This is a genomic window from Vulcaniibacterium thermophilum, from assembly GCF_007923255.1.
GTDB lineage: Bacteria > Pseudomonadota > Gammaproteobacteria > Xanthomonadales > Xanthomonadaceae > Lysobacter_F > Lysobacter_F thermophilum.
This window is the reverse complement of sequence record NZ_VOHJ01000020.1, coordinates 1-52,643: the sequence shown is the minus strand read 5'-3', so window position 1 is coordinate 52,643 and position 52,643 is coordinate 1. Positions and strand designations below refer to the sequence as shown.

Sequence of the window (52,643 nt, the reverse complement as noted above, 5' to 3'; positions counted from 1 at the left end):
CGCGCGGCCGCGCGCGGCGCCGCGCTCGGCGGCCTGCGCGGCGCCGGCGCGGAACCACCACGCGGCCGTCTCGCCGTCGGGGCGGGCGATGGCCGGCACCGCGGGCACGCGCGGCCGCGCGTCGGGCGCGCTGGCGCAGGCGGCGAGGGCGAGCAGGACGGGCGCGGCGGCGGTACGGAACGGTCGCATTCGACATCGGCACGACGACGGAGCGGGCGATTATGCCCGCCGTCCGTTGCGGCCATCGCACGGGCGTGTTGCGCGCATGGCCTCGCGGCTGCGGCCGGCCGGCGCTAAGGTGCAGGTCCGATCCGTGAGGAACGTCGCATGTCCGTGGTCCACGCCTGGCTCCGCATCCCGTTCTGGCAGCGCGTGCTGGGCGCGTTCGTGCTGGGCGCGCTCGCCGGCTGGGCGATCGGGCCGGCGGCGGAGACGTGGCTGGGCCCGCTCGGCACGCTCTACGTCAACCTGATCAAGATGATCGCGGTGCCGCTGGTGTTGTTCGCGGTGATGAACGCGATCGGCAGCCTGCACGGGCAGAAGTCGGTGGCGGCGCTGAGCGGGCGCACTTTCCTGTGGTTCGCGATCACCGCCGCGTGCGCGGTCGGCGTCGGCCTGCTGGTGGGCTGGCTGCTGCAGCCGGGACGCGGTCTTTCCGGGCTCACGGTGGCGCCCGATTACACCGTGCGCGAGGTGCCCTCGCCGGTGCAGGTGCTGCTGGATGTCGTGCCGACCAATCCGTTCAAGGCGCTGAGCGAAGGGAAGATCCTGCAGGTGATCGTGTTCGCCGGGCTGGTGGGTTTCGCGCTGGTGAAGCTGGGCGAGCGCGTGGCCGGCCTGCGCCGGCTGGTGGGCGAAGCCAGCGACACGATGGTGCAGGTCACCCGCTTCGTGCTGGAGATGACGCCGCTCGGCACTTTCGGCCTGATCGCCGCGCTGGTGGGCGCCTACGGCTTCGAGAAGCTGCTGCCGCTCGGCAGCTTCGTGCTGGCGCTGTATCTCGCCTGCGCGCTGCACATCGTGGTGGTGTACGGCAGCCTGCTCGCCGCGCACGGGCTCAATCCGCTGAAGTTCTTCCGCGGCGCGGCCCCGGGCATGCAGGTCGCGTTCGTCGCGTCCTCGAGTTTCGCCTCGATGCCGGCGGCGATCCGTTCGATCACCCACAACCTCGGCGTCGACAAGGATTACGCCGCGTTCGCGGTGCCGCTGGGCGCCAGCATCAAGATGGACGGCTGCGGCGCGATCTATCCGGCACTGACGGCGGTGTTCGTCGCCCAGTACTTCGGGCTGGATCTCTCGCTCAACCAGTACTTCGTGATCCTGCTCGCCTCGGTGCTCGGCAGCTTCGGCACCGCCGGCGTGCCGGGCACCGCGATCGTGATGGTGACGCTGGTGCTGAGCGCCGCCGGCCTGCCGCTGGAGGGCATCGGCTATCTCGTCGCCATCGACCGCGTGCTCGACATGATGCGCACGATGACCAACGTCACCGGGCAGATGCTGGTGCCGGTGCTGGTGGCGAAGGAAACGGGGCTGCTCGACGAGCGCGTGTACGCCGCCGCGTCGAGCAACGTCGGCATCGCCGGGGGCGAGGAGGAACGCGCGTCGTGAGCGCGCGGCGGCCGCCGCGCCGGCCGCCTCAGCGCGAGTACCGCCACGACAGCATGCGGCCGGCGCGGTAGGGCATCACGCCGTGGAACGGACGCGGGTCGCCGTCGAACACCAGCGGCAGGAAGTGGCGGTCGCCTTCCCACATCGGCAGGTCGAGCAGGCGCTCGCGCGGCACCCATTCCAGCGTGCCCTCGTGGTTCTCCGTCAGCGGCGTACCGGAGAAGCGGGTGATCAGGAACACGAAGCCGAGCCAGTCCTCGCCGTGCTTGCCGAAGCCCGGCCAGCTCACGGTGCCGCGCAGCACCATCTCCTCGCATTCGATGCCGGCTTCCTCGCGGATCTCGCGGCGCATGCCGGCGGCGACGTCCTCGTCCGGCTCGAGCTTGCCGCCCAGGCCGTTGTACTTGCCAAGATGCAGATCACCCGGGCGCGCGTTGCGGTGGATCAGCAGCACCTCGCGGCCGTCGGGCGAGAGCACGTAGCCCAGCGTGCCCACGATCGGCGTGTACGGCATCAGCGCGCCTCCGCGCTGCGCTGTTCGGCGAGCTGCCGCTCGAGGCGTTCCTCCGCCGCCTGCGCGTAGGCCGCGCAGGTGATCGGCCGCGATTGCGCCGGATCCTGCAGGCGCCAGCCGCTGGCGTCGGGATGCGGGGTGATCAGCACGTCGCAGGGCAGCGCGCGCACCGCCGCGAACGCGCGCCGGTAGTCGTCGACGATGCGCGGATGGCGCGGGTGGCCCACCAGCCGGTAGCCGGGCGCGCTCAGGCTGTCGGCGTAGGCGATGCGGACCGGCTTGCCGTCGCGGGTATCGGTCCAGGTCCAGCTCATGCTGCCGGGCGTGTGGCCCGGGGTGAAGCGCGCGGTGAGCGCGACGCCGCCCAGCTCGACGCTCTCGCCATCGAGCACCAGACGGTCCGCGCGCACCGGGGGAAACGCGAAGTCGTCGCCGTAGTGCGGATCGTCCGTGCCGCCGCGCGCCAGCAGCGCCGCCGATTCGGCATTGCTCACCACCCGCGCGCCGCTGGCCCGCTGCAGCGCCGCCAGCGGGCCGGTGTGGTCGTAGTGCGCGTGGCTGTGCACGATCAGCCGCACCTCGTCCGGCGCGACGCCCAGCGCACGCAGGTTCTCCAGCACCAGCGGCGCCATCTGCGGCAGTCCGCCGTCGATCAGGATCGCGCCCGCGTCGGTGCGCACCAGCAGCACGCTCAGCCCCTGCGTGCCGACATACCACGTGCGGTCGGCGATGCGGAACGGCGCCACCGGCGTGCGCCAGGCTTCCGGCGTATCCGGCGCGCGCGCCGGGGGCAGCGGTTCGGCGGCGTCCACGCCCGCGGCGATCGCGAGCAGGACGGGAACGACGCGCGCGAGGCGCGAGGCGGGCAGAGGCATACGGGAGCACCGCGGACGGGCCGCATAGTGTGCCGCACGCGCGGCAGACCGCCTCAGTCGGTCAGCGGGATCCGCGGCCGCGCCAGGCGCGCGGCCCACAGGGCGAGCGGAATCGGCAGCACCAGACCTGCCGCCGCCACCCACGAGGGATGCGGCACCAGCATGATCATCCCGATCACGCCGGCGACCACCAGCGCCCCCACCGCCACCGCCACGCTGCGCGGATGGCGCGCGAAACGGGCGCCGACGAAGCCGCCGGCGAACGCGCCGCCCGACCACGCCAGCACCAGCGCGGCCTGCGCGCCCAGCGGCATCGTCGCCAGGTAGCGGGCGAAGGCCTGCGCCTGGGCGGGGTCGCGCGGATCGAGCCCCGAGGGCAGCGGGAAGGCGACATGGCCGAGGGCCTCCAGGCTCCACGTCACCAGGAACATCGCCAGGATCCCGGCGAGCAGGGCCAGCACGTTGCGCAGCACGACCGTTCTCCGCTCGCGAAAATGTGAGCATCGTCGCGCTTGGCGCCAGCGGCAAGTGCCCGGCGACGACCGGTCATGAAGCGCGGACCGCCGCCCCCTTGGGGTCGGGCGGCCGCGGCGCACGAAAACGACAAGGCCGCCGGAACGGCGGCCCCGTCATCCGCGCAGTCGCCTCAGATCCCTTCGACCCGGCGCGCGGACAGGAACTTGCCGGCCCAGTAGCCGGTTTCGAGGCTGGAGACGGTCACGTCGCGGCCGGTGCGCGGCGCGTGCACGAAGCGGCCATCGCCCAGATAGATGCCGACGTGGTCGACCTTGCCCTTGCGCCCGAAGAAGACCAGGTCGCCGGCGGCCAGCGCGGCGCGGTCGGTGATCGGCGTGCCGGTGTTGGCCATCTCGCGCGAAACGCGCGGCAGCTCGATGCCGAGCGCGCTGCGGAACACGTAGCGGACCAGGCCGGAGCAGTCGAAGCCGCTGTCCGGCGAGTTGCCGCCCCAGCGGTACGGCGTGCCCAGCAGCGTCAACGCGTTCTGCAGCACCTTGCGGACCTTGCCGTCGCCGTCCTGCGCGGGCTCCGCGGGCAGGCGCGCGGCCGGCAGCAGCAGGCGATTGAGATCCGTCGCCAGCAGCAGCGCGCGGTCGGACAGGCTCATCGCCTCGGGCAGCAGGCTGCGCTCGGGCGGGGCGGGCAGCTCCGCGCGGTCGCCGGCCAGGCCGGGCGCCTGCTGGGCGAGCGCGGGCAGGGCGGAGAGGGACAGCAGCACCGCCGCCAGCCAACGGAGGCGGGAGGCGACAGGTCGGCCGGGGTGATGGGAGGCAGGCGTCACGCAGTCATCACGGGTCGATCACGAGGGGGTGACCTTACCCGCGACGGGCGGGGGAGTTGCTAAGCAGCCGTTAACGATCCGTCAAAGCGGCCGGACCTGGGTCTCAGTTCCGCGCCACGGGTCCGGTGAGGACGCGCCGGGCGCCGCTGTAGCGGGTGCGCCAGTAGGGGCCGTCCAGATGGTCCAGCCGGACCGTGCCGCCGGTGCTCGGGGCGTGCACGAAGCGGCCTTCGCCGACGTAGATGCCCACGTGGGTCACCGTCCCGTCGCTGCCGAAGAACACCAGATCGCCGGGAGCCAGCCGTTCCGGCGCCACCCGCGGCCCCTGCCAGGCGGCCAGCTCGCGCGAGCTGCGCGGCAGGCGGATCGCGGCGGCGTCCCTGAACACGTAGTTCACCAGTCCGCTGCAGTCGAACCCGCCCTCGGGCGTGTTGCCGCCGTAGCGGTACGGCGTGCCGACCAGGCTCAGGGCACGCATCAGCACGGCATTGGCGGCGACGGGATCGGCGGGCGCCTGCGTGCCCCAGTCGCGCGAGGGCGGGGCGGGCGAACGCACCGCGCCTTCGCGGACCCCGCAGGCGCCAAGGCCCAGCACCAGCGCCGCGACCGCAAACGCGCGCCACGCCCGCGCTGGCGCGTGGAGGCGGATGCCCGGATAATGCGCGGCCTTCGTCACGGCGGTAGCTTCGCCGTTCACGTCCCTGCCGGCAATCCCTCACGCCGGCTCCACACACGGCAGGCTCCACCCATGAAGATCGAGAAAGACCGCGTCGTCCGTTTCCACTACACCGTCAGCGAAGCCGGCCAGCCGCCGCTGGAATCGTCCGAGGGCCGCGAGCCGCTCGCCATCCTGGTCGGCCACGGCAACATCATCCCGGGCCTGGAGAAGGCGCTGGAAGGCCGCGAGGCGGGCGAGAAGTTCGAGGTCGACGTGCCGGCCGCCGAGGCCTACGGCGAGCGTCGCGAGGGCATGATCCAGCGCGTGCCGAAGAAGTACTTCAAGGACGCGCGCCTGGAGCCCGGCATGCAGGCGGTGCTGCCGACCAACTTCGGTCCGCGTGCGGTCACCATCCACAAGGTCGGCATGAGCGTGGTCGACGTCGATCTCAATCACCCGATGGCCGGCAAGGACCTGCACTTCGCGATCGAGGTGGTCGACGTGCGCGAGGCCTCGGCCGAGGAGATCGAGCACGGCCACGTCCACGGCGAGGGCGGCCACCACCACTGAACCCGTCCGCCGGGTTCCGCCGCGACGGCCCGCTTCGGCGGGCCGTCCGCGTTTCAGGTGGGCCGTCCGCCTCGGCGGGGCGAACGGCAGGCCGGACTTGCCGGGCCCGGGCGCCGGCGCCGATGATCCGCGCTCGCACGAGGGGAGAGCGCGCATGCAGAAGGCGATCACGCTGGGGCCGCTGCCGGCCGCCGAGCGCATCGTGGCGATGGACGTGATCCGCGGCTTCGCGCTGCTGGGCATCTTCCTGATGAACATCGAGGGCATGGCCGGGCCGCTGAATGCGTCGCTGACCGGCCTCGACCCGTCGCTCGCCGGCGCCGACCGCGCGGTCGACGCGCTGATCTACGTGCTGGTGCAGGGCAAGTTCTACGTGCTGTTCTCGCTGCTGTTCGGCATGGGCTTCGCGGTGATGGCCGCGCGCGCCGAGGCGGCCGGACGGCCGTTCGTGCGCGTCTATCTGCGGCGCACCTTCGCGCTGCTGGCGATCGGCCTTGCCCACATGCTGCTGGTGTGGTCGGGCGACATCCTCACGGTCTACGCGCTGCTGGCGCTGCTGCTGCTCGCGGTGTTCCGCGCGGTGCCGGCGCGGCAGTTGCCGTGGCTGGGGCTGGGGCTGTACGTGGCGCCGCTGTGTCTGGTGCTGGGGCTGGGGGCGCTGGGGTCGCTGGCGCAGCTCGAGCCGGGCGCGGCGAAGGAGATGCAGCGCGCGCTGGCGCAGGAGGCGCAGGCCTGGCAACGCACCCTCGACGCGCAGGCGGCCGCGTACGGGCACGGCACCTGGCTCGACGCCACGCGGCAGCGTGCGGCCGACATGGGGCAGATGTTCGTCTACGCGCTGACCGTGTTCGGCTGGCAGGTGCTGGGACTGTTCGTGCTCGGAAGCTGGTTCGTGCGCAGCGGGGCGATCGCCGATCCGTCGGCGTTCCCTCGGCTGTTCGCGCGGCTGCGGTGGGTCGCGCTGCCGGTGGGCCTGCTGCTGGTGCTGGCCGGCTTCCGGCTGATGCCGACGATGGACCCGGGACGGCTGGATTTCGGCATGGGCGTGGCCACCTTCGCCGCCTCGACCGGCGCGCTGCTGATGTCGCTCGGCTATCTGGCGTGGATCGTGCGCGGCCTGCGGCACCCGCGCGTGGCGGGCGCGCTGGCGCTGCTGGCGCCGGCCGGGCGCATGGCGCTGACCCACTACCTGCTGCAGTCGCTGATCGGCACGCTGGTGTTCTACGGCTACGGGCTCGGCGCGTTCGGACAGTTGCCGCGCGCGTGGCAGCCGGTGTTCGCGCTGGCGGTGTTCGCGTTGCAGGTGCTGGTGAGCCGCTGGTGGCTGCGGCGGTTCCGCTACGGTCCGATGGAATGGATCTGGCGCGGCCTGACCTACGGCCGCCTGCCCGCGCTGCGCGCCGCCTGAGCCGCCGGTAACGGATCGCGCGCGCGGCGGTTACGCTGTTGCGTCCCCCGCACGCGCGACCGCCATGCCTTCGCCCGCCCCGCAGCACGAGGACGTCGTCATCGCCGGTGCCGGCGTGATCGGCCTGGCCTGCGCGCTGGCGTTGCTCGAAAGCGGGCGCGGCGTGCGCGTGATCGACGCCGGCCGCGTCGGCGGCGGCAGCTCGCACGGCAACTGCGGCACGATCACGCCGAGCCACGCGCCGCCGCTGGCCGCGCCCGGCGTGGTGGCGCGCGCGCTGCGCTGGATGCTGCAGCCGGATGCGCCGCTGTACGTCGCGCCCCGGTTCGACCCCGCGCTCTGGCGCTGGCTGTGGCGCTTCGCCGCGCGCTGCAACCCGCGCGACTGGCGCGCCAGCGCGCTCGGCAAGGCCGCGCTGCTCAACGATTCGCGCGCGCGGCTGGCGCAGTGGGTGCGCGACTTCGGGCTCGACTGCGAGTTCGCCGAGGCCGGGCTCGATTACGTGTACCGCGATCCGGCCGCCTTCGAGCACGGCAGGCGCGAGCTCGACGCGCTGCGTTCCTTCGGCGTCGAGGTCGAGGCGATCGACGGCGCGCGCTACCAGGCGCTGGAGCCGGCGCTCAAGCCCGGCGTCGCCGGCGCGATCCGTTTCGACGGCGACGCCGTGCTGCGGCCGGAACGCTACGTCGATGCGCTCGCGCGCGCGGTGCGGGCGCGCGGCGGCGCGATCGTCGAGGCGTGCGCGTTCCAGGGCGCGACGTCCGGGCGCGACGGCGTCCGCGTCGACACCGCGCAGGGCGCGATCGCCGCGCGCGAGCTGGTGGTCGCGCTCGGCGCCTGGTCGCCGCGGCTGTGCGCGGCGGTGGGCGCGCCGCAGCTCGCGCGCGCCCTGCAGCCCGGCAAGGGCTACTCGATCACCTACACCCGGCCGGCGCAGGTGCCCCGGCGGCCGCTGGTGCTGCGCGAACGCTCGGTGTGCGTGACCGCGTGGGACAGCGGCTTCCGGCTCGGCAGCACGATGGAGTTCGCGGGCTACGACGAGAGCCTCAACGCGCGCCGGCTCGGCGCGCTGGAGCGTGGAGCCGCCGAGTACCTGCACGTGCCGACCGGGCCGGAGGTGATCGAGCGCTGGTACGGCTGGCGGCCGATGAGCGTGGACGACCTGCCGGTGATCGGCCCCGTCCCCGGCCGGCCGCACGTCTGGCTGGCGACCGGCCACGGCATGATGGGCGTGAGCATGAGCGCGGCGACCGGCCAACTGATCGCCGACCTGATCGCCGGGCGCGAGCCGGCGGTCGACCCGTCGCCCTACCGGCTCGAGCGGTTCCGCTGACGCGCCGCGCGTGCGCCGCGATGCGCCCGCGACCGCGCTGGCCGTACACTCGGGCGATGGACACCCACATCCTGCACCGCGGCTCGGCGCCGCTGCTGGTGAGCGTCCCGCACGACGGCACCGCCATCCCCGACGCCATCGCCACGCGCATGACCGAATCCGCGCGCGCCGTGCCGGACACCGACTGGCACATCGCGCGCCTGTATGCGTTCGTCAGCCGCTTCCGCGCCTCGATGATCGTGCCGCGCTACTCGCGCTACGTGGTCGATCTCAACCGGCCGCCGGACGACGTCTCGCTGTACCCGGGGCAGAACACCACCGGCCTGTGTCCCGCCGTGCAATTCAGCGGCGAGCCGGTCTACCGCGACGGCCTGGCGCCCGGCAACGACGAGATCGTCCGCCGCGTGGAGCGCTACTGGCGGCCGTACCACACCGCGTTGCGGCAGGAACTCGACCGCCTGCGCGAGCGCCACGGCCGCGTGCTGCTGTGGGAGGGCCACTCGATCCGCGGCGAAGTGCCGTTCCTGTTCGACGGTCGGCTGCCCGACCTCAACCTCGGCACCGCGAGCGGCGCGTCCTGCTCGCCGGCGCTGCGGGCCGCGCTCACCGACGTGCTGTCCGCGCAGGACGAGTTCGACTGGGTGATCGACGGCCGCTTCAAGGGCGGCTACATCACCCGCCACTACGGCCGCCCGGCCGACGGCGTGGAGGCGGTGCAACTGGAGATCAGCCAGCGCGTCTACATGGACGAGACCACCCGCGTCTACGACGACGCCCGCGCCGCGCGCGTGCAGGCCCTGATCGAGCGCCTGCTGCGCGCCGCCGTGGAGACCCTCGGCGTGCCGGCGATGGCCTGAAGGCGCGCGCGACGATGGCCTTCCGTCCGTCAATCGCTACACTGCCGGCATGAGCGAGCCCACCACGCCGCCGATGACCAGCTACCGCCCGTACCTGCTGCGGGCGCTGTACGAATGGATCGCCGACAACGGCATGACGCCGCACCTGCTGGTGGATGCGACGCGACCCGGCGTGCAGGTGCCGCCGCACGCGGTCAAGGACGGCAAGGTGGTGCTCAACATCGCCGAGCGCGCGGTCGCCCACCTGCACATGGACAACGAGTCGATCACCTTCCATGCGCGCTTCGGCGGGGTGAGTCACGGCGTGGTGGTCCCGGTCGCCGCGGTGCTGGCGATCTACGCGCGCGAGACCGGCCACGGCATGGCGCTGCCCGACGACGGCCTGCCGGCCGCGCCCGCCGCCGCGGCGACGCCCGCCCGCCCCGCGCTCGCGCCGGTGCCCGCGGCCGAGAGCGGCGACGACCACGAGCCGGCCGGCCCCGACGACGGCCCGGAGCGGCCGGGCCCGCGTCGCGGCGGCCATCTGCGGCTGGTCAAGTAGGCGACATCGCCTTCACCCGGCGCGCGCGAGGCTGCCGCCGGAACAGCTCGACCGTGGCGGACGGAGGCCGGTCAGCGATGCAGAGGCACGACGGCAGTGGCGCGCGGCGGTCCGCTGAAGGCGACCAGCTCGCCGCGGAACAGCACCAGTTGGCCGACGTGGCGTTCGACGCCGTCCTCCGAGTATTCGAACCGGAACGTCCGCTCCAGCCCCAGCCAGCCGTCCGCGCCGCGCCGCAGGCGCAATCCGCGGGCGTGCACGGTCTGGTCCAGCAGTTGCACGCCGGCGGCCTGGCAGGCGCGGCGTCCAACTGTGACCGCGATCTCGGCGGCCGCGCGCCCGGCGCTCCAGAACGCGGCCGCCAGGCCGAAAAAGATGAGTAGCATCACGAGCGTCGGCATCGCCTCTAATCTGGAGTGACCGGATGGCTTCGGCAAGTCCCACCGTTCCGCCGCAGGGCGCCCGCGAACCGATGAAGCTGGTGTTCCCCGGCGGGGAGCATCCGCAGGTCGTGCTCAGTCCCGGCATCAACCGGATCGGCCGCGATCCGCAGGCGCAGATCGTGATCGACCGCCCGGGCGTGCGCGCCCGCCACTGCGAGCTGCACGTCAACGATCACGGCGTGATGCTGCAGGTGCCGGCGGGAATGCCGGTCGAGGTCAACGAGCGCGCGGTGGACGGCATGATCGCCCTGCGCGCCGGCGACACCCTCAGCATCAACGGCGTGCGCGCGCGGCTGGTCGCGATCGGCGTGCCGCATCTGGGCCCCGCGCCGGCCGGCCTGCCGCCCGCCAACGACGAGATCGGCGCCACCGCGGTGCGACCCGCGTTGCCGCGCTACGTGCTGCGCTGCGTGGCCGGCGAGGCGTTCGGCCGCAGCTTTCCGGTCACGGGGCAGACCGTGCTCGGGCGCGCGGCCGAATGCAGCCTGCGCTTCGACCATCCCGGTCTCTCGCGCCGCCACGCCAAGCTGATGCCGGCCGAGGACGGCCTGCATCTGGAGGACCTGCGCTCGACCAACGGCACGTTCGTCAACGGCCGTCGCGTGCAGCGCGCCGTGGCCAGGCCCGGCGACGAGATCGGGTTCGACACCCTGCGTTTCCGCCTGCTGGGAACGGGCCAGACCGACAGCGTGCCGCCCGGCGCCCCGCCGCGGCGGCGCCTGCCGCGCAAGGCATGGATCGCGCTCGCCGCGGGCCTCGTGGTGGCCGCGCTGGTGGCGTTCGTCGTCTTCTGACCGGCGCGGGGCGTCGGCAGCCGGCTGCTGGCTTCTTCGTCCGTGCGGAGAGCGCGGGCGAGGCGGTCGGCGAAGGCGCGCGGAGCGGAGCGATGCGGTGGTCGCGGCTGGAGCCGCGACCACAGGCGGGGTCGTGGAAGCGCAGAGGCGACCAGGCGCGGCGGAGCCCGATGTCCTGTCCGCACACGACCGGGCCCGCGCGTCTGGATGCGGCATGGCGCCGACTGCTGCAAGAATGTCAGCCCGCGGCAATCGCGACGAGGAGAGACCTATGGAAGGTTCATGCCTGTGCGGCTCGATCACGGTGCACGCGCCGACCGAAACGGAGATCAACGTCTGCCATTGCACCATGTGCCGGCGCTGGAGCGGCGGCCCCTTGCTGTCCGTCCATTGCGGCTCCAACGTCGCTTTCTCGGGTACGCAAACGCCCGTCGCGTACCGGTCTTCGGAGTGGGCCGAACGCGGGTTCTGCCCCACCTGCGGCACGCACCTGTTCTATCACCTGCTGCCCACGGACGAGTACGCCCTTCCGGTCGGCCTGTTCCGGGACCCGGGCTTCGAGCTGACAAGCCAGATCTTCATCGACGAGAAGCCCGGCTACTACGAGCTGGCCAACGACACGCCCAGGCTCACCGGCGAGCAGGTCTTCGCGCAGTTCGCCGAAGCGCAGCGTGGCGGCTGACGGCTCACCTGGGCACGCCGCCCGGGGCGTCGCCGGTCGGTCGGGGCTTCGCCCGCCCCTTCAGGATCCGCGTTCATCCGCGCGCATCCGTGGCCGTGACGGATGCCTCACCCGCCCGGCGGCGGCCCGAGCTTGAGCGACAGATCGATCGCGCGCACGTGCTTGGTCAACGCGCCGATCGAGATGCAGTCCACCCCGTCCTCGGCGATCGCGCGCACGCCGGCGAGGTCGACGCCGCCGGACACCTCCAGCGGGATGCGCCCGGCCGCGAGCCGCGCCGCCTCGCGCCGCGTCGGCGCGTCGAAATCGTCGATCAGGATGCGGTCGCACCCCTCGGCGAGCGCCTCGCGCAACTGGTCCAGCGTCTCCACCTCGACGATCAGCGGCAGCGTCGGATGCAGCGCGCGCGCGGCGCGGATCGCCGCGGTCACCGAGCCGGCCGTGCGCACGTGGTTCTCCTTCAGCATCACCGCGTCGTACAGGCCCATGCGGTGGTTGTCGCCGCCGCCCACCCGCACCGCGTACTTTTGCGCCAGGCGCAGGCCGGGCAGGGTCTTGCGGGTGTCGAGGATGCGCGCGCGGGTGCCGCGCACCGCCTCCACGTAGTGCGCGGTGACGGTGGCGGTGCCGGAGAGCGTCTGCATGAAGTTGAGCGAGGCGCGCTCGGCGGTCACCAGCGCGCGGGCGCGGCCGTGCAGGGTGGCGAGCACCGTGCCCGGCGCGGCGCGGTCGCCTTCGGCCACCCGCCACTCGATACGCACGCCGGGATCGAGCGCGCGATGGCAGGCGTCGAACCACGGGCGGCCGCAGACGACGGCGTCCTCCTTGCAGAGCAGGTACGCCGAATCCTCGACGTCGGGCAGCAGCATCGCGGTGACGTCGCCGCCGCCGATGTCCTCGGCGAGCGCGCGGGCGACGTCGGCCTCGATCGCCTCCGCCGGCGGCGCTGCGACGCGCGCGCTCATGCCGGGAAGCCGGCGACCTGCGCGGTGGCGATCGCCTCCTCGGCCAGCAGCACGGGGATGCCGTCGTCGACGCGGTAGACCGTGCGGCGGTCGCGCGTCACCAGCGCCTCGGCGAGCGGCCCGGTCTGCGCGCTGCCGTCGGCGCGCTTCACCTGGCCTGCGGCGATCGCGGCGTTGAGCGCCTCCAGCCCGCGCGCGTCCAGCAGCGCCAGCGGCTGCCGGGTGGTCGGACAGACGAGCAGATCGAGCAGCTTGCGATCCATGGGGCGTGCCGGCGGCTTCGGTGGGGACGCTAGAATACGTTTTTGCGCCGGAACAGGACCATGTCGAATTCCGAACGGGCGCCGCTGGTCGGCATCGTGATGGGCTCGCGCTCGGACTGGGAGACGATGCAGCACGCCGCCGCGCGGCTGGAAGCGCTGGGCGTGCCGCACGAAGTGCGCGTGGTGTCCGCGCATCGCACGCCCGACCTGCTGTACCGCTACGCGGAAGAAGCGGCCCCGCGCGGCCTGCGCGCGATCGTCGCCGGCGCCGGCGGCGCCGCGCACCTGCCGGGCATGCTCGCGGCCAAGACCGCGGTGCCGGTGCTCGGCGTGCCGGTGCAGTCGAAGGCGCTCAACGGGCTGGATTCGCTGTTGTCGATCGTGCAGATGCCGGCCGGCGTGCCGGTGGCGACGTTCGCGATCGGCCAGGCCGGCGCCGCGAACGCCGCGCTGTTCGCGGCCGCGATGCTGGCGTCGGGATATCCGGAGATCGGCGCCGCGCTGGACGCCTTCCGCGCGCGCCAGACCGAGGACGTGCTCGGTCATCCCGATCCGCGCGCCTGACGGAGGAAACGCGCCGCATGACGACCACGGTGGGCATTCTCGGCGGCGGCCAGCTTGCGCGCATGCTCGCGCTCGCGGGCGCGCCGCTCGGCCTTCGTTTCCGCGTGCTCGATCAGACCGCGGACGCCTGCGCCGGCCAGTTCGCGCCGCTGATCGTCGGCGACTACACCGACCGCGCCGCGCTCGAAACCTTCGCTTCGCAGGTGGAAGTGGCCACGTTCGATTTCGAGAACGTGCCGGCGGAATCGGCCGCCTGGCTGGCCGAGCGCGTGCCGGTGTTCCCGAATCCGCGCGCGCTCGCCGTGGCGCAGGACCGGCTGGCGGAGAAGACGCTGTTCCGGGAGCTGGGCATCCCGGTGCCCGCGTTCGCGCCGGTCGACACGCGCGAGCAGCTCGAACAGGCGGTGGCGCGGATCGGCACGCCCTGCATCCTGAAGACGCGCCGGCTCGGCTACGACGGCAAGGGCCAGTTCCGGCTGCGCGGCGCCGACGACGTGGACGCCGCCTGGGCCGCGCTGGGCGCGCAGGCGCCGAAGGTCGGGCTGATCCTCGAAGGCTTCGTCGCGTTCGAGCGCGAGCTGTCGGTGGTGGCCTGCCGCACGCGCGACGGCGCCTTCCGCACCTGGCCGCTGACCGAGAACTGGCACGTCGACGGCATCCTGTCCGCGAGTCTGGCGCCGGCGCGCGTCGATGCCGCGCAGGCGCAGACCGCGATCGCGCACGCGCGCAGCATCGCCGAGGCGCTCGACTACGTCGGCGTGTTCGCGCTGGAGATGTTCAGCCGCGACGGCGTGCTGCTCGCCAACGAGATGGCGCCGCGCGTGCACAACTCCGGCCACTGGACGATCGAGGGCAGCGAAACCTCGCAGTTCCAGAATCACCTGCGCGCGGTGCTGGGCCTGCCGCTGGGCGACACCCGCATGCTCGGCCACGCCTGCATGCTCAACTGGATCGGTGCCCTGCCTGCCGCCGGACCGGTGCTGGCCGAAGCCGGCGGCCATTGGCACGATTACGGCAAGTCGCCGCGCGAAGGCCGCAAGGTGGGTCATGCGACGTTGCGCGCGGACAGCGCCGCCGAGCTGGCGGACGCGCTCGCGCGCGTCGGCCGCGCGCTCGGCCGCGAAGCGCAGGTCGCGCCGGTCGTCGAACGCCTGAGAGGCTGAGCGCGGAGCGGCGATGGAGCATCCGCTCGACATCGCGACCGCTCATACGCTGGGCTTCCTGCGCGCGCTGCGCGCCGCGCCCGCGCGCGTGCTGGAGATCGGCTGCGGCGGCGGCGAGGTGGCCGCCGCACTGGCGCGCGAAGGCTACGACGTGACCGGGCTCGACAGCGACGGCCCCGCACTGGCGAGGGCGAGCGCGCGCGGCGTGCGCACCATCGAGGCGGCGTGGCCGGCGGTGTTGTCCGGGCGCTTCCACCTCGTCGCGTTCACCCGCTCGCTGCACTATCTGCCCGACCCGCACGCCGCCCTGGCGGCCGCGGCGCGGCATGCGGAAACGGACGGCGTGCTCGCGGCGGAGGATTTCGCTTTCGCGGACGCCGAGCCGGCGGCGGTGCGTTGGCTTGCCGAGGCCGCGCGCGCCCTGCTGGGCGACATGCCGCCACCGGGCTTCCTGGGTGCGCTGCTGGCGGCCACCGATCCCGTGGATGCGTGGCGCGCGCACGCGGCGGAGCATCGGATCCATCCGTTCGCGGTCATGCACGATGCCTTCCGCGTCCATGTCGACGCGGTGCACATGCAGGACGCGCCGTACCTCTACCGCTATCTGCTGCCGCACCTGCCGCCGGATGCGCATGGCGCCGCGCTCGCGGTCGGCCTGTTCGACGCCGAGGCGCGCGCCATCGCGGCCGGCCGCTTCGCCGCCGTCGGCCGCCGCCTGTGGGGACGCGTGCGGAGCGACGCCGCATGAGCGCGCGCGCACGCCGCGTCGGCGCGGTCGTTCTGGCGCTGCTGCTGGCCGCCTGCGGCGACCGGCCCGCCGCGCCGACGCCGCTCGAACGCGCGGCCCGCGACGAGGTGGTGCGGGTTGCCGCCGAGGATCCGGCGATGCGCGCGGCGATCGCGCGTGCGCAGGGCTCGCTCGACGGCTTCCTCGCGCTGCTCGATGCCGCGCCCCCGCACGTCGAGCACGCGGCGGTGAAGGTGGGCATCCGCGATGGCGCCGACACCGAATACTTCTGGCTCGGCGAGGTGCGACGCGACGGCGAGGGCTTCGTCGGCACCCTCGACAACGCCCCGCGGCTCGTGCGCACCGTGCGTGCCGGCCAGCGCTACCGCTTCGCGCGCGCCGACATCGTCGACTGGCTGTACTACGACCGCCGCGAGAACCGCATGGTCGGCAACTTCACCGGTTGCGCGCTGCTGGCCCGCGAGCCGCCCGCGCAGGCCGCGGAGTTCCGCCGCGCCTACCGCCTGCGCTGCGACTGAACGCACGGAGCGCGCAAAGCAGAACGGCCGGGTCGCCCCGGCCGTTCCGTTTCCACCGCGCGTCCCGCTCAGCGCAGGTTGGACGCCACGAAATCCCAGTTGACGATGTTCCAGAACGCTTCCAGGAACTTCGGCCGCGCGTTCCGGTAGTCGATGTAGTAGGCGTGCTCCCACACGTCGCAGGTCAGCAGCGGGGTGTCCTCGCCGGTGATCGGCGTGCCGGCGTTGGAGGTGCTGACCAGGCCGAGCGAGCCGTCCGGGCGCTGCACCAGCCACGCCCAGCCGGAACCGAAGGTGCCGATCGCGACCTTGGTGAACTCCTCCTTGAACCGGGCGAAGTCGCCGAACGCCTGGTTGATGGCGTCGGCCAGCCTGCCGGTCGGCTCGCCGCCGCCGCCCGCCGAGGCCGGCTTCAGGCAGTTCCAGAAGAAGGTGTGGTTCCACACCTGCGCGGCGTTGTTGAACAGGCCGCCCTGCGACTTGCGGATGATCTCCTCGAGCGACGCGTTCGCCAGCTCGGTGCCCTCGATCAGCTTGTTGAGGTTGTCGACGTAGGTCTTGTGGTGCTTGCCGTAATGGAAGTCGAGCGTTTCCGCCGACATGTGCGGCTCGAGGGCGCTGCGGTCGTAGGGCAGGGGGGGCAGTTCGAAGGCCATGGCGTGCTCCTAGCGGGCTTGGCTCAGGGGGATCCGGACGCGGGCCTGCCGCGTGCCGGGAAGGCGAGGGATTACAATGGCCATTCTAACCCCCCACTTCCGCTGGCCGGCACCCCGTCCGGCCACGCATCGTTGCAGGAGTCGCGCATGTCCGTGCTCGAGCGGATCCAGTCCGAGGTCGAAAGCCACCCGATCGTGCTCTTCATGAAGGGCACCCCGCAGTTCCCCATGTGCGGCTTCTCCAGCCGCGCGGTGCAGGCGCTGAAGGCGGCCGGGGCGACGCAGTTGCACACCGTCAACGTGCTCGAGGACCCGGAGATCCGCGCCAACCTGCCGCGCTTCTCCAACTGGCCGACGTTCCCGCAGTTGTTCATCAACGGCGAGCTGATCGGCGGCTGCGACATCACGCTCGAGCTGCTGGAGTCCGGCGAGCTCGCGCGCATGATCGCGGAGGCGCAGCGCGCGTGAGCGGCGTTCTCGACGGCCGCGTCGTCCTCGTCACCGGCGCCACCGGCGGCCTCGGCAGCGCCGCGGCGCAGGCCTGCGCGCGCGCCGGGGCGACCGTGGTGCTGCTGGGCCGCAAGGTGCCCCGGCTCAATCGCGTGTACGACGCGGTGGCGGCCTGCGGGCCGGAGCCGCTGCTGTATCCGCTCGATCTCGAGGGCGCCACGCCCGACGACTACGCGGAGATGGCCGCCCGCGTCGAAGGCGCGCTCGGCCGCCTCGACGGCGTGCTGCACTGTGCGGCCGAGTTCCGCGGCCTGACGCCGCTGCTGCACACCGATCCGGCCGCGTTCGCGCGCGCGCTGCACGTCAATCTGACCGCGCCGTGGTGGCTGTCGCAGGCCTGCCTGCCGCTGCTGGCGAAGGCGCCCGACGCCGCGCTGGTGTTCGCGGTGGACGACCTTGCCCGCGTTTCCCAGGCCTACTGGGGCGGTTACGGCGTGGCGCAGCACGGGCTCGATGCGCTGATCCGCATCCTGCATGCCGAATGCGCCAACTCGAGCGTGCGCGTCTGCGCACTGCGTCCGGGGCCGATGCGCACCGCGCTGCGCGCCAAGGCCTACGTCGAGGAGGACGACCGTCTCGCCCGCGACCCGGCCACCTACGCCGAGGCCTGCGTCACCCTGCTGTCGCCCGCCGGCGCCGCCCATCGCGGGCAGGTGTGGAGCCCCGCATGACGATCGCCTCCGCCGCGCTGCTGCTGTTCCTCATCCTCGATCCGCTCGGGAACATCCCCGTGTTCCTGAGCCTGCTGCGCAGCCTGCCGCCCAAGCGGCAGCGGATCGTGCTGGCGCGCGAGCTGACGATCGCCCTGATCGTGCTGATGGCGTTCCTGTGGGGCGGCAAGTACGCGCTGGAGCTGATGCATCTGCGCCAGGAGTCGGTGCAGATCGCCGGCGGCATCGTGCTGTTCCTGATCGGCATCCGCATGATCTTCCCGCCGCCGGAGGGCCTGATGGGCGAGTTGCCCGATGGCGAGCCGTTCATCGTGCCGATGGCGATCCCGCTGGTCGCGGGGCCGTCGGGCATGGCCGCGGTGATGCTGATGGGCAACAACGATCCCGGACGCCTGGGCGACTGGAGCCTGGCGCTGCTGATCGCCTGGGGCGCGACCGCGGCGATCCTGTTCTCCGCGACCTACCTCTACAAGGTGCTCGGCACCCGCGTGCTGACCGCCATCGAGCGCCTGATGGGCATGCTGCTGGTGGCGATCTCCGTGCAGATGTTCCTCGACGGGCTCGGCACCTATCTGCAGATCGCCCCGCCGTGAGCGGGCCGGCCGTTCAAGAAGCCCGCCGTCATGCCGCTGTCATGGGGCCGCCCTAGGCTGTTAAACTGCTGTTAACCCGGCGGGGGCAGGCCGCCGGGCCTTCCGAGGGGCTCCCACCACCACGCCGCGTCCCGTCCCGGTCGATGCGGTGACACCGCTTCCGTTTCCATCGAGGCCAACACGATGACCCATTCCAAACGCGTCCGCATGTCCAAGCTCACGCTGGGCCTGCTCGCCGTTCTCGCCACCGCTCCTGCGTTCGCGCAAAGCACCTCCGCCGGTGTCGGCGGCGTGGTGACCGACGCTTCCGGCCGCCCGGTGGCTGGGGCGGAGGTGACGATCGTCCACACCGAGTCGGGCACCGTCAGTCGTGTGGTCACCGACGAGAACGGCCGCTACGTCGCGCGCGGTCTGCGCGTCGGCGGTCCTTACACGATCACCGCCAGCAAGGACGGCCAGAGCGACGTCGAAAGCGGAGTGTTTCTGCAGCTGGATGCCACCAATACGGTGAACGCCCAGCTGGGTGCCGAGGCCGCCGCCGGTGCGGAGGCCCACGCGCTCGAATCGGTGGTGGTGAGCGGCACGCGCGGCTCGACCGTCTTCGCGCCCGATACCACCGGCGCGCAGACGGTGGTCACCCGCGAGGAGATCGAAGCGTTGCCGTCGATCCGCCGCTCGCTGGAGGACTACGTCCGGCTCGACCCGCGCATCGTGCAGGTGGACAAGGAACGCGGCGGCATCGCCGCCGGCGGCCAGAACAACCGCTACAACAACATCCGCATCGATGGCGTGCCGACCAACGACAACTTCGGCCTCAACGATTCGGGTCTGCCGGCGCTCAACCAGCCGATCGTCATCGACTGGATCAGTGAGTTCAACATCGGCGTTTCCAACTACGACGTCACCCAGGGCGACTTCGTCGGCGCCAACATCAACGCAGTGACCAAGTCCGGTACCAACGAGTTCCACGGCTCGGTATACGGCATCTACCGCGACGACGACATGATCGGCGAGTGGGTCGGCAACGGACGCCGCGCCGCGCCGTTCAACGAAGAGACCACCTGGGGCGCCTACCTCGGCGGCCCGCTGATCAAGGATCGGCTGTTCTTCTTCGCCGGATACGAGAAGTTCGAGCGTATCGCGCCGTCGGCCGACAACGGCCCGCAGGGCTCCGGCGCGTCCAACGAGTTCCGGGTGACTCAGACGCAGCTCGATCAGATCGCCACGGCGGCGCGCAACTTCGGCGCCGGCGATATCGGTTCGTTTGACCCGATCAGCGAGTTCGTCAATGAGGACGAGAAGTGGCTCGCCAAGATCGACTGGAACATCACCGACACCCAGCGCGCCGCGTTCCGCTACAACAAGACCGAAGGCACCGTGCTGCGGTTGAACACCGGCGCGACCACTCTCCAGGCGAACAGCAACTGGTACTCGGACAACATCAGCTTCGAGAACTGGGCCGGCATGCTGTACAGCGACTGGACCACAAACTTCTCGACCGAGCTGAACGTCAGCTACTCCGAATACCGCTCGCTGCCGACCTCCTACTCGGACGTGCCGCAGGTCTCCATCACCGCGCGTAACGGCTCGCCCACAGGCGGCAGCGCCACCCTCCTGTTCGGCGAGGAGCGCTCGCGTCAGTCCAACGAGCTGGCGGTCGACACCTGGACCGGCTTCTTCGCCGGCAACTACTACCTCGGCAACCACGAGCTGAAGTTCGGTCTGGACTACGAAACGTCGGACGTGTTCAACCTGTTCCTGCAGGACACCACCGGCAGCTACGAGTTCAACACGACCGGAACCGGCTCCTCGCAGGTCGACGGCATCACCAACTTCCTCAACGGCCGCTACACCCGCTACCGCTTCCAGCGCGCCCGCTCGGGCAACAACCGCGACGCGGCGGCGCAGTTCGAGGTCGGCAACACCGGCCTGTTCGTGCAGGACACTTGGACCGTCAACGACCGGCTGACGCTGATGTTCGGTATCCGGGCCGACCAGACCGGGATCGGCGGCACGCCGGCCGAGAACGCGCAGTTCCGCACCGATTACGGTTTCGACAACCGCTACACCCCGGATGGCGAGTGGACCATCCAGCCGCGTTTCGGCTTCAACTACACCGCGGGTGACGAGCTCCGCACCCAGGTGCGCGGCGGCGTCGGTCTGTTCCTGGGCTCCGCGCCGGGGGTGTGGCTGTCCAACAGCTTCTCCAACCCGGGCGTGCTGACGCAGTCGTTCGATATCCGCTCCAGCACCGGTCTGCCGCTGCCGGCCGGCGCGCTGACGCCGGGTCAGCCGGTGGTGCCCGCCACCGCTGTCGCGTCGCAACTGGTGAACGCGATGGATCCGGACTTCCGGCAGCCGACCATCTGGAAGGCTAACCTGGCGATCGAGCAGGAGCTGCCGTGGTGGGGGCTGGTGGCTGGCGCCGAGCTGCTGGTGTCGCGCACGGATCGCGGCGTGCACTATGTCAACTACGCGCTCGGCGCGCCGGCGGGCACGCTTCCCGATGGTCGCAACCATTACTGGTCGACCACCGCAAACACCAATGGGCGCATCCGCACGAACTGCCTGCTGGTCAATCCGGCCGCGCCGTTCAACGCCACCAGCAACCCCTGCCGGTACAGCGAAGCGATCGTGCTGACCAACACCAGCAAGGGCGGCGCGGAGAACTTCACGATCTCGCTCGAGAAGCCCTGGGACAACGGCTGGTACGCGAAGCTCGCGTACACCTTCGGCCGTTCGACCGAGGTCAGCCCGGGTACGTCCTCGGTCGCGCTGTCGAACTGGCAGCTTCGTACTGTGTTCAACCAGAACGAGGAAGTCGCCAATCGGTCGAACTACGAGATCTCCGATCGCCTGACCTTCGCGCTGAGCAAGACCTGGAATCTGTTCAGCGACAAGGCGCCGTTCCGCGCGTCGATGTTCTACGAAGGTCGCTACGGCCGTCCGTTCAGCTATGTGTTCGGCAACGACGCCAACGGCGACGGTAGCTTCGGCAACGACGTGTTCTACGTGCCCGCCGGCCCCGGCGATGTGTCGTTCACCAACAACTCGAGCGCGCTGGATCAGCAGGCGTTCTGGGCGTACATCAACTCCAATCCGGACCTGGCGGCCCGTCGTGGTTCGCCGACCCGCCGCAACGAAGGCACCAGCCCTTGGCGCAACGTCATCGACGTCCGCTTCAGCCAGGAGATCCCGCTGGGCTTCGGCGACGCTCGCGCCGAGGTGTTCCTCGACATCGAGAACTTCGGCAACCTGCTGAACCGCAAGTGGGGCCAAGTGGAGGAAGCCGGCTTCCCGTACACGCTGTCGGTGGCCGACTACGCGGGGGTGGTCAACGGGCGGTACGTGCTGGACGTCAATCGCTACGTGAACGAGGCCACGGGCGCGGTCAGCCTGCCGCAGTTGCCGTCTCGCAACTTCGAGTCCCGCTGGGCGGCCCAGATCGGTATCCGAATCGATTTCTGATCGTTACCGTTGGTGCAAAAACGGCCGGGGCGACCCGGCCGTTTTCTTTTGCGCGGCCGGCTGCGCTAGAGTCGGCGGGCATAAGACGAACGACGAAAGCCTCGCGAGGACCACGAAAGGAATGACCGCTCTGCTCGACACCGCCCTGCCTACCGTCAGCGCGCGCATCTACCCGCGCGGCGGGCTCGATGTGCTCTCGCGCGACGAAGTCGCCAAGCTGCGCGACGCCTCCACCGGTATCCATGACCTGCTGCGCCGCTGCGCGCTGGCGGTGCTCACCAGCGGCAGCGCGTCCGACGATCCGCGCGCCGCGCGCGAGCTGTATCCGAACTTCGACATCCAGGTGCACCAGCAGGACCGTGGCGCGGTGATCGACCTGATCCATGCGCCGGCGATGGCGTTCGTCGACGGCGAGCTGATCCGCGGCGTGGCCGAGCTGCTGTTCGCGGTGGTGCGCGATCTGGCCTACACCGCGATCGAACTGGGCTGCGACCAGAGCAGCCTGCAGACCAGCGACGACATCACCGATGCCGTGTTCCGGCTGCTGCGCAACGCCCGCATCCTGCATCCGACCGAGCCGAACCTGGTGGTGTGCTGGGGCGGCCACTCGATCTCGCGCGACGAATACGTCTACACCAAGCAGGTGGGCTACGAGCTGGGCCTGCGCGGGCTCGACATCTGCACCGGCTGCGGCCCGGGTGCGATGAAGGGGCCGATGAAGGGCGCCACCATCGCGCACGCCAAGCAGCGCCGCCGGCGCACGCGCTACATCGGCATCACCGAGCCGGGCATCATCGCCGCCGAGTCGCCGAACCCGATCGTCAACCACCTGGTGATCATGCCCGACATCGAGAAGCGTCTCGAAGCGTTCGTGCGGATCGCCCACGGCATCATCGTCTTTCCCGGCGGCGTCGGCACCGCGGAGGAAATCCTTTACCTGCTCGGCATCCTGATGCGGGAAGAGAACGCCGGCCTGCCGTTCCCGTTGATCCTCACCGGGCCGACGCCGTCGGCGCCGTACTTCGAACAGATCGACCGCTTCCTGCGGCTCACGCTCGGCGAAGCGGCCACCTCGCGCTACGAGATCGTGATCGGCGATCCGGCCGCGGTCGCCAAGCGGATGGCGAGCGGCATCCGCAAGGTGCGCGAGCACCGCATCGCCCAGAAGGATTCGTTCTTCTTCAACTGGTCGGTGCACATCCCGTTCGAGTTCCAGCGCCCGTTCATTCCCACCCACGAGGCGATGGCCACGCTCGACCTGCGGCCCGGCCGCAAGCCGTACGAGCTCGCGGCCGATCTGCGCCGCGCGTTCTCCGGCATCGTGGCCGGCAACGTGAAGGAGGAGGGCATGCGCCGGATCGAGGCGCACGGGCCGTTCGAGATCCACGGCGATGCGGACTACATGCGCTCGCTGGACGCGCTGCTGCGCGCGTTCGTCGAGCAGCGCCGGATGAAGATCGCCGGCGAATACCGCCCCTGCTACCGCGTGCTGGCCTGATCGCCGCCGTCGAGCGGCAGGGTCAGCACCGCGGTGTAGCTCGTACCGTCGTCGCGGGTCTCCAACCGGCCGCCCGTGCCGCTGGCCTCGAGCCGCGCCCGCACGGCGCTCTGGCCGATGCGATGCCCCGGCGCTTCCGGCGCGCCCTCCGCGGGGAGCGGATTGCGGACGGTGATGCGCACCCGTTCCGCCCCGACGGCGGCCGCGACCTCGATCGCGCCGCCCTCGGCGCGCCGTTCGACGCCGTGCCGCACCGCGTTCTCGACCAGCGGCTGGATCGAAAGCGCGGGCACGCCGACCTCGGGCAGTCGTTCCGGCACGTCCCAGTCCACGCGCAGCCGCGCGCCGAGACGGAGCTGTTCGATGTCGAGGTAACGGCGCGCCAGCTCCAGTTCCGCGCGAAGCGGAATCTCGCGCGGCGCGCCCAGCGCCACGCGGAACAGGTCCGCCAGATCCAGCAGCACCTGCTCGGCCGCGTCCGGCCGCGCCCGTACCAGCGCGATCGCGGTGTTGAGCGTGTTGAACAGGAAGTGCGGATGGATCCGCGCATGCAACGCCGCGAGCTCGGCCTGCTGCGCGGCGAGCGCGTGCTGACGCGCGGTCCAGTAGTTGTGGAAGGCGGCAACCCCGAGCAGGCTGACGCAGAATGTGATGGCGATCGCGCGGCCCGCGAACAGCGGCCAATCCTCGCCGGGAGCGAGCGTGGTCCCGCCGAACAGCACCCATGCGATCGCGGTCACGGTCGCGGTCGACAGCACGAGCAGAGCCAGCGCCACCCACGCCACGCGGACGGGCGGAACTGCCGCCAGCGCGTCGCGCAGCGTGTACAGCGCGCCGCCCGCCAGCAGCAGGATCCACTGCACGAGCAGCGAGGCGAGCCCGAAATACACGAGGCGGTTGACGCCCGCGCCCGGCGCGAAAGCGAGCACGAATGCCAGCGCCTCGCCGCAGAGCACGATCCAGATCAGCACGCGCGGTCGCCACAGCGCATCGAGCGGTCCGCCGGTCTGCGCGCCGCGCGCAGGCGCCTGCCGACCGGTCGACCCGGTGCGACCGTTCATGCCCAAGTGCCGGCCACTCATCGGGTCGCCTCTGGTTCGTGCGATGCGAGGGCCTTAAGGTACACATGGCTCAACCTGGGGAGTAGAGCAGCGTGTCGATTCGCCAACGCCATCCGGCGGACGGGCGCTGCCAGCGCGGCTTCACGCTGGTGGAACTGATGGTGACGCTGGCCGTGCTGGCGGTGATCCTGTCGCTCGCCGTGCCCTCGTTCGCCGAAATGCGCCGCCGCAACGGTGTGACGGCCGCCGCAAACGAACTCGTCGCCGCGTACCAGATCGCGCGCATGGAGGCCGTGCGGCGCAACATGCGCGTGGTCATGTGCCCGACCGCGAACGGCAATGCGTGCGGCGGCACCGACTGGGCGCGCCTGCTCGTGTTCACCGACCGCGACGGCGACAGCGCGATCGACGCGGCCGACGACACGGTCGTCCGCATCGTCGAAGTGGTGCGACCGGGCAGCGGCGTGGTCGTCACCGCCAGCACCAACGTCGCCGCCGCCGGCCAGCGGATCCGTTTCGGCGCCGACGGGCTGGTCCGTGTCGGCGCCAACCGGCGCGGCGCGCTCTCCGTTTGCCATGCGGACCTGACTTCGAACAACACGCGCGACGTGGAGATCGTGGTCAGCCGCGTCGGCGTCCTCACCCGCAACGCCGCCAACTGCGGCGCCTATACCGATCCCGCATGAACACCATGACGTTCGCCTCCCGTCAGCGCGGCGCGTCCCTGCTGGAAGTGCTGATCGCGGTCCTCGTGCTCGCGATCGGCATGCTCGGCATGGCGGCGCTGCAGGCGGTCACCATCAAGAACAGCAACAGCGCGTCGGCCCGCTCGCTCGGGGTCATCCAGGTCTACTCCCTGTTCGACACCTTGCGCCTGAACCGCGCGGCGGCCACCAACGGCGTCTACAACATCGGCTGGACCTGCAACACCACCAGCACGCCGCCGGACGGCAGCGACGCCGACTACAGCGTGTTCAACGGCTGGCTCGCCCAGGCGGGCGCCGAGCTCGGCGACAGCGAAGCGTGCGGGATGATCAATTGCGGTACGGCGGCGTGCACGGTGGGCTTGCGCTGGAAGGACGAGCTCGCGACGGGCGGTGATGTGGAGGTTCCGTTCAACGTGGTGATCGAGAGTCGGCTATGAAAGTGTCCAGTCTCCAGCCTCGCCGCAACCTTCCACGGCTCCAGCGCGGCTTGAGCCTGATCGAGCTCATGATCGCGCTGGTCCTCGGCCTCGTGGTCGTGGCCGCCGCCGGCGGCATGTTCCTCGCCAATCGCCGGATCTACGCGTCCACCGAAACGATCAATCGCGTGCAGGAAAACATCCGCGTCGCGTTCGAGCTGATGTCGCGCGACATCCGCGAGGCCGGTGCGATTCCGTGCGGCGGGTCGGCGCAACGCATCAACATGCTCAACAACAGCGGCAACGGCTGGTGGGCCCAGTTCGACGCCGGCCTGGTCGGTTACGAGAACACGACGCCCGCGGGCGCGGCGGGTGCCGGGGTGACGATTCCCGCGCGCGCGGCCGGTACCGACGCGGTCGATCTGTTTCTCGCGAACGATGGCGATTACGTGATCACCGATCACGACACCCCGAGCGCGGAACTCTCGCTCAACACCACCGCCGGGCTGTCCAACAACGACATCGTGCTGGTCTGCAACGCGGAATACGCCTTCATCATGCAGATCACCCAGGTTCAGCCCGCCGCGCTTCACGTGCAACACAACGGCGGCAATGGGTCCCCCGGAAACTGCGCGTCCGAGCTGCAGCTCATTCACCTGAACGGCGCCAGCGGCTGCCAGAACGGCGCCAGCAGCAAGAACGGATACTGCTTCACGGCCGCCACCGGCACCGGCTCGTGCCAGCACGGCAGCACCGCCCCCGCACAACTGGCGCGGCTCAACGCGGTCCGCTGGTTCGTCGCCAACAACGGCCGTGGCAGCACCTCGCTCTACCGCGCGCGCATCCTGGGCCTGGGCGCGGGTGCCGTACCGACGGTGCAGCAGGTGGAAGAGATCGCCGAAGGCGTCACCGACCTCGAGCTGCAGTACCGCCTGAACGGCGCCGCGGGGTTCGCGGACGCCGGCGCCGGCACCAACTGGGCCAACGTCAATGCGGTCCGCGTGGAGATGCAGGTCAGCGGCATGCGCGGCGCGCTGTCGGAGAACGACATCCGCGGCACCGACGGCGAAACCCTCAGCCGCACCTTCAGCCACGTCGTCGCCATCCGCAATCGCGGGGGTGTGCTGTGAAATCCGTTCGTCCCGTGATCGCATCCCGTCAGCGCGGCATCGCCCTCGTCGTCACCCTGCTGCTGCTGCTCATCGTCACCCTGTTGGGCCTGGCCGCCATGCGCGGCACGCTGCTGCAGGAGCGCATGGCGGCCAATGCCATGGCGCGCGCGTTCGCCTTCCAGGCCGCGGAGGCGGTGTTGCGCGAAGCCGAGGCGATCGCTGCTGGCCGTCCCGCGCCCCCGGCTGCCGGTTGCAATAACGGCATCTGCGTGGAACCCGCCCAGGAAATCCCGGCCTGGCAGGCCGGCGATTTCGATTGGGAGGATGACGGGCGCGCAGGAACGGAGATCGAAGGCATCGAATCGCACTACGTGATCGAACCGTGGGGCGAAGATTCCAACTCCTGTCCCGGCTCGGTCGACATGTCCAGCCCGGATTGCGGCCCGCCTGCGCGGGTCTATCGCATCACCGTCCGCAGCGCCGCCCCCGACGGGGCGGAAGTGATGCTGCAGTCGCTCTACCGCGTTCCCTGAGGTGCCGCCATGAAGCGCATCCGCATGTCGTCGAAAACCACCGCCCTGCTGGCCGCCTTCAGCGCCACGCTGCTTGGCCTGCCGGTCGGTGCCGCCACGTTCCCGAATTACCCCCTGCAGACCGGCACCGGCAGCGTCCCCCCGAACATCCTGTTCATCCTGGACGACTCGGGGTCGATGAATTTCCCGCACATGCCGGTCGATATCGACGACGGCGCGCTCGAGGACACGCCCGCGCACCGGTCGTACCTTCACAACACGCTGTACTACAACCCCAATACCGACTACAAGCCGTGGTTGCAGGCCAACGGCACACGCATGACCGGCGGCACGTCGATCAATGCCGTGTACTCGCACGCCTCGCTCGCCAGCGGCAGTCGCGACCTGCGCGGGCACATCGATTCGGTGTTCTATTTGCCGAAGAACGCTTCGGTCACGTCGCAGAACATCACCGATTTCTACAAGTACTGGATCCGCAGCAACGGGGGCAGCGCCGAGATCGTCCGGCTGAGCGCTTCGGGTACCGTGGTCGACCTGCCGGTTTCCGCGTGGACCCAGAACATCAACGAGGATGCCTGGGTCTACAGAACGATCCAGGTGCCGGAGCACGTGACCGAGCTGCGGATCGAGATCAGCGGCAACACGAACTCGAATTCGAGCTGGGGTAACGCCGATCTGTACCTGCGGCGCGGAACGAGCAACCCGACCACCTCGACCTACGACGCGCGCGACACCGGGAGCGGCAGCACCGAGACCGTCGTCATCAACAATCCCGCTGCCGGCCCCTGGCGCATCGGCATCTTCAACACCGACAGCGGGAGCGGCGATCGCCGGGTCTATAACAACACCACTGCGGTTCGCATGAAGGGGCGGGTCGAGACGGCCAATCCGTCCACCCGAGCGCTGACGGACGAGTTGCGCAACATCGCCACCTGGTACTCCTACCACCGCACCCGCATGAAGGCCGCCAAGGCCGGTGCCAGCGAAACCTTCGCCGGGCTCGGCAAGAACTTCCGCGTGGGCTTCGACACGATCTGGAACCGCGGCACGGGGCACACTCCGAACACGGGCGGTTCCGTCCCCTCGTTCCCGATTCCGGTGAGCCAGGGCGGCGGCCTGTTCGAGGACGACGCCGCCAACGGCATCCAGAACAAGACCAACTGGTTCACCCGTCTGTTCAATGCGTCGGGTTCGGGCGGCACTCCGCTGCGCGGCGCTCTCCAGCGCGCGGGCCGCTACTACGAGAGCTCCGCGGACGACGGTCCGTGGGGGCCGGCCAACCAGCTGGCGTGCCGGCAGAGCTACGCCATCCTCACCACCGACGGCTACTGGAACGACGCCTCGGGCTTCGTGTCCGGTGTCGTCAACAACGCCGACGGCACGGACGGTGAGGAAATCGTCCACGCCGACGGCAAGCGCAAGTACAAATACGTCGCGTCGGCGCCGTACAAGGATGGCTGGTCGGACACCGTGGCCGACATCGCGATGTACTACTGGAAGCGCGACCTGCGCACCGACCTGGCGAACAAGGTGCCTACGTCGCAGAACCCCGCGTTCTGGCAGCACATGTCGACGTTCGGCATCTCGATCGGCCAGTCGGGCCAGACCGGCTACGGCAGCGTTGGCGCGGTACCGTCGAACTTCGCGAGCTGGCCGCAGCCCTTCGACGGCGGTACGGCGCAGAACATCGACGACCTGCTGCATGCGGCGGTGAACGGTCGGGGCAGCTTCGTCGCCGCGCGCGATCCGGAAGCCTTCGCCAACGCACTCAAGTCGTCGCTGGCGGTCATCGAGTCGCGGCTGGCATCGGGTTCGAACGTGGCGGCCAACGGCCCGAAGATCGAGGCGGGCTCGCTCGCCTTCCAGGCGGTGTACACCTCGGGATCGTGGAATGGCGACGTGCGCGCCTACAGCCTCGCGAGCGGCAGCCAGGCGGGTACGCCGACGTGGAGCGCGGCCGATCGGGCCAACACCAATGCCGCGAATTTCCTCGCCCGGGGGGTCTATACCTGGGACGGAAACGACGGTGTGACGTTCCCCACCAGCACCCAGAAGACCAAGCTCGCCCGCACCGGCGGCATCGCACCGGTGACGGCCGACGACAACGTCGCCTATCTGAAAGGCGACCGCACGCTCGAGAGCAACCGCGGCAACGGCGGCAAACTGCGGAGCCGGGTGTCGCCGATCGGCGACATCGTGAACTCCTCGCCCTTCTACGTCCGCGAGAATCAGTACCTGTTCGTCGGCGCGAACGACGGCATGCTGCACGCGATCGAGGGCAGCAGCGGCGACGTGAAGTTCTCTTACGTGCCGGCCGGTATCGACTTCACGCGGCTGGCTTCGCTCAGCGATCCCGACTACGACCACCGGTTCTTCGTCGACGGCGGCATCGACGTGTCGACCAAGGCGCAGGGCAACGGTCGCAACATCCTCGCGGCGACGCTCGGTCGAGGCGGTCGCGGCGTGTTCGCGCTGGATGTGACCAACCCCGGCAGCTTCTCCGACGCGAACGTGCTCTGGGACCGCACGGGCAGCGCCGCCGACGCCGACATGGGATACGTGCTGGGCGCTCCGCTGGTCCGCAAGGGCAACAACGGCAAGACGCTGGTCATGGTCGGCAACGGCGCCGAAAGCCCGAACGGAAAGGCCGTGCTGTACATCTACGTGCTGAACAGCGACGGCTCGGTCCCCAACAACGGCGTGATCGCGCTCGTCGCCGATGCCGGCAGCGGCAACGGTCTGGCCGAGCCGCGTGCGGCCGACATCGACAACGACGGCGATGCCGACTACGTCTATGCCGGCGATCTGCAGGGCAACGTCTGGAAGTTCGACCTCACCAGTTCGAACGCCAACCAGTGGAAAGTCGCCTTCTCGGGCAATCCCCTGTTCGTCGCCAAGGACGCGAACGGTACCCGGCAGCCCATCACCGCACCCGTGGCACTGGCGCGCGAACCGGTGACCAACCGCCTGTTCGTCTTCGTCGGTACCGGTCGGTACATCTACGACAGCGACATCACCAGCACGAGCACCCAGACGCTCTACGCGCTGATCGACACGGGGGCGGCGATTTCCGGCCGCAGCGACCTGCAGGAGCGTTCCATTGCCGAGGTGGGCACCGATTCCAAGGGCCGGGACGCGCGCGCGTTCGAGTCCTACGAGGCGCTGCCCGACGGCAAGAAGGGCTGGTACCTCGACCTCGGCAACCCCAAGCCCGGCGAGCGCATCGTCACCGCGCCGTTCCTTCGCGGCCGCGCGCTGTGGTTCTCGACCATCATTCCGCAGACCGGCAGCGGCTGCGATGCGGGCGGCACCGGCTATCTGAACGCCATCGACGCGTTCACGGGCACGCTGCCGAGCGGCGAGGACGGAACCTGGACCTACTTCGACGTCGACGGCAACAACAAGGGCGATGATCGGGTCACTCCGGGTGGCGGCGGAAGCGGCGGCTACGTCGGCTCCGTGGACCTCGGCGTGGGTATGCCGTCCCAAGGCGTGGGTGTGGGCAACAAGATCATCGCCTGCGGATCCGACGCCGAATGCGGGGAGACCGGCACGCCGCCCGGCGGGGGCGCACCGAGGCGGCTCGGCTGGCGCGAACTGTTCAGGAGGGATTGACGATGACGGCCAAGCAGCACTCGCGCGGATTCACGCTGATCGAGCTGATGATCGTGGTGGCGATCATCGCGATCCTGGCGGCGATCGCCTATCCGAGCTACCAGAACCACGTCATCAAGACGCGTCGCGGGGCCGCCGCTGCCTGCGCTCTGGAGGCCGCCCAGTTCATGGAGCGCTTCTACACGACCAACCTCCGTTACGACCAGAATCGCGGCGGCGTGGCCGTCGCGCTACCCGATCTGGCGTGCGAGACCGAGATCGGCGACTTCTACGACATCGCCCTCGACGCGGTCGATGAGCGTTCCTACGTGATCGAGGCCGCGCCCAAAGGGGCGCAGGCCACGAAGGACACCAAGTGCGGGACGCTGTCCATCAACCAGGTGGGAGCGAAGACGGTGAGCGGCACCGGCAACGTTGCGGACTGCTGGTGAAGCGGCGGCGCCGGACGGGCAGGGCGGGCGCAGGTTGACTTCACGTCTCCTGCGCCTAAAATGCGCATCCCTCGCCCGAATAGCTCAGCCGGTTAGAGCATCTGACTGTTAATCAGAGGGTCGTTGGTTCGAGTCCAACTTCGGGCGCCAGATTCGAAGGCCCGCGCAATGCGCGGGCCTTCTTTTTCGGCGATCCCCGCCGGGCGCAGCGGCTCAGCGGCACTCGGCCGACGGGCGGTTCGCACGCTCGATGCGCGCCCGTCCGCCGTTGTTCAGCACCACCTTGCCGAGCAGCGTGCCCGCATCGCACAGGCGCAGTGTGGCGTTGCTGCCCGCCGACCAGCCGGTCGGCTCGAAACGCAGGCGCGGCCGTCCCGCGGTGCCGCGCAGGCGCAGGGTGCCTGCCGAGGGGACGACATGCCGCACCCGCGCGCCGAGCGAACGGTCGCGCCGGTTTTCGGTGGCGATCAGCCAGCCGTCCTCCCAGATGCCGTCCGTGCGGCAACGGTGCCCGTCGTGGCTGGGGCACAGGACGACCGTCGTCCCGCGCTTGACGGCTTCCAACCGCGCCAGCGCGAGCGAGGCGGTCGTCTCGTGCAGGATGGCGGCGGCTCGCCAACGCTGCTGCACCCGGGCGAACGACGGAATCCCCACCGTGACGATCACGGCGAGAATCGCGAGCGCGGTGATGGCCTCGACCAGGCTGAACCCTGACGGCATCCGTGTCATGGCGACTCTCCCTTTCCGAGCGGCCGCAGCGTACGGTCGGCGGTGCGCGCCCGGTATCGGCGCAGCGCACACGCCGGCCTAGGAAAAATCCCCGCCCACCCCCAAGCTCCTGCCGATGGACACCCGCCTCGACGTGATGCTCAACGACCCGGACGCACCGGCCGGCTTCCAACTGGTGTCGCCGTACTCGCCGGCCGGCGACCAGCCGCAGGCGATCGCGCGCCTGGTGGAGGGATTCGAAGCCGGGCTCGCGCACCAGACGCTGCTGGGCGTCACCGGCTCGGGCAAGACCTACACCATCGCCAACGTCGTGCAGGCGGTGCAGAAGCCCACGCTGGTGATGGCGCACAACAAGACGCTCGCCGCGCAGCTCTACAGCGAGTTCAAGGCGTTCTTCCCGCACAACGCGGTCGAGTACTTCGTCAGCTACTACGACTATTACCAGCCGGAAGCCTACGTCCCGTCCTCCGACACCTACATCGAGAAGGACAGCTCGATCAACGAGCACATCGAGCAGATGCGCCTGTCCGCGACCAAGGCGCTGCTGTCCCGACGCGACGCGCTGGTGGTGGCGACCGTCTCGGCGATCTATGGCCTCGGTGCGCCGGAGGATTACCTCGCGCTGCGGCTGATCCTCACCCGCGGCGAGCGCATCGAGCAGCGCCAGCTCATCCATCACCTGACCACGCTGCAGTACACGCGCAACGAGTACGAACTGCAGCGCGGCACGTTCCGCGTGCGCGGCGAGGTGATCGACGTGCACCCGGCCGAGAGCGACACCGAGGCCCTGCGAATCGAGCTGTTCGACGGCGAGATCGAGAATCTCGCACTGTTCGACCCGCTGACCGGCGAGGTGCAGCGCAAGGTGCGCGGCTACACGATCTACCCCAAGACCCATTACGCCACCACGCGCGAGCGCACGCTCGCCGCGATCGAGACCATCAAGGCCGAACTGAAGGAACGGCTCGAACAGCTCTACGCGCAGAACAAGCTGCTGGAGGCGCAGCGCCTGGCGCAGCGCACGCAGTTCGACCTCGAAATGATGGCGGAGGTCGGCTACTGCAACGGCATCGAGAACTACTCGCGCCACCTCACCGGCAAGGCGCCCGGCGAGCCGCCGCCGACGCTGTTCGACTATCTGCCGCCGGACGCGCTGCTGGTGGTCGACGAATCGCACGTCACCGTGCCGCAGATCGGCGCGATGTTCCGCGGCGACCGCGCGCGCAAGGAAACGCTGGTCGAGTTCGGCTTCCGCCTGCCGTCCGCGCTCGACAATCGCCCGTTGCGGTTCGAGGAGTGGGAAGCGCGCTCGCCGCGCACGATCTTCGTCTCCGCGACCCCCGGCCCGTACGAGCTGCGCAAGGCGGAAGGGCAGGTGGTCGAACTGGTGGTGCGCCCGACCGGCCTGATCGATCCCGAGGTCGAGATCCGTCCGGTCGCCACCCAGGTGGACGATCTGCTCGGCGAGATCCACGAGCGCGTCTCCTGGGGCGACCGCGTGCTCGTCACCACCTTGACCAAGCGCATGGCCGAGAACCTCACCGAGTACCTCGGCGAGCACGGCGTCAAGGTGCGTTACCTGCACTCGGACATCGACACCGTCGAGCGCGTCGAGATCATCCGCGACTTGCGGCTCGGCAAGTTCGACGTGCTGGTCGGCATCAACCTGCTGCGCGAAGGCCTCGACATGCCGGAGGTGTCGCTGGTGGCGATCCTCGACGCCGACAAGGAAGGCTTCCTGCGCTCGAGCGGTTCGCTGATCCAGACCATCGGCCGCGCCGCGCGCAACGTCCGCGGCAAGGCGATCCTGTACGCGGACACCATCACCGCGTCGATGAAGGCGGCGCTCGACGAGACCGCGCGTCGCCGCCAGAAACAGGTCGAGTACAACCGCGAGCACGGCATCGAGCCGCGTTCGATCGCCAAACCGGTCGTCGACATCCTCGAAAGCGGGCGCGCCGATGGCGAGGGGGCGGCGGCCAAGGGCAAGGGCAAGGCGCGCAGGGCCGCCGAACCCGCGGCCGACTATCGCGCGCTCAGCCCGCAGGAGCTGGCCGCGCGGATCAAGCAGCTCGAACAGCGCATGTATCAGCACGCCCGCGATCTGGAGTTCGAGGAAGCCGCCCGCGTGCGGGACGAGCTCAAACAGCTCAAAGAGGCGGTACTGTCCGGCTGAGGCAGTCCCGTAAGATTGCCGCCAGTCCCAAGGGGAGGCCGGAGGAAGGATGGGGATCAAGGAGCGAATTGCAGGAGCAGTGCTGCTTGCTGCCTGCACCGGTTTTGTGGCTTGGCTGGGCTTGCGGTGGGCAACGGATGGCGGAGTGGGGAGCGAGGGCCATGCCCTTACGGCTTCGCGAAATACCTCTGGCCCCCCCCTTCGAGTTGAGCTGAAAAACGGTCGGGGTGCACACGTTGCGCGCCTGGTGGCTACGATCGCGTCCGCACGGCCTGGCACGTGGCTGGAAGTCGTAGGTGCCGATGGCGTTGTCAGTTCGGGGCGAATCGAGAAGCGCGTGCATGACGAGCGCGGAAACCTCCATGTCATAGCGCGCGTCGATACGTCCGTTGGACCGCAGGCTGCCGTGCTGACGGTTGGCAGCGGAGCTATCGTTTTCGGGGTGATTCCGCGTGAGGATGGCCGAGCGTGGTTGGTCACCACTACACCCACAGGCATGGACGTCATGGCTGCAGGAGGGCTCGTGCCGCCAGGTGCGACCCCACTCGAGGTTCAACCTGACTTCGTGTTGCCTCCCGCCGCAGGAACGCCGGCGGTGGCGTCCGTCGCTTTCGGGACCCGCCCGTCGCGAGCGGCGGCTGGGCCCGTGGCGTCCGCGGTGGCTGCTGCACCCGACCCGGTCGAGATCGACGTGCTGGTCGTCTATACCAACGACCTGGTGGAGCTTCGCGGAAGCCAGGCTGCCGCCGAGACCGAGGTAGCGCATCTGATCGCCGTCGCCAACCAAGCCTATGAGGACAGTTCCACGGGAATTCGTTTCCGCCTCGTCGGCCTGGATCGGGTCGACTTCGACCCTGATGCGACCAATGACGCGGCGCTCCGGGCGATCACCTCGGACACGATCGTTGGCGTCCGCATTTCCGAGCGCCGCAAGGCATTGGAAGCTGATCTTGTCGCAATGATCCGGCCGTACACCTCAAGCCGGGGGAGCTGCGGCATCGCCTGGCTGAACGGACACGAGTTCTCGTCCAATTGGATGTCGCCGGTTTATGGCTATTCAGTGTCCAATGTCGCGCCGTGTGGGCCCCACGTGCTTGCGCACGAGCTCGGACACAACCTCGGTTCGGCGCATGACAGAGAAACGCAATCGTCGTCAGGGAAGCTGCAATACGGTGCCTATCCCTTCTCGTTCGGCTACCGTCAATCGGCTTCGCCCGCCTTCGCTACCGTAATGGCGTATGCGCAGTACGATCAGCCATGGGTAGGCTATTTCTCGAGCCCCGAGCTGACCCGCTGTGGCGCTCCCTGCGGAGTGGCCGGTCTCGCTGACAACGTACGCAGCCTGCGCGCGAACGCAACCCGTGTGGCCGCGTTTGCTGGCCCTAAAGGCACCCTGGCCCTCGTCGATGCGGAGGGCCTGGAAGGGGACGCAGACGAGACGTACGTCCCGGTGCGGGTTTTTCGCTATGCGACCCCGGACTCTCCGACAGTCTCGTTTCGCGTCATCGTTGATGGAGGCACGGCAACAGAAGGGGTGGACTACCGCCTCGCGAGTTCTACCGTGCTGACGATTCCGGCCGGAGAGTCCGAGGCAACCACCGGCGTGTTCCTGCTGCCCGACCGCGTGATCGAGGGCGTCGAAACCATCCGGCTTGTGCTGACCGACGTCACGGGCGCTGCGGTCCATCGCGGAGCCGCGACAGTGCTCGTGATCGATGACGACCCGCGGCCCGTCGTGCGCGGCCGGATTCGCATTCCGCCTTCCGTATCGCTGCCGCCATCCGTGCCCATCCCGATCAATGTGAGCAACGTACCGTTTCCAGGGATGGCGACGACCGTCCTTGCGTATCCGCCGGACTACCGGTACGAGGTCGCGGCCCCACGGGGCTACCCAGTGGTGCTGGAGCCCAAACCCCCGTCTCCTCTGGCGGGCCAACCCTATGCGATCGGCGAAGTACAAGGCGATCGCGTGATCGATCTGCGTGTCGAGCGTGGCGTGGTCATTTCTGGTCGGGTGAGGTTCCCGGCCGGAAGCACGCCACCGCAGGGGGTGTTTGTTGAAGCGACACGGGCCGTGGACGATACCTACCTGGGCGCCACCTCGATCTACGCGGAGGCGCCCGAGTTCCGCTACGAGTACGTCGCGCCGCGCAACGCATGGGTCACGCTATCCGTCAGCGCTGAGCCGCCCCTTGCGCCGTACCGGTGGATCAACACCTGGGTGAACGAGGACATCCAGCACGACATACTGCTATCCGGCCGGCCCAGCCTTGCGCCGTGGAACACCGCCTTGGTCGATCCCGACTCGGGCGTGCGCGTGAACAGTTCGATCGTGCTCTCGCTGTCGGCGCCGGCGCCGCCGGGCGGCGTGCGCGTCCGGTATCGGAGCGAAGACGGAACGGCGCGCGCAGGGGAAGACTATGAGCCGATCGCCGGGGAGGTGACGATCCCGGAAGGCAGTCGTGGCGGATATATCGATTACGCCGTCATGGGAGACGATCGCTTGGAAGGCGACGAATACTTCCTGCTGCACGTCGATACCGCCGACGCGGTTGACAATGTTCGGCCTCTCCATCGCGTACGCATCCGCGAGACGCCGGTTTTCATGAGCACCCCGTTGCCGCCGGATCCGGCGCCGTAGTGCCGGTTGCCGTGTCGAGGCTGTCCCGGTAAACTGCGCGGCCTGCCCGGCGGCTGCCGGGTACGGGCGGTTAGCTCAGCGGTAGAGCACTACCTTGACATGGTAGGGGTCACAGGTTCGAACCCTGTACCGCCCACCAGATCCAGCGGACGGCGCGGCCTTGCGGTCGCGCCGTTCGTCTTTTCCGGCCGCCGTCGTGCGGCCGCGGGCGGCGAACCGGGCGCGGCTTCGGGCGAAGCGGTCGGCACGGCGGCCGCGCACGGACGGCCGCCTGGCTGCGGTCAGTCTTTCGACAGCCGGCGTTCCGCGTCGCCCTCGATCCAGCCGGCGAGCCAGTCGATGTCGTCGAAGCCGGCGGGTGCGGGCGCGGAGGGAAGCCCGCGCCGGCCGGCGCGATAGCCGGCCCAGAACGCGTCGTCGTCCCGGCTGCGCTGGCGCTCGCGGCGCTCGTGCGGGTTCACGGGGATAGGCTGACTCCCTTTCATGGCGCTCCTGCTTCCGGACTGCCGGCATACGGTAGCGGTTCGGGATGACGTTTCGCCACCCGGTCCGCCTGCCCGACGCCCGCCGGCCGTCGGAACGCGGGCGTCGGCGGATGCGCGCGCCGCTTGCCGCAACCCGGCGCGGCGGCTAACGTTTCCCTCCCTCCGACGACGAGTGGAAAAGGTGGCCCGCGCGAAAGCGCCGGTCGAGCGTGCGACATGAGGACTACCCGCCGCCCCCGCTGATCCCCGCGAGGCCCTGATGCGCAGGCGCCCTCGTGGCGCTTTTTTTGCGCCCGCGCGCGCTCACCCGTCCGCCGGCCCCGATTGCCGATTCCTCCATTTCGCGACCCATGATCACGATCACCCTCCCCGACGGCAGCCGCCGCGAATTCGAAAAGCCCATCACGGTGATGGAGCTGGCCGCCTCGATCGGCGCCGGCCTCGCCAAGGCCACCGTGGCCGGCGAGGTCGACGGCAAGCTGGTCGACGCCTGCGACGTCATCGACCGCGACGCGCGCGTGCGCATCATCACCCCGAAGGACCCCGAGGGCGTCGAGATCATCCGCCACTCCTGCGCGCATCTGGTCGGCCACGCGGTCAAGCAGCTCTATCCGACCGCGAAGATGGTGATCGGTCCGGTGATCGAGGACGGCTTCTACTACGACATCTGGTACGAGCGCCCGTTCACGCCGGACGACCTCGTCGCGATCGAGAAGCGCATGGCCGAGCTCATCGCCAAGGACTACGACGTCATCAAGCGGATGACGCCGCGCGAGGAGGTCATCGCCGTGTTCAAGTCGCGCGGCGAGGATTACAAGCTGCGCCTGATCGAGGACATGCCCGACGAGAAGGCGATGGGCCTGTACCACCACGAGGAATACGTCGACATGTGCCGCGGTCCGCACGTGCCGAACACGCGTTTCCTCAAGGCGTTCAAGCTGACGCGCATCTCCGGCGCGTACTGGCGCGGCGACTCGAAGAACGAGCAGTTGCAGCGAATCTACGGCACCGCCTGGGCCGACAGGAAGCAGCTCGACGCCTACATCCAGCGCATGGAGGAAGCCGAAAAGCGCGACCACCGCAGGATCGGCAAGCAGCAGGACCTGTTCCACCTGCAGGAGGAGGCGCCGGGCCTGGTGTTCTGGCACCCGAAGGGCTGGGCGATCTGGCAGGTCGTCGAGCAGTACATGCGCCGCGTGTACCGCGAGAGCGGCTATCAGGAAGTGCGTTGCCCGCAGATCCTCGACGTCTCGTTGTGGCAGAAGTCCGGCCACTGGGACAACTACAAGGAGAACATGTTCTTCACCGAGTCCGAGAAGCGGACCTACGCGGTGAAGCCGATGAACTGCCCGGGCCACGTGCAGATCTACAACGCCGGTCTGCACAGCTACCGCGACCTGCCGATCCGCTATGGCGAATTCGGTTCGTGCCACCGCAACGAGCCGTCGGGCGCCCTGCACGGCATCCTGCGCGTGCGCGGCTTCACGCAGGACGACGGCCACGTGTTCTGCCTGGAATCGCAGATCGAGTCCGAGGTGGCCGCGTTCCACCGGCAGGCGCTGAAGGTCTACGCGGATTTCGGCTTCAGCGACATCCAGATCAAGATCGCGCTGCGCCCCGAGAAGCGGCTCGGCGACGACGCCACCTGGGACCGCGCCGAGGAGGCGCTGCGCAGCGCCCTGCGCGCCGCCGGCGTGGACTGGCAGGAGCTGCCGGGCGAGGGCGCGTTCTACGGCCCGAAGATCGAATACCACCTGCGCGACGCGATCGGCCGGACCTGGCAGCTCGGCACCATGCAGGTCGATTTCATGATGCCCGGCCGGCTCGGCGCCGAGTACGTGGACGAGAACAGCCAGCGCCGCCATCCGGTCATGCTGCACCGCGCGATCGTGGGGTCGATGGAACGGTTCATCGGCATCCTGATCGAGCACTACGCCGGCCAGTTCCCGGCCTGGCTGGCGCCGGTGCAGGCGGTCGTCATGAACATCACCGACGCCCAGGCCGAGTACGTCGCCGAGGTCGAAAAAACCCTTGCAAATCAAGGCTTCAGGGTGCGCGCCGATTTGCGGAACGAGAAGATCGGCTATAAGATCCGCGAACATACGCTGCAGCGCGTGCCGTATCTGCTGGTCGCGGGCGACCGCGAACGCGAACAGGGCACCGTCGCCGTGCGTACGCGGGGCGGGGAGGACCTGGGGACCATGACCGTGGCCGAGTTCGCCTCTCGCCTTCGCGACGAGGGCGTGGGCTAATATTGCCCGGCAGCCAACCCCGGCCCGCATCGGCGGGCCGGCCCGCTTCCCTCTGGAGATCGCAACATCAGCACCATCGAAAAGACCAACCGCCGCAACCACGAAATCCGCGTGCCGCGGGTGCGCGTGATCGGCAGCGACGGCCAGATGATCGGCGTGCTTTCCCGCGACGAGGCCCTGCGCATGGCCGAGGACGAGGGCCTGGACCTGGTCGAGATCCAGCCGAACGCCGATCCGCCGGTCTGCCGGATCATGGATTTCGGCAAGTTCAAGTTCGAACAGCAGAAGAAGGCGGCGGCGGCCAAGAAGAAGACCAAGCAGGTCGAGATCAAGGAAGTGAAGTTCCGTCCGGTCACGGACGAGGGCGACTACCAGATCAAGCTGCGCAACATGCGCCGCTTCCTCGAGGAAGGCGACAAGGTCAAGGTCAACATCCGCTTCCGTGGCCGCGAGATGAGCCACCAGGAGCTGGGCCTCGCGATGGCCAGGCGGATCGAGCAGGACCTCGGCGAGGACGTGGTGATCGAGCAGCGCCCGCGGCTGGAAGGGCGGCAGATGGTGATGATGATCGCGCCGAAGAAGAAGGCCTGACCGGCCCGGCGATTCTTCGTGAAAGGCGCCTGCGGGCGCCTTTCGCGTTGATCGGGGTATCCCAGTGGGAGCGGCTTCAGCCGCGACCCCACCGGCAACCGGTCCGCGGCCGAAGCCGCTCCTGCGGCGGGCGGCCGCGCCCATGCGCACCGCCGTCGGGCCGGGGAACCGGCTGATTTGCAAGGCTTTCACGGGGCAGGCATAATGCGCGGCCCGGTTGCGACCGGGCGCGCCGTCAGGCGCCGAGGACCCGTCGCCATCGCTCGATCGCGACTCCACGCCGGCAGGGGCAAGGACGGAGAGTGTGGCGCTGCCACCGCCCAGGCCTGTCAAGAACCATCCGAAAGGACATTCCGATGCCCAAGATCAAGACCAATCGGGCGGCGGCCAAGCGCTTCCGGAAGACCGCTTCCGGCAAGTACAAGTGCGGCCACGCCAACAAGAGCCACATCCTCACCAAGAAGGCGACCAAGCGGAAGCGCAACCTGCGGCAGACGAACCACGTCCGCGCCGAGGATGCCGGCCGCCTGGACCGCATGCTGCCGTATCTCTGAGGAGGGCTAAGTCATGGCACGAGTCAAGCGTGGCGTGATGGCGCGCCGCCGTCACAAGAAGATCCTCAAGCAGGCCAAGGGTTACTACAACGCCCGCCGCAAGGTCTTCCGCGTCGCCAAGCAGGCGGTCACCAAGGCGCTGCAGTACGCCTACATCGGCCGCAAGCAGAAGAAGCGCAACTTCCGTTCGCTGTGGATCACCCGCATCAACGCGGCGGCCCGCATCAACGGCATGAGCTACAGCCGCTTCATGAACGGTCTGCAGAAGGCCGGCATCACCCTCGACCGCAAGGTGCTGGCGGACATCGCCGTGCACGACGCGCAGGGGTTTGCCGCGCTGGCGGAGAAGGCGAAGAGCGCGCTCGCGTAAGTGCAGGTCCCTCTGCGAGAAGCCGCGCCCCGGGGCGCGCTTCTCAACGGAAGCCTCCGCATGGGGAAGGGCGCAAGTCCTTCCCCATGTTCGTTTCTAATGCCGGGATTCGGGATTCGGGATTCGGGATTCGGGCGGCCGGCGCGCGGCGCGGCGGTCGAGCGATGCATGACAAGGCCCAAGCCATGATGGAAACGGAAGAACTGACGCGCAAAGCGCTGGCGGACATCGCGGCGGCGGAAACGCCGGATGCGCTGGAGGCGCTGCGCGTGGCCCTGCTCGGCAAGAGCGGCACCGTCACCGCGCAGCTCAAGCAGCTCGGTGCGCTGCCGGCGGAGCAGCGCAAAGCCGCGGGCGAAGCGATCAACCGCGCGCGCGATGCGATCACCGCGGCGCTGCAGGAGCGCAGGGCGCTGCTCGAGGCCGCCGCGCTCGACGCGCGGCTGGCGCAGGAGACGATCGACGTGACCCTGCCGGGCGTGCGTCCGCAGCGCGGCGGCCTGCATCCGATCAGCCGCACGATGGCGCGCATCGCGCAGATCTTCGCCCGCCTGGGCTACGAGGTGGCCGACGGCCCCGAGATCGAGGACGACTGGCACAACTTCGAGGCGCTCAACTTCCCGCCGCACCATCCGGCGCGGGCGATGCACGACACCTTCTACTTCGGCGACGGCCGCCTGCTGCGCACGCACACCTCCGGCGTGCAGGTGCGCTACATGCAGACGCACCGCCCGCCGCTGCGCATGATCGCGCCGGGCAAGGTGTACCGCAGCGACTCGGACCAGACCCATTCGCCGATGTTCCACCAGGTCGAAGGCCTGCTGGTGGACGAGCACGCGACCTTCGCCGACCTCAAGGGCACGCTGGTCGAGTTCGTGCGCGCGTTCTTCGAGCAGGAGCTCGCGATGCGCTTCCGCCCGAGCTACTTCCCCTTCACCGAGCCGTCGGCGGAAGTCGACATCGCCTGGAAGCAGCCGGACGGCAGCACGCGCTGGCTGGAAGTGCTCGGCTGCGGCATGGTGCATCCGAACGTGCTGCGCAACGTCGGCATCGATCCGGAGCGCTACACCGGCTTCGCGTTCGGCATGGGCGTGGAGCGCTTCGCGATGCTGCGCTACGGCGTGGACGATCTGCGCAGCTTCTTCGACAACGACGTGCGCTTCCTGAGGCAGTTCGCGTAAGGCGGGAATCGGGAATCGGGAATCGTTCGAGCGGCACGGCAAGGTCCCGGCTTCACCACTCCGACTCCTGATTCCCGATCCCGATTCTCGATTCTCGATTCTCGATTCTCGATTCTCGATTCCCGATTCTCGATTCTCGATTCTCGATTCTCGATTCCCGATTCCCGATTCCCGATTCCCGATTCCCGATTCCCGACTCTATTCATGAAATTCAGCGAGAACTGGCTGCGCCAGCACGTCCGCATCGACGCCGACCGCGAGCGACTCGCCGCGGCGCTGACGGCGATCGGCCTGGAGGTCGAGGAGGTCGCCGAACTCGGTGGCACGCTCGATGGCGTGACCGTGGCGCGCATCGTCGAGTGCGCGAAGCACCCGGAAGCCGACCGTCTGCAGGTGTGCCAGGTCGACACCGGTCGCGAGCGGCTGCAGATCGTGTGCGGCGCGCCGAACGCGCGCCCGGGGCTGGTCGCGCCGCTGGCGACGATCGGCGCGCAGGTCGGTGCGCTGACGATCAAGGCGGCGAAGCTGCGCGGGGTGGAATCGCACGGCATGCTCTGCTCGGCGAAGGAGCTGGGACTGGACGAGGATGCTTCCGGCCTGCTCGAACTGCCGGACGATGCGCCCATCGGCACGCCGCTGGCGGAGTATCTCGGCCTGCCCGATGCGCGCTTCGAGCTGAAGCTCACGCCCAACCGCGCCGACTGCTTCAGCGTGCGCGGCATCGCCTACGACGTCGCCGCCGCGCTCGGCGCGCAGGTGGAGCCGCTCGACGTGGCGCCGGTGGCGGCGCGATCCTCGGCCGCGCTGCCGGTCGAGCTGCACGCGGGCGCCGACGCGCCGCGCTACTGCGGGCGCGTGATCGAGGGCGTCGATGCCGGCGTGCCGACGCCGGTCTGGATGGCCGAGCGCCTGCGCCGCGCCGGCGTGCGCCCGGTGTCGTTCCTGGTCGACGTCACCCAGTACGTCATGCTCGAACTGGGCCAGCCGATGCACGCGTTCGACCGCGACGCGCTGCGCGGCCCGGTCGGCGTGCGGCGCGCGCGCGACGGCGAGACGCTGACCTTGCTCGACGGCCGCGAGGTCGCGCTGGACGGCGAGTTCCTCGTCATCACCGATGCCGAGCGCGCGGTCGCGCTGGCCGGGGTGATGGGCGGCTTCGATACGCGGGTGACCGGAGCCACGCGCAACGTGTTCCTGGAATCGGCACATTTCGCGCCGAGCGCCATCATCGGCCGCGCGCGCCGGCTCGGCATGCACACCGATGCCTCGCACCGCTTCGAGCGCGGCGTCGATCCGGAGTTGCCGCGCCTGGCGCTGGAGTACGCGACGCGGCTGATCCTCGATCAGGCCGGCGGAACGCCGGGGCCGGTGGTGGAAGCGGCGCTGCCCGAGCACCTGCCGCGGCGTGCGTGCGTGCGGCTGCGCCGCGCGCGGCTGGCGCGCGTGCTCGGGCTGACGATCGGCGATGACGAAGTCGAGCGCATCCTGCGCGCACTCGGGTTCGAGGTGAGCGCGGATGCCGAGGGCTGGTCGGTGCGGGCGCCGACGCGGCGTTTCGACGTGGCGATCGAGGAGGATCTGATCGAGGAGATCGCCCGCATCCACGGCTACGACGCGGTGCCGGCGACGCTGCCGCAGGGCACCGTGCCGCTGCGCGTGGCGAGCGAGACGCGCGTCGACGAGGACGAACTGCGTCGCCACCTGGCCGCGCGCGACTTCCTGGAGGCGGTGAACTTCGCGTTCGTGGACGCCGCGCTGCTGGAGGCGTGGGATGCCTCCGCGCAGGCGGTGCCGCTCGCCAATCCGCTGAGCGCGGAGCTGGCGGTGATGCGCACGCGGCTGCTGCCGGGGCTGGTGGCGGCGCTTGCGCGCAACGTCGCCCGTCAGCAGACGCGGGTGCGGCTGTTCGAGCTGGGCCGGGTGTTCGCGGCCGGCGCCGACGGCGAGGCGCCGCGCGAGACGCCGCGCGTGGCCGCGGTCGCCTGCGGCCAGGCGGATGCGGAGCAGTGGGGTCTGCCGGCGCGCGCGGTCGGCTTCCACGACCTCAAGGGCGATCTCGACAGCCTGGCCGCGCTGTGCGGCGCGACGCTCGAATACCGCCCCGCGACGCCGGCCTGGGCCCATCCGGGCCGTGCGGCCGAAGTGCTGCGCGAGGGTCGCGCGATCGGCTTCATCGCCGAGCTGCACCCGCGCCTGCTGCGCAGGCTGGACCTCGACCATGCGGTGGTCGCCTTCGAACTCGACCTCGAGCCGCTGCTGAGCCGGCCGCTGCCGCGCGCGCGGGCCGGATCGAAGTATCCGTCCGTCCGCCGGGATCTCGCGTTCGTCGTCGCCGAGACGGTGCCGTGGAGCGCGCTGGAGGCCACCATCCGCGCGGCCGCCGGGCCGTCGCTGCGCGATCTGGTGCTGTTCGACCGCTACCAGGGCAAGGGGGTCGAAACAGGATTCAGGAGTCTGGCTACCGGCTTGATTCTGCAGGAGGAATCCCGCACCCTGACCGACCGCGACGTGGATACTGCAGTGGCCGCCGTGATGAGCGCCCTGGAGCGCGAGCACGGCGCCAGGATCCGGTCCTGACCGGCCAGACGACAGGGGATGGCAGTGGCTCTGACCAAGGCTGAAATGGCCGAACGTCTGTTCGACGAGGTTGGCCTCAACAAGCGCGAGGCGAAGGAATTCGTCGACGCGTTCTTCGACGCGCTGCGCGAGGCGCTGGAGGCCGGGCGGCAGGTGAAGCTGTCGGGCTTCGGCAACTTCGACCTGCGGCGCAAGAACCAGCGACCGGGCCGCAATCCGAAGACCGGCCAGGAGATCCCGATCTCGGCCCGCACGGTGGTGACCTTCCGTCCCGGACAGAAGCTGAAGGAGCGCGTGGAGGCCTATGCTGGATCCGGGCAGTAACCGCGAGCTTCCGCCGATCCCGGCCAAGCGCTACTTCACCATCGGTGAGGTCAGCGAGCTGTGCGACGTCAAACCGCACGTGCTGCGCTACTGGGAAACCGAGTTTCCGATGCTCAACCCGGTGAAGCGGCGCGGCAACCGTCGCTACTACCAGCGCCACGAGGTGCTGATGGTGCGGCAGATCCGCTCGCTGCTGTACGAACAGGGCTACACGATCGGCGGTGCGCGTCAGCGCCTGGAAGGCGAGACGGGCAAGACCGAGGCGGCGCTCAGCGCGCAGATCATCCGCCAGGTGCGGATGGAGTTGGAGGAAGTGCTGCAACTGCTGCGGCGGTGAGCGCGCGATGCGCCGGCGGCGCGGCCGCGTCGCGGGCCGGCGCGCCCGTCGCGGATCGGCATGCCGGCACGCGGACGCCGACGGTTCCGGGTTATACTGCGCGTCCGCTTCAGCAAGGCTTCGTGTCGGGGTATAGCGCAGCCTGGTAGCGCACCAGTCTGGGGGACTGGTGGTCGTCGGTTCGAATCCGGCTACCCCGACCAACCCGCAAAACGCACGATGGCCAGCCGCGCAGGCTGGCCGTCGTCGTTTCGGTGACCGCGCAGGCCGGCGATGGCGGCCGGCGCCGGGGCGTTTCAGCGCGCGGCCGAGGCGGGCGTGAAGTCCTCGTTCGCGGCCGCACGGCGGTTGCCGTGCCGGGCCAGGACGGCCTGCAGGTCCTCGACGGTGTACGGCTTCTGCAGCAGGTCGAAGCCATGGCTGCCCTCCTCGGCGAGCACGTGGCTGTAGCCGCTCATCAGCACGACCGGCAGCTTGGGCCAGCGCGCGCGGATCAGCTTCGCCAGCTCCAGACCGGTCATGCCCGGCATCACCACGTCGGTGAGCACCAGGTCGAACGCCGGCTCGCCTTCCGACAGCAGGTCGATCGCCTGCTGCGCGTCGCGCGCCCAGCTCACCGACTGCCCGAGTTCGTCGAGCAGATCGGTCGCGAACGTGCCCACCGCCTCGTTGTCCTCCACCAGCAGCACATGGCCGGCTTTCGGGGGCTGCGCCGCGTCGGTGTCTTCCGCGGGCACGGCGCATGGACCGGTGGCCGCCTGCACCTGCGGCAGGTAGAGGGTGAAGGTGGTGCCGCGCCCGACCTCGCTGCGCACGGTGATCTCGCCTCCGGACTGCTTGACGAAGCCGTGCACCTGGCTGAGCCCGAGCCCCGTGCCCTTGTTCACCTCCTTGGTGGTGAAGAACGGCTCGAAGACGTGCTGCAGGGTCTCCGCATCGATACCGCAGCCGGTGTCGGTCAGTTCCACCGCCACGTAGCGGCCGGCGGGCAGGCCCAGCGGCTTCGGCGGCTCGGCGACGGCGTAGGTGCGGATCGCGAGGATGCCGCCGTCGGGCATCGCATCGCGCGCGTTGATGGCGATGTTGAGCACCGCGCTTTCGAACTGGTGCGGGTCCGACTCCACGCAGCCGGTGTGCGGATCGGCGTGGATCTGCAGCGCCACCGGCGAGCCGAGCGTGGTGGTCAGCAACTGCCGCATGCCTTCGATGCGCTCGCCGACGTCGAACAGCGCGCGTTTCATCGGCTGCTTGCGCGCGAACGCCAGCAGTTGGCCGGTCAGGGTGGTGGCGCGCTCGGCGGTGTCGGCGATCGCGTCGATGTAGCGGCGGCGCCGCTCCTCCGGCAGGTCGGGGCGGCGGAGCATGCCGACCGAGGCGCGGATGATCGTCAGCAGGTTGTTGAAGTCGTGCGCGACGCCGCCGGTGAGCCGGCCGACCGCCTCCATCTTCTGCGCCTGCATCAGCGCCACGCGCGCGGCTTCGATCTCCTCCTGCGCGCGGCGGCGTTCGGTGATGTCGCGGGTGATCTTGGCGAAACCGATCAGGGTGCCGTCCTGGTCGAGCACCGGATCGATCACCACGCTGGTCCAGAAGCGGCTGCCGTCCTTGCGCACGCGCCAGCCCTCCGCTTCGAACCGGCCCTCCTCGGCGGCGATCCGCAGCGCGCGCTGCGGCAGTCCGGTCGCGCGGTCCTCCTCGGTGTAGAAGCGCGAGAAGTGCTGGCCGAGGATCTCGTCGGCGGTGTAGCCCTTGAAGCGCTGGGCGCCGGTGTTCCAACTGACGATGTAGCCCTCGGCGTCGAGCAGGTAGATCGCATAGTCCTTTACGGCCTCCACCAGCAGTTGGAAGCGGCGCTCGCTGCTGAGCAGTTCGAGCCGGCCGGTGGCGGCGTTCGGTACGGTCATGGATTCCCCCTGAAAGGTCGGCGGTGGGCCGTAACGGGAATTTCACGGCAGGGCCCGTTGGCGGTGCATGAAGATACGGCCGGCCGCGCCCGGGCCGTGCTGCACTGCGGCAGGTGCCCATCCGGATGGGGCCGGGTCGCCCAATTGCAATCGAATTCATCGCCGCCGATCCGCTTCCGTACAGCCGATCGCATTGCCGCATCGGGCCGGCGACCGCACCATCGCCGCGCATTCGGCAGCGGGGACGCTTCATGGCTTCGACGACGGCACATCCTGCACTCGGCTCGGCGCGCGTGGTGCTGGCGGCGTTGGCCGCGGCGCTGGGCGGTTTCCTGTTCGGCTTCGATACGGCGGTGATCAACGGCACCGTGGACGCGGTGCGGGCGCAGTTCGCGCTCGGCGCGCAACTGACGGGCTTCGCGGTGTCCTGCGCGCTGGTCGGCTCGGCGGTCGGCGCGTGGTACGCGGGCCCGCTGGCGGACCGCGTGGGGCGGGTGCTGACGATGCGCGTGGCCGCGCTGCTGCTGCTGGCCAGCGCGCTCGGCTGCGGGCTGGTGTACGGCGTGTGGGATCTGATCCTGTGGCGCTTCGTGGGCGGGCTGGGGGTGGGCATGGCGTCGGTGATCGCGCCGGCCTACATCGCCGAGGTGGCGCCCGCCGCCGCGCGCGGGCGGCTGGGGTCGATGCAGCAGTTGGCGATCGTGCTCGGCATCTTCGCCGCGCTGCTGTCGGACGCCTGGCTGGCGGCGCTCGCGGGCGGTGCCTCCAAGCCGCTGTGGTGGGGGCTGGAGGCGTGGCGCTGGATGTTCCTCGCGCTGGCGCTGCCTGCGGTGCTGTACGGCGTGGTGACCGCGCGCCTGCCGGAGTCGCCGCGCTACCTGGTGGCGCGGGGCGACACCGCGCGCGCCGGCGAGGTGCTGCGGCGGATGCTCGGCCTGGAAGCCGAGGCCCTGGAACGCAAGGTGGCGGACATCCGCGACAGCCTGCGTCACCGCGAGCGCCCCCGGCTGCGCGATCTGCTGAAGCCGGGCGGCGGGCTGCTGCCGGTGGTGTGGATCGGCCTGCTGCTGTCGGTGTTCCAGCAGTTCGTCGGCATCAACGTGATCTTCTACTACTCCGCCACGCTGTGGCGTTCGGTCGGCTTCAGCGAGGCCGACGCGCTCACCATCACCGTGCTGACCTCGATCACCAACGTGCTGGTGACGCTGGTGGCGTTCTCGCTGGTGGACAAGGTGGGGCGCAAGCCGCTGCTGGTGGTCGGCTCGGCCGGAATGACCGCGACCCTGGCGGTGATGGCGTGGTGCTTCTCGCGCGCGACGGTGGGGCCCACCGGGCTGACCCTGCCCGAAGGCATCGGCCCGGTGGCGCTGGTGGCGGCCAACCTGTACGTGGTGTTCTTCGGCGTGAGCTGGGGGCCGGTGGTGTGGGTGCTGCTTGGCGAGATGTTCCCCAACCGCATCCGCGCCATCGCGCTGGCGGTCGCCGCCGCCGCGCAGTGGCTGGCGAACTTCGCCATCACCACCACGTTCCCGATGCTGGCGGAAATCGGCCTGTCGTTCGCCTACGGCCTGTACGCGAGCTTCGCCTTGCTGTCGCTGGTGTTCGTGCTGGTCGCCGCGCGCGAGACGAAAGGGATCGAACTGGAGGACATGCGCGACTGAGCGCGGCGGGCGCGCCGGTCGCGCGCCTGCGGCGTTACGGCGCCTCGATCTCGTAGCCGAGCGCGCGCAGCCGCTCCAGCGGGCCGTCGGGCGCCAGCAGGTCGGTCATCGGCAGCGTGGCGAAGGTGACCGCGTTGCGCTCCAGCGACTTGCGCGCCTGCGCCACCCAGGCCTCCCGCACCTGGACGAACGGGTCGCCGATGCCGAGTTTCTTCGCCAGCGCGGTTTCGGAGAACGCGTTCATGCACGTCTGGTAGGCGTTCGGGACGGGCTGCGCGCGCAGCGCATCGATATCGCCGACCGCCCACGCATTGGCGCGGTCGCGCAGGGTGGCGACGTCGAGTTCGACGCGGTCGAGCATGCGCGCGAAGCACTCGATGTCGTTCAGCGGCGTGCGGTTGAATTCGCGCAGCGTCGTGCGCGGATCGGCGACGGCGATCTTGACCTGCACCGGCGTGATCTTCAGGCCGCGTCGCTTGGCCGCCTTGGCCACCACCGGCCCGACGATGCCCCCCGTGCGCAGGCCGGCGCGGCGGATCGCCTTCTCGTACAGTTCGGTCGCGGCGTAGGCCGGGCGACGCTTTTCGATGTCGTCGTCGTTGCCGAAGTAGCGCGTCTTCAGCGGCTGCCAGCGCGCGTACAGCGCGGGCGGCAGCACGTCCCGCAGGCGCGCGCCGTCGGGGTTGTTGCGCGCCTTCATCGCCGCCGGCAGCAGGGTGAGGCCGCGGAAGAAGCCGATGTCGCTGCCGACCACCAGCGACGGCGCGCCCAGCACCTCGTCGGCCTGGCCGATCACCGCTTCGACGTCGCGCGAAAGCCATTCGAAATCTTTCGGCAGCGGCGTCAGGGTGCCGAGGATCCACAACGTGTTGCCGCCGTGGCGGACCTTCCACAGGCCGGGGCCGGGCTGCACGCCGGTGACCACCACGGCCTCGTGCTCGCGCACCGGAGTGTCCTCGGCCGATGCCGGCGCAGGGGCGGTTTGCGCGTGGGCCAGACCGGCGCACAGCGCGAGAGCGGCGAGCAGGGTTCGCATCGAGGGCAGGAGTGGCGCGCCGACCGTGGCGCGGCGGATGGGACCGCCCGCGCGCGGCGAAGTTCCGTCAGCCCGCGGCGGCGGCCGGGCGCGGACCGGCGCTCGGCATCGGCCAGCGGCGCAGGATGGCGGCGCGGATGCCGTCGGCGTCGAGGCCGGCTTCGGCCAGCAACTGCTCGCGCGTGCCGTGCGCCTGGAACTCGTCCGGCAGGCCCAGGTGCACGATCGGCACCGCAAGGCCTTCGGCGGCCAGCAGTTCGGCCACGCCCGAGCCGGCACCGCCGGCGACCACGTTGTCCTCGATCGTCACCAGCCCCTCGTGCGTGCGCGCCATCTCCAGCACCAGCTCGCGGTCGAGCGGCTTGACGAAGCGCATGTTGACGACGGTGAGGTCGAGCGCCTCGCCGACCTGCTCGGCGGCCGGCACCACCGCGCCGAACGCCAGCAGCGCGATGCGCGCGCCGCGCCGGCGCAGTTGCGCCTTGCCGAACGGCACGCCCTCCAGCGTCGGCTGCACCGCCACGCCCGGGCCGGTGCCGCGCGGGTAGCGCACCGCCGCCGGGCCCTCGTAGCGGAAGCCGGTGCTGAGCATCCTGCGGCACTCGTCCTCGTCGGCCGGCGCCATCACCACCATGTTCGGCACGCAGCGCAGGTAGCTGAGGTCGAGATTGCCGGCGTGCGTCGCGCCGTCCGGGCCGACCACGCCGCCGCGGTCGATCGCGAACAGCACGTCGAGCTCCTGGATCGCGACGTCGTGCACGAGCTGGTCGTACGCGCGCTGCAGGAAGGTCGAGTAGATCGCGACCACCGGCTTGGCGCCCTCGCAGGCCATGCCGGCGGCGAGCGTCACCGCGTGCTGCTCGGCGATGGCGACGTCGAAGTAGCGCTCCGGATATTCCTTGCTGAAGCGCACCAGGCCCGAGCCTTCGCGCATCGCCGGAGTGATGCCCATCAGGCGCGGATCGGCGGCGGCCATGTCGCACAGCCAGTCGCCGAACACGTCGGTGTAGGTCGGCTTCTTCGCGCCGGGCTTGGCGACCATGCCGGTGGCCGGGTCGAACGGCGACACGGCGTGGTAGCCGATCTGGTCGCCTTCGGCCAGCTCGTAGCCCTTGCCCTTGGTGGTGATGATGTGCAGCAGTTGCGGGCCCTTGAGCGTCTGCAGCGTCTTCAGCGTGGACAGCAGCGCCGGCAGGTCGTGGCCGTCGATCGGGCCGGTGTAGTGGAAGCCCATCTCCTCGAACAGGGTGGAGGGCACGAACATGCCCTTCCAGTGCTCCTCCCAGCGGCGCACGAATTTCGCCGGCGCGCTGTTCTTGTCGCCGAGCAGCTTCTTGCCACCCTCGCGCAGCGCGTTGAGCGTGCGGCTGCCGGAGAGCCGGCCGAGCATCTTGGTGAGCCCGCCGACGTTCTCGGAGATCGACATCTGGTTGTCGTTGAGGATCACCAGCAGGTTCGGCTCGGGGTCCATGCCGCCGGCGTGGTTGAGCGCCTCGTAGGCCATGCCCGCGGTCATCGCGCCGTCGCCGATCACCGCCACGATGCGGCGGTCGTCGCCGCGGCGCTGCAGCGCGATCGCCATGCCGAGCGCGGCGGAGATGCTGGTGGAACTGTGGCCGACGCCGAAGGTGTCGTACTCGCTCTCGTCGCGCTTCGGGAACGGCGCCACGCCGTCCTTCTGCTTGACGGTGTGGATGACGTCGCGGCGGCCGGTGAGGATCTTGTGCGGATAGCACTGGTGGCCGACGTCCCACACCAGCCGGTCGACCGGGGTGTCGTAGAGGTAGTGCAGCGCGACCGTCAGCTCGATCACGCCGAGCCCCGCGCCGAAGTGGCCGCCGACCTTGGCGACCTGCTCGATCAGGTACTCGCGCAGCTCCGACGCGATCGCGGGCAGCTCCTCCTCGGGGAACTGGCGCAGATCGGCGGGGACGGCAATGCGCGAGAGGCGCGGGTAGCGCTGAGGGTCGATCATCGCGGGGGACTGTGAGGCCAAGCGCGCAATTGTCCCGCCGCGGCTGCGGCGGGGCAAGGCGAACGCGGGCGGGCCCGGCTCAGCGTCCGCGCAGGCGGCCGAACAGGCCGCCGGGCTTGGCCGGCTCCGGCGCCGGCTCCGGCTCGCGCACGGCCTCGGCGTACCCGGTCGCGAGATTGGCGTTGATGAAGTCGGCGACCTCGCTGGCGGTGACGCCGCTGGCCTCGACCACCTCGCCGAGCGTGGCGGGCGCTTTCATCATCACGGTCGCGATGCGGAAGTGCTTGGGGTACTCGCGCTCGGTCTGCGGCCACTTGACCAGGCGGAATTTCTGATCGGCCGGATACTCGTCCGGCAGCGCGCCGTGGCCGGCCAGCAGGCCGCCGAACCAGATCAGCCGGGTCAGCGGCTGCGCATCGCCGCGCCGCGCGCTTTCCTCGGCCCATTGCGCTTCGCTCACCGGTTCGAAATCGTCCGCCGCGACGGTGCCCTCGAACAGCGGCGCGAGCGGCTTGAGCGCGGTGCCGGCGTGGTACTGGCGCTGGTCGAAGTCGATCAGCACGGTGAGCTCGCCGCGTCGCAGGCGCCTGCGACCGCCGAGGCCGTCGCGCAGCCAGTGCGCGAACGGTCGCGGGCCGTCCTCGAGGACCGGTGCCGGTGCGGCGGTTCCGGCGTCCTCGACGGCCGTCGGCGCGGCGGGGGCGACGGGGGCGGCGGGGGCGGCGGGCGTTGCGGGTTCCGGCGCGCGCGGCGGCGGGGGCGGGGCGGGCGCTGC

Annotated in this window: 50 protein-coding genes, 3 tRNA genes and 1 pseudogene; 37 read left to right on the top strand and 17 right to left on the bottom strand. The window is 70.2% G+C overall.

Annotation, left to right across the window (positions count from 1 at the left end):
* A pseudogene (locus FQY64_RS09550) lies at positions 1-189 on the bottom strand (alkaline phosphatase); the annotation flags it as partial.
* A gap of 138 nt (positions 190-327) precedes the next feature.
* On the opposite strand from FQY64_RS09550, the gene FQY64_RS09545 reads away from it, so the two are divergent.
* On the top strand, positions 328-1,608 hold the full coding sequence (locus tag FQY64_RS09545) for a dicarboxylate/amino acid:cation symporter (RefSeq protein WP_146474031.1): 1,281 nt from the start codon (positions 328-330) through the stop codon (positions 1,606-1,608).
* Positions 1,609-1,636: 28 nt separating this feature from the next.
* Here the strand turns inward: FQY64_RS09545 and FQY64_RS09540 are convergent, their stop codons facing one another.
* From FQY64_RS09540 to FQY64_RS09520, 5 genes are all read right to left on the bottom strand, one after another.
* The gene (locus FQY64_RS09540; RefSeq protein WP_146474030.1) at positions 1,637-2,122 is read right to left on the bottom strand and encodes an NUDIX hydrolase; all 486 of its coding nucleotides are present in this window, start codon (positions 2,120-2,122) and stop codon (positions 1,637-1,639) included.
* The gene (gene bla / locus FQY64_RS09535) at positions 2,122-2,997 is read right to left on the bottom strand and encodes a subclass B3 metallo-beta-lactamase (RefSeq protein WP_146474029.1); all 876 of its coding nucleotides are present in this window, start codon (positions 2,995-2,997) and stop codon (positions 2,122-2,124) included. Before bla ends, FQY64_RS09540 begins: the two co-directional genes overlap by 1 nt.
* 53 nt (positions 2,998-3,050) lie before the next feature.
* On the bottom strand, positions 3,051-3,470 hold the full coding sequence (locus FQY64_RS09530) for a hypothetical protein (RefSeq protein WP_146474028.1): 420 nt from the start codon (positions 3,468-3,470) through the stop codon (positions 3,051-3,053).
* Between the two features lie 173 nt (positions 3,471-3,643).
* A complete protein-coding gene (locus FQY64_RS09525) occupies positions 3,644-4,297 on the bottom strand; it encodes a C40 family peptidase (protein WP_146474027.1) in 654 nt (217 codons plus the stop codon).
* A gap of 103 nt (positions 4,298-4,400) precedes the next feature.
* A complete protein-coding gene (locus FQY64_RS09520; protein ID WP_386112927.1) occupies positions 4,401-4,994 on the bottom strand; it encodes a C40 family peptidase in 594 nt (197 codons plus the stop codon).
* Positions 4,995-5,045: 51 nt separating this feature from the next.
* Between FQY64_RS09520 and FQY64_RS09515 the strand changes: the two genes are divergently transcribed.
* The 5 genes from FQY64_RS09515 to FQY64_RS09495 all read left to right on the top strand — a co-directional run bounded on the left by FQY64_RS09515 (position 5,046) and on the right by FQY64_RS09495 (position 9,664).
* The gene (locus tag FQY64_RS09515) at positions 5,046-5,525 is read left to right on the top strand and encodes an FKBP-type peptidyl-prolyl cis-trans isomerase (protein WP_146474026.1); all 480 of its coding nucleotides are present in this window, start codon (positions 5,046-5,048) and stop codon (positions 5,523-5,525) included.
* A gap of 154 nt (positions 5,526-5,679) precedes the next feature.
* The gene (locus tag FQY64_RS09510) at positions 5,680-6,933 is read left to right on the top strand and encodes a DUF418 domain-containing protein (protein WP_146474025.1); all 1,254 of its coding nucleotides are present in this window, start codon (positions 5,680-5,682) and stop codon (positions 6,931-6,933) included.
* Positions 6,934-6,997: 64 nt separating this feature from the next.
* Positions 6,998-8,266: an NAD(P)/FAD-dependent oxidoreductase gene (locus FQY64_RS09505; RefSeq protein ID WP_146474024.1), complete on the top strand. Its 1,269-nt coding sequence runs from the start codon at positions 6,998-7,000 to the stop codon at positions 8,264-8,266.
* 56 nt (positions 8,267-8,322) lie between these two features.
* Complete coding sequence (gene hutG, locus FQY64_RS09500; RefSeq protein WP_229814870.1) at positions 8,323-9,123, top strand: N-formylglutamate deformylase; 801 nt, start codon at positions 8,323-8,325, stop codon at positions 9,121-9,123.
* Between the two features lie 49 nt (positions 9,124-9,172).
* Positions 9,173-9,664 (top strand): ClpXP protease specificity-enhancing factor, encoded by a 492-nt coding sequence (locus FQY64_RS09495; protein WP_146474022.1) that lies wholly within the window; start codon positions 9,173-9,175, stop codon positions 9,662-9,664.
* A gap of 71 nt (positions 9,665-9,735) precedes the next feature.
* Here the strand turns inward: FQY64_RS09495 and FQY64_RS09490 are convergent, their stop codons facing one another.
* The gene (locus FQY64_RS09490) at positions 9,736-10,065 is read right to left on the bottom strand and encodes a DUF3301 domain-containing protein (RefSeq protein ID WP_146474021.1); all 330 of its coding nucleotides are present in this window, start codon (positions 10,063-10,065) and stop codon (positions 9,736-9,738) included.
* A 23-nt stretch (positions 10,066-10,088) separates the two neighbouring features.
* Here FQY64_RS09490 and FQY64_RS09485 point away from each other — a divergent pair, with 23 nt between their 5' ends.
* Both FQY64_RS09485 and FQY64_RS09480 read left to right on the top strand, forming a co-directional pair.
* Positions 10,089-10,901 (top strand): FHA domain-containing protein, encoded by an 813-nt coding sequence (locus tag FQY64_RS09485; protein ID WP_146474020.1) that lies wholly within the window; start codon positions 10,089-10,091, stop codon positions 10,899-10,901.
* A gap of 271 nt (positions 10,902-11,172) precedes the next feature.
* Positions 11,173-11,583 carry a GFA family protein gene (locus FQY64_RS09480; RefSeq protein ID WP_146474019.1) on the top strand — a complete coding sequence of 137 codons (411 nt, stop codon included), beginning with the start codon at positions 11,173-11,175 and terminating at the stop codon, positions 11,581-11,583.
* A gap of 107 nt (positions 11,584-11,690) precedes the next feature.
* Here FQY64_RS09480 and nadC read toward each other — a convergent pair whose 3' ends face one another.
* Together nadC and FQY64_RS09470 are read right to left on the bottom strand one after the other, a co-directional pair.
* On the bottom strand, positions 11,691-12,548 hold the full coding sequence (gene nadC, locus FQY64_RS09475; protein WP_146474018.1) for a carboxylating nicotinate-nucleotide diphosphorylase: 858 nt from the start codon (positions 12,546-12,548) through the stop codon (positions 11,691-11,693).
* Entirely contained in the window at positions 12,545-12,811 is a 267-nt protein-coding gene (locus FQY64_RS09470) for a Trm112 family protein (protein WP_146474017.1), read from the bottom strand. Before FQY64_RS09470 ends, nadC begins: the two co-directional genes overlap by 4 nt.
* A 60-nt stretch (positions 12,812-12,871) precedes the next feature.
* Between FQY64_RS09470 and purE the strand changes: the two genes are divergently transcribed.
* The 4 genes from purE to FQY64_RS09450 are packed head-to-tail and all read left to right on the top strand — an operon-like array spanning position 12,872 to position 15,804.
* Positions 12,872-13,375, top strand: coding sequence for a 5-(carboxyamino)imidazole ribonucleotide mutase (purE, locus tag FQY64_RS09465; protein ID WP_146474016.1), 504 nt, complete (start codon positions 12,872-12,874; stop codon positions 13,373-13,375).
* Positions 13,376-13,392: 17 nt separating this feature from the next.
* Positions 13,393-14,538, top strand: coding sequence for a 5-(carboxyamino)imidazole ribonucleotide synthase (locus FQY64_RS09460; protein WP_146474015.1), 1,146 nt, complete (start codon positions 13,393-13,395; stop codon positions 14,536-14,538).
* Positions 14,539-14,551: 13 nt separating this feature from the next.
* Positions 14,552-15,286: a class I SAM-dependent methyltransferase gene (locus tag FQY64_RS09455; protein WP_146474014.1), complete on the top strand. Its 735-nt coding sequence runs from the start codon at positions 14,552-14,554 to the stop codon at positions 15,284-15,286.
* Positions 15,283-15,804, top strand: a complete 522-nt coding sequence (locus FQY64_RS09450) for a YegJ family protein (RefSeq protein ID WP_146474013.1) — start codon at positions 15,283-15,285, stop codon at positions 15,802-15,804. Before FQY64_RS09455 ends, FQY64_RS09450 begins: the two co-directional genes overlap by 4 nt.
* A 68-nt stretch (positions 15,805-15,872) precedes the next feature.
* Here FQY64_RS09450 and FQY64_RS09445 read toward each other — a convergent pair whose 3' ends face one another.
* On the bottom strand, positions 15,873-16,460 hold the full coding sequence (locus FQY64_RS09445; protein WP_146474012.1) for a superoxide dismutase: 588 nt from the start codon (positions 16,458-16,460) through the stop codon (positions 15,873-15,875).
* A 147-nt stretch (positions 16,461-16,607) separates the two neighbouring features.
* On the opposite strand from FQY64_RS09445, the gene grxD reads away from it, so the two are divergent.
* From grxD to ppnN, 5 genes are all read left to right on the top strand, one after another.
* Positions 16,608-16,928 carry a Grx4 family monothiol glutaredoxin gene (grxD, locus tag FQY64_RS09440; RefSeq protein ID WP_146474011.1) on the top strand — a complete coding sequence of 107 codons (321 nt, stop codon included), beginning with the start codon at positions 16,608-16,610 and terminating at the stop codon, positions 16,926-16,928.
* Positions 16,925-17,641, top strand: coding sequence for an SDR family NAD(P)-dependent oxidoreductase (locus FQY64_RS09435; RefSeq protein ID WP_146474010.1), 717 nt, complete (start codon positions 16,925-16,927; stop codon positions 17,639-17,641). The genes grxD and FQY64_RS09435 overlap by 4 nt, the downstream gene beginning before the upstream one ends.
* Entirely contained in the window at positions 17,638-18,234 is a 597-nt protein-coding gene (locus FQY64_RS09430) for a YhgN family NAAT transporter (RefSeq protein ID WP_146474009.1), read from the top strand. Before FQY64_RS09435 ends, FQY64_RS09430 begins: the two co-directional genes overlap by 4 nt.
* 207 nt (positions 18,235-18,441) lie before the next feature.
* On the top strand, positions 18,442-21,702 hold the full coding sequence (locus tag FQY64_RS09425; RefSeq protein ID WP_425476673.1) for a TonB-dependent receptor: 3,261 nt from the start codon (positions 18,442-18,444) through the stop codon (positions 21,700-21,702).
* A 121-nt stretch (positions 21,703-21,823) separates the two neighbouring features.
* Positions 21,824-23,200 (top strand): nucleotide 5'-monophosphate nucleosidase PpnN, encoded by a 1,377-nt coding sequence (gene ppnN, locus FQY64_RS09420; RefSeq protein WP_146474007.1) that lies wholly within the window; start codon positions 21,824-21,826, stop codon positions 23,198-23,200.
* Here the strand turns inward: ppnN and FQY64_RS09415 are convergent.
* Positions 23,182-24,261 carry a sensor histidine kinase gene (locus FQY64_RS09415; RefSeq protein ID WP_146474006.1) on the bottom strand — a complete coding sequence of 360 codons (1,080 nt, stop codon included), beginning with the start codon at positions 24,259-24,261 and terminating at the stop codon, positions 23,182-23,184. The two genes, ppnN and FQY64_RS09415, sit on opposite strands and share 19 nt — an antisense overlap.
* Before the next feature lie 92 nt (positions 24,262-24,353).
* On the opposite strand from FQY64_RS09415, the gene FQY64_RS09410 reads away from it, so the two are divergent.
* The 7 genes from FQY64_RS09410 (at position 24,354) to FQY64_RS09380 (ending at position 31,225) form a co-directional block, all read left to right on the top strand.
* Positions 24,354-24,947 carry a GspH/FimT family pseudopilin gene (locus FQY64_RS09410; RefSeq protein WP_146474005.1) on the top strand — a complete coding sequence of 198 codons (594 nt, stop codon included), beginning with the start codon at positions 24,354-24,356 and terminating at the stop codon, positions 24,945-24,947.
* Complete coding sequence (gene pilV / locus FQY64_RS09405) at positions 24,944-25,405, top strand: type IV pilus modification protein PilV (RefSeq protein WP_146474004.1); 462 nt, start codon at positions 24,944-24,946, stop codon at positions 25,403-25,405. Before FQY64_RS09410 ends, pilV begins: the two co-directional genes overlap by 4 nt.
* On the top strand, positions 25,402-26,514 hold the full coding sequence (locus FQY64_RS09400; RefSeq protein ID WP_146474003.1) for a prepilin-type N-terminal cleavage/methylation domain-containing protein: 1,113 nt from the start codon (positions 25,402-25,404) through the stop codon (positions 26,512-26,514). The genes pilV and FQY64_RS09400 overlap by 4 nt, the downstream gene beginning before the upstream one ends.
* Positions 26,515-26,528: 14 nt before the next feature.
* Positions 26,529-27,029, top strand: coding sequence for a pilus assembly PilX family protein (locus tag FQY64_RS09395; RefSeq protein WP_222431776.1), 501 nt, complete (start codon positions 26,529-26,531; stop codon positions 27,027-27,029).
* A 9-nt stretch (positions 27,030-27,038) separates the two neighbouring features.
* Positions 27,039-30,644 (top strand): PilC/PilY family type IV pilus protein, encoded by a 3,606-nt coding sequence (locus FQY64_RS09390; RefSeq protein ID WP_146474001.1) that lies wholly within the window; start codon positions 27,039-27,041, stop codon positions 30,642-30,644.
* Positions 30,645-30,646: 2 nt separating this feature from the next.
* Positions 30,647-31,075 (top strand): type IV pilin protein, encoded by a 429-nt coding sequence (locus tag FQY64_RS09385; RefSeq protein ID WP_146474000.1) that lies wholly within the window; start codon positions 30,647-30,649, stop codon positions 31,073-31,075.
* Between the two features lie 73 nt (positions 31,076-31,148).
* Positions 31,149-31,225: transfer RNA gene (locus tag FQY64_RS09380), tRNA-Asn, on the top strand.
* A 63-nt stretch (positions 31,226-31,288) separates the two neighbouring features.
* Here FQY64_RS09380 and FQY64_RS09375 read toward each other — a convergent pair.
* Positions 31,289-31,804 (bottom strand): GspH/FimT family pseudopilin, encoded by a 516-nt coding sequence (locus FQY64_RS09375; protein ID WP_146474035.1) that lies wholly within the window; start codon positions 31,802-31,804, stop codon positions 31,289-31,291.
* A 136-nt stretch (positions 31,805-31,940) separates the two neighbouring features.
* On the opposite strand from FQY64_RS09375, the gene uvrB reads away from it, so the two are divergent.
* From uvrB to FQY64_RS09360, 3 genes are all read left to right on the top strand, one after another.
* Positions 31,941-33,980: an excinuclease ABC subunit UvrB gene (gene uvrB / locus FQY64_RS09370; protein WP_146474034.1), complete on the top strand. Its 2,040-nt coding sequence runs from the start codon at positions 31,941-31,943 to the stop codon at positions 33,978-33,980.
* Positions 33,981-34,626: 646 nt separating this feature from the next.
* Positions 34,627-36,621 (top strand): reprolysin-like metallopeptidase, encoded by a 1,995-nt coding sequence (locus tag FQY64_RS09365; protein ID WP_186760916.1) that lies wholly within the window; start codon positions 34,627-34,629, stop codon positions 36,619-36,621.
* A 64-nt stretch (positions 36,622-36,685) separates the two neighbouring features.
* A tRNA-Val gene (locus FQY64_RS09360) sits at positions 36,686-36,760 on the top strand.
* A gap of 142 nt (positions 36,761-36,902) precedes the next feature.
* Here FQY64_RS09360 and FQY64_RS09355 read toward each other — a convergent pair.
* Entirely contained in the window at positions 36,903-37,082 is a 180-nt protein-coding gene (locus FQY64_RS09355) for a hypothetical protein (protein ID WP_146473998.1), read from the bottom strand.
* Between the two features lie 374 nt (positions 37,083-37,456).
* On the opposite strand from FQY64_RS09355, the gene thrS reads away from it, so the two are divergent.
* The 9 genes from thrS (at position 37,457) to FQY64_RS09310 (ending at position 45,495) form a co-directional block, all read left to right on the top strand.
* Complete coding sequence (gene thrS, locus FQY64_RS09350) at positions 37,457-39,358, top strand: threonine--tRNA ligase (protein ID WP_146473997.1); 1,902 nt, start codon at positions 37,457-37,459, stop codon at positions 39,356-39,358.
* A 66-nt stretch (positions 39,359-39,424) separates the two neighbouring features.
* Positions 39,425-39,949, top strand: a complete 525-nt coding sequence (infC, locus tag FQY64_RS09345; RefSeq protein WP_146473996.1) for a translation initiation factor IF-3 — start codon at positions 39,425-39,427, stop codon at positions 39,947-39,949.
* 356 nt (positions 39,950-40,305) lie between these two features.
* Positions 40,306-40,503, top strand: a complete 198-nt coding sequence (gene rpmI / locus FQY64_RS09340) for a 50S ribosomal protein L35 (protein ID WP_027083463.1) — start codon at positions 40,306-40,308, stop codon at positions 40,501-40,503.
* Positions 40,504-40,516: 13 nt separating this feature from the next.
* Positions 40,517-40,873 carry a 50S ribosomal protein L20 gene (rplT, locus tag FQY64_RS09335; RefSeq protein ID WP_146473995.1) on the top strand — a complete coding sequence of 119 codons (357 nt, stop codon included), beginning with the start codon at positions 40,517-40,519 and terminating at the stop codon, positions 40,871-40,873.
* Between the two features lie 185 nt (positions 40,874-41,058).
* A complete protein-coding gene (gene pheS / locus FQY64_RS09330; protein ID WP_146473994.1) occupies positions 41,059-42,054 on the top strand; it encodes a phenylalanine--tRNA ligase subunit alpha in 996 nt (331 codons plus the stop codon).
* A 204-nt stretch (positions 42,055-42,258) separates the two neighbouring features.
* Positions 42,259-44,631, top strand: a complete 2,373-nt coding sequence (gene pheT, locus FQY64_RS09325) for a phenylalanine--tRNA ligase subunit beta (protein WP_146473993.1) — start codon at positions 42,259-42,261, stop codon at positions 44,629-44,631.
* 24 nt (positions 44,632-44,655) lie between these two features.
* Positions 44,656-44,955 (top strand): integration host factor subunit alpha, encoded by a 300-nt coding sequence (locus tag FQY64_RS09320; protein ID WP_146474033.1) that lies wholly within the window; start codon positions 44,656-44,658, stop codon positions 44,953-44,955.
* Positions 44,936-45,292 (top strand): MerR family transcriptional regulator, encoded by a 357-nt coding sequence (locus FQY64_RS09315; RefSeq protein ID WP_146473992.1) that lies wholly within the window; start codon positions 44,936-44,938, stop codon positions 45,290-45,292. The genes FQY64_RS09320 and FQY64_RS09315 overlap by 20 nt, the downstream gene beginning before the upstream one ends.
* Before the next feature lie 126 nt (positions 45,293-45,418).
* A tRNA-Pro gene (locus tag FQY64_RS09310) sits at positions 45,419-45,495 on the top strand.
* 93 nt (positions 45,496-45,588) lie between these two features.
* Here the strand turns inward: FQY64_RS09310 and FQY64_RS09305 are convergent.
* A complete protein-coding gene (locus tag FQY64_RS09305) occupies positions 45,589-47,196 on the bottom strand; it encodes a PAS domain S-box protein (RefSeq protein ID WP_146473991.1) in 1,608 nt (535 codons plus the stop codon).
* Positions 47,197-47,447: 251 nt separating this feature from the next.
* Here FQY64_RS09305 and FQY64_RS09300 point away from each other — a divergent pair, with 251 nt between their 5' ends.
* Entirely contained in the window at positions 47,448-48,857 is a 1,410-nt protein-coding gene (locus FQY64_RS09300; RefSeq protein WP_146473990.1) for a sugar porter family MFS transporter, read from the top strand.
* 34 nt (positions 48,858-48,891) lie between these two features.
* On the opposite strand, the gene FQY64_RS09295 is transcribed toward FQY64_RS09300, so the two are convergent.
* The 3 genes from FQY64_RS09295 to FQY64_RS09285 form a co-directional block, all read right to left on the bottom strand.
* Entirely contained in the window at positions 48,892-49,893 is a 1,002-nt protein-coding gene (locus tag FQY64_RS09295; RefSeq protein WP_146473989.1) for a TraB/GumN family protein, read from the bottom strand.
* Positions 49,894-49,960: 67 nt separating this feature from the next.
* A complete protein-coding gene (dxs, locus tag FQY64_RS09290; protein WP_146474032.1) occupies positions 49,961-51,868 on the bottom strand; it encodes a 1-deoxy-D-xylulose-5-phosphate synthase in 1,908 nt (635 codons plus the stop codon).
* Between the two features lie 79 nt (positions 51,869-51,947).
* The coding region (locus FQY64_RS09285) for a hypothetical protein (protein ID WP_222431775.1) at positions 51,948-52,643 on the bottom strand (696 nt) is incomplete at its 5' end.

Bases quoted from the DNA above. Each gene is read 5' to 3' on its own strand.
- FQY64_RS09400 (WP_146474003.1), top strand. From the start codon at position 25,402: ATGAAAGTGTCCAGTCTCCAGCCTCGCCGCAACCTTCCACGGCTCCAG.
- dxs (WP_146474032.1), bottom strand. From the start codon at position 51,868: ATGATCGACCCTCAGCGCTACCCGCGCCTCTCGCGCATTGCCGTCCCC.
- FQY64_RS09295 (WP_146473989.1), bottom strand. From the start codon at position 49,893: ATGCGAACCCTGCTCGCCGCTCTCGCGCTGTGCGCCGGTCTGGCCCAC.
- FQY64_RS09495 (WP_146474022.1), top strand. From the start codon at position 9,173: ATGAGCGAGCCCACCACGCCGCCGATGACCAGCTACCGCCCGTACCTG.
- FQY64_RS09385 (WP_146474000.1), top strand. From the start codon at position 30,647: ATGACGGCCAAGCAGCACTCGCGCGGATTCACGCTGATCGAGCTGATG.
- FQY64_RS09375 (WP_146474035.1), bottom strand. From the start codon at position 31,804: ATGACACGGATGCCGTCAGGGTTCAGCCTGGTCGAGGCCATCACCGCG.
- FQY64_RS09455 (WP_146474014.1), top strand. From the start codon at position 14,552: ATGGAGCATCCGCTCGACATCGCGACCGCTCATACGCTGGGCTTCCTG.
- FQY64_RS09490 (WP_146474021.1), bottom strand. From the start codon at position 10,065: ATGCCGACGCTCGTGATGCTACTCATCTTTTTCGGCCTGGCGGCCGCG.
- uvrB (WP_146474034.1), top strand. From the start codon at position 31,941: ATGCTCAACGACCCGGACGCACCGGCCGGCTTCCAACTGGTGTCGCCG.
- FQY64_RS09445 (WP_146474012.1), bottom strand. From the start codon at position 16,460: ATGGCCTTCGAACTGCCCCCCCTGCCCTACGACCGCAGCGCCCTCGAG.
- purE (WP_146474016.1), top strand. From the start codon at position 12,872: ATGTCGAATTCCGAACGGGCGCCGCTGGTCGGCATCGTGATGGGCTCG.
- FQY64_RS09415 (WP_146474006.1), bottom strand. From the start codon at position 24,261: ATGAACGGTCGCACCGGGTCGACCGGTCGGCAGGCGCCTGCGCGCGGC.
- thrS (WP_146473997.1), top strand. From the start codon at position 37,457: ATGATCACGATCACCCTCCCCGACGGCAGCCGCCGCGAATTCGAAAAG.
- FQY64_RS09470 (WP_146474017.1), bottom strand. From the start codon at position 12,811: ATGGATCGCAAGCTGCTCGATCTGCTCGTCTGTCCGACCACCCGGCAG.
- FQY64_RS09390 (WP_146474001.1), top strand. From the start codon at position 27,039: ATGAAGCGCATCCGCATGTCGTCGAAAACCACCGCCCTGCTGGCCGCC.
- pheS (WP_146473994.1), top strand. From the start codon at position 41,059: ATGATGGAAACGGAAGAACTGACGCGCAAAGCGCTGGCGGACATCGCG.
- FQY64_RS09485 (WP_146474020.1), top strand. From the start codon at position 10,089: ATGGCTTCGGCAAGTCCCACCGTTCCGCCGCAGGGCGCCCGCGAACCG.
- FQY64_RS09480 (WP_146474019.1), top strand. From the start codon at position 11,173: ATGGAAGGTTCATGCCTGTGCGGCTCGATCACGGTGCACGCGCCGACC.
- rplT (WP_146473995.1), top strand. From the start codon at position 40,517: ATGGCACGAGTCAAGCGTGGCGTGATGGCGCGCCGCCGTCACAAGAAG.
- ppnN (WP_146474007.1), top strand. From the start codon at position 21,824: ATGACCGCTCTGCTCGACACCGCCCTGCCTACCGTCAGCGCGCGCATC.
- FQY64_RS09425 (WP_425476673.1), top strand. From the start codon at position 18,442: ATGTCCAAGCTCACGCTGGGCCTGCTCGCCGTTCTCGCCACCGCTCCT.
- bla (WP_146474029.1), bottom strand. From the start codon at position 2,997: ATGCCTCTGCCCGCCTCGCGCCTCGCGCGCGTCGTTCCCGTCCTGCTC.
- FQY64_RS09430 (WP_146474009.1), top strand. From the start codon at position 17,638: ATGACGATCGCCTCCGCCGCGCTGCTGCTGTTCCTCATCCTCGATCCG.
- rpmI (WP_027083463.1), top strand. From the start codon at position 40,306: ATGCCCAAGATCAAGACCAATCGGGCGGCGGCCAAGCGCTTCCGGAAG.
- FQY64_RS09510 (WP_146474025.1), top strand. From the start codon at position 5,680: ATGCAGAAGGCGATCACGCTGGGGCCGCTGCCGGCCGCCGAGCGCATC.
- FQY64_RS09540 (WP_146474030.1), bottom strand. From the start codon at position 2,122: ATGCCGTACACGCCGATCGTGGGCACGCTGGGCTACGTGCTCTCGCCC.
- pheT (WP_146473993.1), top strand. From the start codon at position 42,259: ATGAAATTCAGCGAGAACTGGCTGCGCCAGCACGTCCGCATCGACGCC.
- FQY64_RS09505 (WP_146474024.1), top strand. From the start codon at position 6,998: ATGCCTTCGCCCGCCCCGCAGCACGAGGACGTCGTCATCGCCGGTGCC.
- FQY64_RS09545 (WP_146474031.1), top strand. From the start codon at position 328: ATGTCCGTGGTCCACGCCTGGCTCCGCATCCCGTTCTGGCAGCGCGTG.
- FQY64_RS09515 (WP_146474026.1), top strand. From the start codon at position 5,046: ATGAAGATCGAGAAAGACCGCGTCGTCCGTTTCCACTACACCGTCAGC.
- FQY64_RS09300 (WP_146473990.1), top strand. From the start codon at position 47,448: ATGGCTTCGACGACGGCACATCCTGCACTCGGCTCGGCGCGCGTGGTG.
- hutG (WP_229814870.1), top strand. From the start codon at position 8,323: ATGGACACCCACATCCTGCACCGCGGCTCGGCGCCGCTGCTGGTGAGC.
- FQY64_RS09460 (WP_146474015.1), top strand. From the start codon at position 13,393: ATGACGACCACGGTGGGCATTCTCGGCGGCGGCCAGCTTGCGCGCATG.
- nadC (WP_146474018.1), bottom strand. From the start codon at position 12,548: ATGAGCGCGCGCGTCGCAGCGCCGCCGGCGGAGGCGATCGAGGCCGAC.
- pilV (WP_146474004.1), top strand. From the start codon at position 24,944: ATGAACACCATGACGTTCGCCTCCCGTCAGCGCGGCGCGTCCCTGCTG.
- FQY64_RS09305 (WP_146473991.1), bottom strand. From the start codon at position 47,196: ATGACCGTACCGAACGCCGCCACCGGCCGGCTCGAACTGCTCAGCAGC.
- FQY64_RS09315 (WP_146473992.1), top strand. From the start codon at position 44,936: ATGCTGGATCCGGGCAGTAACCGCGAGCTTCCGCCGATCCCGGCCAAG.
- FQY64_RS09450 (WP_146474013.1), top strand. From the start codon at position 15,283: ATGAGCGCGCGCGCACGCCGCGTCGGCGCGGTCGTTCTGGCGCTGCTG.
- grxD (WP_146474011.1), top strand. From the start codon at position 16,608: ATGTCCGTGCTCGAGCGGATCCAGTCCGAGGTCGAAAGCCACCCGATC.